Source organism: Dapis hubbardiae BLCC-M172 (assembly GCF_050016015.1).
Lineage (GTDB): Bacteria > Cyanobacteriota > Cyanobacteriia > Cyanobacteriales > Microcoleaceae > Trichodesmium.
This window is the reverse complement of the sequence record NZ_JBNHEQ010000156.1, coordinates 1-42,216: the sequence shown is the minus strand read 5'-3', so window position 1 is coordinate 42,216 and position 42,216 is coordinate 1. Positions and strand designations below refer to the sequence as shown.

28 protein-coding genes, 2 tRNA genes and 1 pseudogene are annotated in these 42,216 nt (G+C 33.3%); 15 read left to right on the top strand and 16 right to left on the bottom strand.

Annotated elements, in window-relative coordinates; translation table 11 throughout:
- Positions 1 to 117: 117 nt before the first annotated feature.
- The 4 genes from ACP6PK_RS13645 to pdxA form a co-directional block, all read right to left on the bottom strand.
- A complete protein-coding gene (locus ACP6PK_RS13645) occupies positions 118 to 1,920 on the bottom strand; it encodes a hypothetical protein (protein WP_426560066.1) in 1,803 nt (600 codons plus the stop codon).
- Positions 1,921 to 1,923: 3 nt separating this feature from the next.
- Entirely contained in the window at positions 1,924 to 2,499 is a 576-nt protein-coding gene (locus tag ACP6PK_RS13640; protein WP_426560065.1) for a hypothetical protein, read from the bottom strand.
- Between the two features lie 880 nt (positions 2,500 to 3,379).
- A complete protein-coding gene (locus tag ACP6PK_RS13635; protein WP_426560064.1) occupies positions 3,380 to 4,135 on the bottom strand; it encodes a hypothetical protein in 756 nt (251 codons plus the stop codon).
- 980 nt (positions 4,136 to 5,115) lie between these two features.
- Entirely contained in the window at positions 5,116 to 6,168 is a 1,053-nt protein-coding gene (pdxA, locus tag ACP6PK_RS13630) for a 4-hydroxythreonine-4-phosphate dehydrogenase PdxA (RefSeq protein WP_426560068.1), read from the bottom strand.
- A gap of 47 nt (positions 6,169 to 6,215) precedes the next feature.
- Between pdxA and petM the strand changes: the two genes are divergently transcribed.
- The 5 genes from petM (at position 6,216) to ACP6PK_RS13605 (ending at position 11,993) form a co-directional block, all read left to right on the top strand.
- On the top strand, positions 6,216 to 6,317 hold the full coding sequence (petM, locus tag ACP6PK_RS13625) for a cytochrome b6-f complex subunit PetM (RefSeq protein WP_094674701.1): 102 nt from the start codon (positions 6,216 to 6,218) through the stop codon (positions 6,315 to 6,317).
- A gap of 606 nt (positions 6,318 to 6,923) precedes the next feature.
- A complete protein-coding gene (locus tag ACP6PK_RS13620) occupies positions 6,924 to 7,901 on the top strand; it encodes an SDR family oxidoreductase (protein ID WP_426560063.1) in 978 nt (325 codons plus the stop codon).
- A 187-nt stretch (positions 7,902 to 8,088) separates the two neighbouring features.
- Complete coding sequence (locus tag ACP6PK_RS13615; RefSeq protein WP_094674699.1) at positions 8,089 to 9,006, top strand: NAD(+) kinase; 918 nt, start codon at positions 8,089 to 8,091, stop codon at positions 9,004 to 9,006.
- 816 nt (positions 9,007 to 9,822) lie between these two features.
- On the top strand, positions 9,823 to 10,518 hold the full coding sequence (gene nblR, locus ACP6PK_RS13610) for a response regulator transcription factor NblR (RefSeq protein ID WP_426560062.1): 696 nt from the start codon (positions 9,823 to 9,825) through the stop codon (positions 10,516 to 10,518).
- A gap of 947 nt (positions 10,519 to 11,465) precedes the next feature.
- The gene (locus ACP6PK_RS13605) at positions 11,466 to 11,993 is read left to right on the top strand and encodes a DUF192 domain-containing protein (protein WP_426560061.1); all 528 of its coding nucleotides are present in this window, start codon (positions 11,466 to 11,468) and stop codon (positions 11,991 to 11,993) included.
- 703 nt (positions 11,994 to 12,696) lie between these two features.
- Here the strand turns inward: ACP6PK_RS13605 and ACP6PK_RS13600 are convergent.
- Positions 12,697 to 12,939, bottom strand: coding sequence for a hypothetical protein (locus ACP6PK_RS13600; protein ID WP_426560060.1), 243 nt, complete (start codon positions 12,937 to 12,939; stop codon positions 12,697 to 12,699).
- A 666-nt stretch (positions 12,940 to 13,605) separates the two neighbouring features.
- On the opposite strand from ACP6PK_RS13600, the gene ACP6PK_RS13595 reads away from it, so the two are divergent.
- On the top strand, positions 13,606 to 13,833 hold the full coding sequence (locus tag ACP6PK_RS13595; RefSeq protein ID WP_094672081.1) for a DUF2949 domain-containing protein: 228 nt from the start codon (positions 13,606 to 13,608) through the stop codon (positions 13,831 to 13,833).
- Between the two features lie 1,344 nt (positions 13,834 to 15,177).
- Here ACP6PK_RS13595 and ACP6PK_RS13590 read toward each other — a convergent pair.
- From ACP6PK_RS13590 to ACP6PK_RS13570, 5 genes are all read right to left on the bottom strand, one after another.
- Entirely contained in the window at positions 15,178 to 16,335 is a 1,158-nt protein-coding gene (locus tag ACP6PK_RS13590) for a pyridoxal-phosphate-dependent aminotransferase family protein (RefSeq protein ID WP_426560059.1), read from the bottom strand.
- A gap of 728 nt (positions 16,336 to 17,063) precedes the next feature.
- Positions 17,064 to 17,234 (bottom strand): DUF5340 family protein, encoded by a 171-nt coding sequence (locus ACP6PK_RS13585; RefSeq protein WP_426560058.1) that lies wholly within the window; start codon positions 17,232 to 17,234, stop codon positions 17,064 to 17,066.
- 1,292 nt (positions 17,235 to 18,526) lie between these two features.
- Positions 18,527 to 19,420: an indole-3-glycerol phosphate synthase TrpC gene (gene trpC / locus ACP6PK_RS13580; protein WP_426560057.1), complete on the bottom strand. Its 894-nt coding sequence runs from the start codon at positions 19,418 to 19,420 to the stop codon at positions 18,527 to 18,529.
- A 1,332-nt stretch (positions 19,421 to 20,752) separates the two neighbouring features.
- Positions 20,753 to 22,183, bottom strand: a complete 1,431-nt coding sequence (lpdA, locus tag ACP6PK_RS13575) for a dihydrolipoyl dehydrogenase (protein ID WP_426560056.1) — start codon at positions 22,181 to 22,183, stop codon at positions 20,753 to 20,755.
- 210 nt (positions 22,184 to 22,393) lie between these two features.
- Positions 22,394 to 23,473: an RNA-guided endonuclease TnpB family protein gene (locus tag ACP6PK_RS13570; protein WP_426560055.1), complete on the bottom strand. Its 1,080-nt coding sequence runs from the start codon at positions 23,471 to 23,473 to the stop codon at positions 22,394 to 22,396.
- 2,258 nt (positions 23,474 to 25,731) lie between these two features.
- Here ACP6PK_RS13570 and ACP6PK_RS13565 point away from each other — a divergent pair.
- On the top strand, positions 25,732 to 26,001 hold the full coding sequence (locus ACP6PK_RS13565; RefSeq protein ID WP_094671538.1) for a hypothetical protein: 270 nt from the start codon (positions 25,732 to 25,734) through the stop codon (positions 25,999 to 26,001).
- A gap of 24 nt (positions 26,002 to 26,025) precedes the next feature.
- On the opposite strand, the gene ACP6PK_RS13560 is transcribed toward ACP6PK_RS13565, so the two are convergent.
- Positions 26,026 to 26,802 carry a TrmH family RNA methyltransferase gene (locus ACP6PK_RS13560; protein WP_426560054.1) on the bottom strand — a complete coding sequence of 259 codons (777 nt, stop codon included), beginning with the start codon at positions 26,800 to 26,802 and terminating at the stop codon, positions 26,026 to 26,028.
- A gap of 1,030 nt (positions 26,803 to 27,832) precedes the next feature.
- Positions 27,833 to 27,916, bottom strand: a tRNA-Leu gene (locus tag ACP6PK_RS13555).
- Between the two features lie 972 nt (positions 27,917 to 28,888).
- Between ACP6PK_RS13555 and ACP6PK_RS13550 the strand changes: the two are divergent.
- Positions 28,889 to 29,968: pseudogene (locus tag ACP6PK_RS13550) on the top strand (IS630 family transposase).
- Positions 29,969 to 30,470: 502 nt separating this feature from the next.
- Here the strand turns inward: ACP6PK_RS13550 and ald are convergent.
- Positions 30,471 to 31,556 (bottom strand): alanine dehydrogenase, encoded by a 1,086-nt coding sequence (gene ald, locus ACP6PK_RS13545; RefSeq protein WP_426560053.1) that lies wholly within the window; start codon positions 31,554 to 31,556, stop codon positions 30,471 to 30,473.
- A 983-nt stretch (positions 31,557 to 32,539) separates the two neighbouring features.
- On the opposite strand from ald, the gene murA reads away from it, so the two are divergent.
- The 5 genes from murA (at position 32,540) to ACP6PK_RS13520 (ending at position 36,624) form a co-directional block, all read left to right on the top strand.
- On the top strand, positions 32,540 to 33,919 hold the full coding sequence (gene murA, locus ACP6PK_RS13540) for a UDP-N-acetylglucosamine 1-carboxyvinyltransferase (RefSeq protein ID WP_426560052.1): 1,380 nt from the start codon (positions 32,540 to 32,542) through the stop codon (positions 33,917 to 33,919).
- Between the two features lie 363 nt (positions 33,920 to 34,282).
- On the top strand, positions 34,283 to 34,744 hold the full coding sequence (locus tag ACP6PK_RS13535; protein WP_426560067.1) for a transposase: 462 nt from the start codon (positions 34,283 to 34,285) through the stop codon (positions 34,742 to 34,744).
- Positions 34,745 to 35,480: 736 nt separating this feature from the next.
- A complete protein-coding gene (locus tag ACP6PK_RS13530; RefSeq protein WP_094677360.1) occupies positions 35,481 to 36,353 on the top strand; it encodes a M48 family metallopeptidase in 873 nt (290 codons plus the stop codon).
- Positions 36,332 to 36,413: transfer RNA gene (locus ACP6PK_RS13525), tRNA-Leu, on the top strand. The genes ACP6PK_RS13530 and ACP6PK_RS13525 overlap by 22 nt, the downstream gene beginning before the upstream one ends.
- 40 nt (positions 36,414 to 36,453) lie before the next feature.
- The gene (locus tag ACP6PK_RS13520; protein WP_426560051.1) at positions 36,454 to 36,624 is read left to right on the top strand and encodes a hypothetical protein; all 171 of its coding nucleotides are present in this window, start codon (positions 36,454 to 36,456) and stop codon (positions 36,622 to 36,624) included.
- Here ACP6PK_RS13520 and ACP6PK_RS13515 read toward each other — a convergent pair.
- The 3 genes from ACP6PK_RS13515 to ACP6PK_RS13505 all read right to left on the bottom strand — a co-directional run bounded on the left by ACP6PK_RS13515 (position 36,610) and on the right by ACP6PK_RS13505 (position 38,709).
- On the bottom strand, positions 36,610 to 37,071 hold the full coding sequence (locus ACP6PK_RS13515) for a heavy metal-responsive transcriptional regulator (RefSeq protein WP_426560050.1): 462 nt from the start codon (positions 37,069 to 37,071) through the stop codon (positions 36,610 to 36,612). The genes ACP6PK_RS13520 and ACP6PK_RS13515 overlap by 15 nt on opposite strands.
- A 21-nt stretch (positions 37,072 to 37,092) precedes the next feature.
- Complete coding sequence (locus tag ACP6PK_RS13510; RefSeq protein ID WP_094677364.1) at positions 37,093 to 37,383, bottom strand: hypothetical protein; 291 nt, start codon at positions 37,381 to 37,383, stop codon at positions 37,093 to 37,095.
- Between the two features lie 1,155 nt (positions 37,384 to 38,538).
- A complete protein-coding gene (locus ACP6PK_RS13505) occupies positions 38,539 to 38,709 on the bottom strand; it encodes a chlorophyll a/b-binding protein (protein ID WP_293097099.1) in 171 nt (56 codons plus the stop codon).
- Positions 38,710 to 38,855: 146 nt separating this feature from the next.
- On the opposite strand from ACP6PK_RS13505, the gene ACP6PK_RS13500 reads away from it, so the two are divergent.
- Both ACP6PK_RS13500 and ACP6PK_RS13495 read left to right on the top strand, forming a co-directional pair.
- Positions 38,856 to 39,416, top strand: a complete 561-nt coding sequence (locus ACP6PK_RS13500) for a DUF3611 family protein (protein WP_426560049.1) — start codon at positions 38,856 to 38,858, stop codon at positions 39,414 to 39,416.
- A 2,021-nt stretch (positions 39,417 to 41,437) separates the two neighbouring features.
- On the top strand, positions 41,438 to 42,216 hold a 779-nt coding region (locus ACP6PK_RS13495), incomplete at its 3' end, for a hypothetical protein (protein ID WP_426560048.1).

Sequence of the window (42,216 nt, the reverse complement as noted above, 5' to 3'; positions counted from 1 at the left end):
CACACTTTTGAATTTTTCCGAGAATTTATACAGTTGCCTAGAAAATTTTCAGCAGCGGAAAGGTGGAAACAGAGAAACGATTTCTCCATGGCAAATATTTCTGGGATTTTTGTTACTTCAATCAGAAAAACTAATTTCTCCATTATCAAATTTTTCTTGGAGTTTTGCTTTTACATTGTCGCTAAATTTCAGATCGGATACAAGATGAGGTAAATCTCTATAGGGATTAGTTTTTCTATTATTTAGTATTTTTTGAATAGTTTTTTTCTTGACACCTGTTCCTTTAAAAGCAGTTATTAAGTCAGCTTCATTTCCTGCATTGATATTAACGGCAGTTAAGCTTTTTGAATCTGATGATGAAGTTGATTTTGTTTCAATAATCTTATCTATAGTTGAACTTGTTGATAGAGTTGATATTTTATCAATAACTTTATCTGCTTGAATAAATTCAATATTTTGCAACTCTAGCTTTCTTTTGAGACGTTCTGGACATGAAGGAGCAATCATAAAAGCTAAGTCTGTAGGAGTATTTTCTGAAGGGTATGAATTAAATCCTAAATCATCTAACCAGAAACTAAAATCATCCAAGTGTTCAATAATCAATTTATAATTTTTAGCTTCACCAAAAGCTCTAGCTATTGGTCTATTATTATCAAGCAATTCTACATAACAATCTAAATGATGTTTTTGTCCTGTTTTTTTGCCTTGAAGCTCTTTTGTAGTTTCAACTGCTGATAATGTGTATGCTTTTTGCTTTAAATACTTTCCCCACCTTTTTTGACATTCTGCTTTGACTAATTCACGAGCATCACCTTCAAATTTTTGCTCTTCTGCTTCTGAAAAATACTTTTCATGTATTTCTAGAACTTTTCCTGAATAATATTGACAAAATTCCCGGAAATTCTTAGCTTGTTTCAAAGGTATATTCTGAATTTCTTGCCAAGCACTATTAAAATTTTTATATCCTTTATATGCTCCTTTAATTCTTTCATCTATCTCTTGTTTAATCATCATAAATTCTTTATTAGAACCAGAACTAAGATTAATCACCGATTCTCTAACCAAGCTTTTTAATACAGGGTCTCCCTCAATTAAAGAACTTACATTATCTGATGTACCTACTAAATAAATTAGTAGAGGAATACTTACTCCAAATTTATGAACAGTCTTTTTTAGTAATGCTCTAAAAAATATTCTAGTTTCTTCTATTTCTTGTGGAAATTTTTCTAATGAATCTAATTCATCTGTTAAATAGACAAAAGTAAACCTGGGGTCTAATTTTGTTACTTGAGATATAACATCAAAAAATAAATCTGCAAAGTTGAGCGCTCTTGTGGCAAAAAAGTCATTAAACTTTTCACAAAAACGATTTGGTTTAAGGTCTGGTCTCATTAGTCGATCTAGTGAGTTATCACTATCTAAATATTCCTTGAGAATATCTTTAGCTACTTCTTTAACTTCTGGTAATATTTTTTGATTATTTATTAATTGCCAAAAAGTATTTCCTAAAATATAACAGTAAAATTTAATGCTGAAATTATGACTACCACCAACTGCCATTAAATCAGAAGGTGAAAACTGAATAACTACAGAGTGTTCTTCATAATTGGATTGAGTTTTTGTTAATTCATGCAAATAATTTAATAGGGAAGTTTTGCCACTACCAAGAAGTGCTGCCACAAATCTGAATGTAAAGCATCTATCATCAAAAGTATATTTAATATCGTCTAAAAGCAGTTCCTTTATGTTTGATATTGAGCAGTTGCCAGATAAACTTTGAGCTGTAGTAAAACCTTTACCTTCTTTGTCTAGTAATCTTACATCACGTTCAATCCAAATATTTCCAACATAAGCTTCTCCTAATTTAAGTTGCTGTAAAAACTTTCTAATATATCTTTTCTTTCCTGCATCTTCCGGCATAATTTACTCCATCCATTGAATTAATTCTTTATTGTTTTCTTGTACTGCAAATACTAAACCGTTAGATTTCAACTGTTCAAAATATTTTTCTAGTAGCAATTCAGAAATATGATTATTTTGCCTAAACTTTTGGCAAATTTCTTTACTACGAATAGCTACAACACCTTCTAATTCTTGACGCCTCCTTTCTTCAAGGTAAAGCTTTTTAAACTTATCTACAAAAGTCTCAAAATCCATATCCTCATTTTGATAATTTATCTGATTATATTTTGCTGCTAATTTTAAACAAGCCATCAGAGCATTTAAAAGTTTAGGTCCTTTGTTAGACCTAAACTTATATTCCGTTGTTTGAAGATTAAGAACTAGAGCTTGCATTCCCATTTCAGTAACTTTAATTCTGCCTCGTTTAGGAGACTCCAATAACTTCAACTCACATAAACTCTCACAAACTTGTTTTGCATTAGGTCGGCGTTTTTTAGATAAATGATTCCTGACTGTACTTCTAGTTACTGTTCCCTCTGTTGAATAGGCAAACGTATAAAGCAAATAAAGCATTTGTTCAGTGGAAAGTTCCGTCATTACTCCCTCTTATTAATTTTATTAATCAATATATTTAACACTGGCAAAAATCCCGTAGTTAAACATCCTAAAATAGTCATATTGCTGACTAAAAAAAAATATATTTATCGCTGTGACATAGACTATCTCCACAGCTTATAAACCAACAATAAACCTAAATTTAAATTTGATTAGAGACGAATCATTCTAATGGATATTATTTTGAATAAGCTCAATTTTTATTGAACCATAACATAATTTAGTTGACTCAAAATCCCTAATTTCAAAGTAATCCTTACAGTTATAGCAATCCGCTAATTAGTTGCGACAAATCAAAAAGTCAATAAAAAAAACTGAAACTCTCATCTGTTCCCAGTTAAGTATTAAGTGTTCCCTAAAAGCTTTTGAATTTTGTACACTAATCAAATAGGATTGCTATATTTTTATTGATATTAACATTAATTGGTTAAAATACAGTTTAGGACTACATTTAACACTTGGATATTCTCTAGATAATACCATTCTGAAAAAAGAATGTTACGAATAATAAACACCATTAAAAGACTTTATCTGAAATATCCCTTTAACAAAAAAGATAATTTCCGACCTAAAAAATTATATTAAACCCATTCATTCTTTACGTTGCCAATCCAATGGATATTCTACCTGACTTCTAATAAATAGCCTAGTTATTTGTAGCAAACATTTATCACGCTTGGTATAATATTTTTTGTCAGAATCAAATTATATAAAAGTAAAAAATTGATCTTTTACCACTATAGCAATACAAAAAATTGCTATAAAATTGATAAAATCGAAATCCTTTACAACCAATAGTTTTGACTTGAGCTGATAGCTATAAATGAATTAGGTAAAGCTGATGATAACTACAGACTAATCTTCATTCCATATCTCCAGAAAATACAGTTGATTCTTGACTAAAAGATTCTCCAATTAGTTTGTAAATCTCTCTTAAATCTTCAGATTTGAACGACTTAATTAACTTTTCTGCTGCCTTTTGAGGATTCTTAGGAACTACTACCCATAATTCTTTATTTACCTTACCTCCAGGTTGTTGTTCCAACCAATTTTTCACCGCAGTTTTTCCTGACTCAGTAATTTGATAAAAACCTCTCCCACTACTTTTTGATTGTTCCAACCATCCCAAATGTTCCCATCGTTTTCTCCATAATTGAGCAGTGCTATGAGCATAATCTAATATTTCCCCTATTTTAGATGCGTTTAAAACTTCATTATCCGAACAAACTTCCACAAGTTTTGCGAATTTATGAAAATAATTTGATGGATTTCCTAAATCTTTAAGTGGGTCTTCTGGTATATCAACTTTTTTTGTTTCAGTTGATTCTAATCCACTAATTAATTCTTCAATTTCTTTCGGTTCACAACCCAATCCATAAGGTGGTTGAGCACGACATAATTCCTCATAACTATTAAATGGTTTTCCTTGCTCATCAAGTAATTGCTGATAAACTGCTGGTTGTTTCATTAATTCACGCCATGCTTTTAATTGTTCTGCATTAGCAACTATACTTTTGTTCAGAACAGATTGTAGTTTTAACTTAATTGCAAGCGCCCATTGTGGTGTTCCAGGAGTTGTGCTAATTCCTCCTGTTTTCCCTAAAGTTTCATAATCCATTTTTCCCTGCATAGAAAATCACATTTTCTTCTAGGTTATCTAAGATGATTTTTGAGTTTTTAAGCATTTAATTTTTTGCTAGCTCATACTTTAATCGGTATATTTTTAGGTATTGATTTTTTCCTATAAGATGAGCTAAAACAAAATTTTATTAGCAAGTATTTTTACCTAACAATAAAATTTGTTGGCTTCTTTGTACTAACTATTTGTATATTTTCTATTTTAGATTATAGATTCACTAAGTCAACTACTCTGGGGATGGGGAGTGAGGGAGTAAGGGAGTAGAGGAGTAGGGGAGATGGCGTATTGGAGGTGTATTGCAGTATTTTTCAATCTTTTTTTTCTATTGCCTAATTCCCACGGACAACTTGATGCTTCAAAAATTTAATCTCACGCCAAGATACCTAATGAGTTCAATACAGGAAAAATTTTCAGCTCAAAAATGTGAGGTGTTATAAGGTATGATAAAGTCTAAAGTATAGGGAAAATAACCTTTATCGAATAAATTAGCTGACTTAATCTGTAACTATAGCGCTATAGTTTTTAGTCAAAGGGAAACAACAGTAGGATTATCTTGCTCCCTTACTAAGAATTTCTGCTGGCTATCTACTTATTATTATCAGAACTTACGCAAAATATAAAATTATAGAGCATTTTGTAGGATTTAGCCTAGAGAAAAAATACCCATTAACTAATAAATTAGCTGACTTAATCTGTAACTATAGCGCTATAGTTTTTAGTCAAAGGGAAACAACAGTAGGAGTATCTTGCTCCCTTACTAAGAATTTCTGCTGGCTATCTACTTATTATTATTATCAGGACTGACGCAAAATATAAAATTATAGAGCATTTTGTAGGATTTAGGCTCAAGAAAAAATACCCATTACCTAATAAAGTAGCTGACTTAATCTGTAACTATAGCGCTATAGTTTTTAGTCGGATAGTTCCTTACTAAGAATTTTTTATCACCATCTACCATTCTATGTAGGACTACCAATTCTCTGTAAAATTAACTCTTTCCCTAACTGTATTGCCCCTTTCATACTCGTAGCATCAGCAATACCTTGACCCGCTATATCAAATGCTGTACCATGATCCGGAGAAGTCCTAACAAATGGTAAACCAATCGTAGTATTAACCGCCAAATCAAAAGCCATTAGTTTTACTGGAATTAATCCTTGGTCATGGTAAAGTGCCAAATAAGCATCATAAGTATTCGCTTTTAAACCTAGCCAAGCTTGACCAGGTTTAACCCACATCGTATCCGGTGGTACTGGTCCATCAAGTTGTATATCCCGTCGGCGATCGCTTTCTTTCTCCAACCAAGGAATTAACCAATCTTGTTCTTCTGTTCCTAATTGACCATTTTCTCCACTGTGAGGATTTAAACCAGCAATCGCAATTTTTGGCCTAGAAATACCAAAATCCTTTTGTAAACTTTCCACCAGTAATTCTAATTTCCAACTCATTAACTCTGGTGTTAAAGCTAGTGGTACTTGACTTAATGGTATATGTGTGGTAGCCAAAAGACAACGAAGTACAAAATTACTGTGGGGCGAACTAGCCACAAATAACATTCCGAACTTTTTGACTCCTGCTTTTTCTGCTAAAAGTTCCGTTTGACCAGGATATTTATGACCCGCCATCTGCCAGCAACTCTTAGAAATAGGAGCAGTGACAATACCTTCAAACTCTCCAGCTAAAGTCTGGGCGATCGCCGTTTCCATATAACAAAAACTGGCTTCCCCACTCACCGCATTACCTTTCCCCAGACAAATATCTTCTAATTTCCCATCAAACTCCACATCTAAAATTTTCAAATTTTCCCAATTGACAAGCTTTTCCAGAGATAATTTTTGATGGGTTTCTTGCAAAATTTGACGACTGCCAATTATTGTCAAATCACAATTTTCTCTCACCCTCGGATCTGCTAAAGCCTTCAGAACTATTTCTGGCCCTATACCTGCAGGGTCTCCTATAGTTACTGCTAAATGAGGAATTGTCTTTTTTATTTCACTTACTGGTGTCTTCATCATGGCTTAAAATACATATACACTTTGTATAGGAGTATTTTAAGAATATGACTGGTGAAATTTTCAATGCAGCAATTTTGTCTTTTACTGTAATCTTGATTGGTTTAGCAGGAGGCTTCCTCTTACTTAAATTGCAAGGAGGTGAATAAATTAACTTCCAGGTTTAAGGTATAGCACTACTAGACTGACACAACTAAAAATTGTGCGTTACATTTCATTAGGGCGGGTTTGTATAAATCTTAGAGTAAGCATGAAAATTCTAGCTAAAACCCGCCCCTACTATTGCACTATTTTAGCTGTGTCGGTCCACTACTAGACTATTTCAGCTAAAATAGGGCATTAGCTTTTGGAGCTAAATTATTGCTCTAGGTAGATCGCAGCATTTTCCTAAAGCAACATTTAAGATGAAACAGTCCACTACTAGACTGACACAGCCAAAACTGTGCATTAGATTTTTTCGCGCCTCACCCCATCACCCTATCTCCCCATCACCCCATCCCCCATTTTCTAATGCACCATTTAAGGTGTGTCGGTCTACTACAAATTTTGCTGAAGTTATATCTATAAATAAGCACTTAGTAGCATTTCCTAATTTTCATCAATTGGGGAATGCTAATCATGGTATGATAATATCTTTTAAGAAATTAAAGTTAAAAATAAAAATATTTATTACTCAAAATGTTAAGTTTTGTAAAAAAATGAGATAAACTTGCTAAAGTGATGAATGACTCTTTAATATAAATAACAAAACTTTTATGAAATTATTAATTTTAGGGGCTACTGGTACTCTTGGTAGACAAATAGTACGTCATGCCTTAGATGAAGGTTATGAAGTACGCTGTTTAATCAGAAGTTATAGTAGAGCATCCTTCTTGAAAGAGTGGGGAGCCGAACTAATCGGAGGAAATCTCTGTAAACCTAAAAGTCTGATACCTGCTCTGGAAGGAATTGATGCAGTAATAGATGCTTCAACCTCCAGACCAACAGACTCTCTGAGTATTAAACAGGTAGACTGGGAAGGAAAAGTATCACTAATTCAAGCTCTAGTAGCTCAAGGTGTAGAACGTTTCATATTTTTCTCCTTTTTAAATGCAGAAAAATATCCCCAAGTTCCTCTTCTAGAAATTAAGCGATGTACAGAACTTTTTATTGCTGAATCTGGCTTAAAATACACAATATTAAAACCCTGTGGCTTCCTGCAAGGATTAATTGGTCAATATGCAGTGCCAATTTTAGATAAGGAAGCAGTTTGGGTACCTGGTCAAGGAACAGCTATTGCATATATGGATACTCAAAATATTGCTAAATTTGCTATCCGCGCTCTTTCAGTTCCCGAAACAGAAAATAAAAGTTTTCCAGTAGTAGGTCCTCGTGCTTGGGATGCCAATGAAATTATTCGGATGTGTGAACGACTTTCCGGTGAAAAGGCCAAAGTAACTCGTACTAATATTAACTTATTGCGTATATTCCGTCAGTTTACCAGGTCATTTCAATGGGGTTGGAATGTGGCAGATAGACTAGCTTTTGCAGAAGTATTAGCCAGTAGTCAACCTTTAACAACTTCCATGGATGATGTTTATCCTGTATTTGGCATTAATCCAGAAGAAATAACTACCCTAGAGTCTTATCTAAAAGAATACTATAGTCGGATTATGAAAAAATTGAAGGAAATAGAATACGAACAAGCCAAATCAGGAAAAACAACCTCTAAAAATAAACCTTTCTTCTTCTAAACCTTCTAATACCAATTTACTTTCAGGATGTCACGAATAGTTTCAAACTTTAGATAGATGTGAAAAAATTTCCTGAAATTACTATAGCGTCAGATTTCTGGGTCTATAAAATATTACTTTTGACCTTGGAATTCTGACTTTTGACTCCAGTTAAACGGCATAACTACCCTGAACTAGATTTTTTCGAGTGTCAAAAATAGGAATTATTTATAACGATGCTAAACCAATAGCTTGTCGCATAACTAATGAGTTAAAAGACAAGCTAATAGCTTATGGCTATGATGTTCATATCACCATTGGGGCGGAGGGATTTTTAGGTTCCCCTAGTCTAGAACGTCCTGTATGCCATACTCCCATAGACCAGCTAGTTCCCTTTGGTTTTACCAATGATATGAAATTTGCCATTGTCTTAGGAGGAGATGGTACTGTTCTAGCTGCATTTCGTCAAGTTGCACCTTCTCATATTCCACTATTAACGGTCAACACAGGTCACATGGGTTTCTTAACTGAAACTTTTCTCAATCAGTTATACCCAGCAATTGAACAGATTTTAGCAGGAAACTATGAAATAGAAGAACGGACTATGCTAGAAGTACGTCTGTTCCGAAATGATGAGTTATTATGGGAAGCTCTTTGTTTAAATGAAATGGTTTTGCATCGGGAACCGATGACTTGTATGTGCCATTTTGAGATTAAAATTGGTAGGCACGCTCCTATAGATATTGCTGCTGACGGTATTATTATTTCTACTCCCACTGGTTCTACTGCTTATTCTTTATCAGCAGGTGGTCCTGTTGTTACTCCTGGAGTGCCAGTCTTGCAGCTTTCACCTATTTGTCCCCATTCTCTTGCATCCCGCGCTCTGGTTTTTGCTGAGACTGAACCTGTAAGTATTTTTCCAGCAAGTCCAAATCGTCTGATGATGGTTGTGGATGGTAATGGAGGATGTTATGTTCTGCCAGAGGATAGGGTAAGGGTGAAACAATCACAATATAAAGCACGTTTTATTAGACTTAAACCACCTGAGTTTTTTCACATTCTCCGGGAGAAACTGGGATGGGGACTACCACATATTGCCAAGCCAACTTCTGTGGAATTGCCATGACATCCTTCTGACCTAAGCTGTATGAGTTAGGGAAAAATTAAGGTATAAAGTCTCTCCATTTATGAAGAAAAAAGAAAAAATTCCTTTGATCCAATCCTCTTCTTTATAAGAAGAGGTAATAATTAATAATTAATAATTAATAATTAATAATTAATTATTGAAAGCGTGGTCTTCCAAAATCGTTTTTAGAGATTGGTGTCCTGCATAACTTATCTAGGCAGAATGCTCCCAAAAACTCAACTTGACAATTTCTTTCCTCCAGAGTACCTGTATATTCATTAATGGATAATTGATAATTGATAATTGATAATTACCTCAATGACAACCTTCAATAATGGATAATTGATAATGGATAATTGATAATTGATAATTACCTCTCCCTAAAAGTAAGAGGATTGAATAAAAGGAAAATTTTTTTGTTTATCGTTGAAATAAGAGGCTTTATACCTTTATTTTTCGGTAACAGAATTGAATATCAGGAAATATCCTAGCAGTTTTGTTCTCTTAAAATAGAAGGCTTTATACCTTTATTTTTCGGTAAGTTCCTTATAGCCTCGTTGACAGACTTTTTGTCCTGAAGCTATATTTCTATTTACTGAATATCTGCATTCTGGAAAACTATGTATCTATCAGAGAGTTCCTTCAAATTATTAGGTCAAGATAGCATTTTAATTTTCTGTTTTCTGGTTTTCCTTCCTGATTGAACAAAACCTTTATCTCATTTTTTGTAACAATTCTCAGTGCTAGACTAACTCCAATATGCTAAAAAATCAGGGTTATATCAATTAATCTAAATCTAGATAAGCGAGTCTTAGTATGAGTACCCTAACTGTTGACCAAAATCGTTCTGTCTTAATAATAGAGAGTGATGAAATTCTAGCCCAATATGTGAGTCTAGACTTAAAAGAGTCAGGCTATCATCCAATTGTTGCTCCTAACTCTAGTTTAGGTATTCATAGAGCTATGGAGCTTAAACCTGCTTTAATTGTGATTGATAGAATGTTGGCTGGGGAATCTGGACTATCTTTGTGTAGTAATCTGAGGAAAATGGGTAATAAGATGCCCATGTTACTCTTGATGGGTCGCGACCAAGTTGAAGATCGTGTTGCTTGTCTAGAGTCTGGAGCTGATGATTATTTTCTCAAACCTTATCGGAGTGATGATTTTTTACAATTAATTAGCTTTTATTTGCAGCCTACTACTTTAGATAAAGACCAGTTGAGATTTGGGAATTTAGTTTTGGATTTAGGTGGTCGGCGGGTCTTTTGTCATGGTCGTAGTATTGAGTTGACTATGAAAGAATTTGAGCTTTTAAAGTTTTTAATGGAGCATCCTCGCGAAGTCTTGAGTCGCGAACAGATTTTGGAAAATGTTTGGGGTTATAATTTTTTAGGTGAGTCTAATGTAATTGAGGTTTATATCAGATATTTACGGCTGAAAATTGAGGGTGAGGGTGAGAAGAGATTAATTCAGACTGTCCGTGGTATTGGGTATGTTTTGAGAGAAACTTAGAATGATATTTCATTAGACATCTCCAGAAAATAAACTTACCCTTTATTTAACATAAGCTAGATTTGTAAAATTCAGTTGCCTAAATCATTTTTCGTACCTTTTTCCTAAAAATATGTTCCCTGTTCCCTGTTCCCTGTTCCCTACTATTGCCAAAGGTCTATATCTTTAATTCGGAGATATCTATTAGTTAATAATGAATAATGGATGATTACCTCTGGTTAAAACGGTACTTGATTGAAGCAAGTGCGAAAATCTTACTTCTTTTCTTGGTTGATTGGATATAGGGTTTGGTTTTTCTCCTTAAAAGGAGAGGTTTTAAACCAAATATATTAATTACTAATTATCTATTATCTATTGGTAATTAGAACAGGAATTACGCATCGGTACTACATATAGTGGAAAAAACTATAACGTTATAGTTTTTGAACTCTACATATATGGTCTATGCTTCATTAATTGATAATTGATAATTGATAATTGATAATTGATAATTGATAATTGATAATTGATAATTACCTCTGGTTAAAACCGTTACGGAATTGAAGATAAGGAAATTCAAGAGCACTTTTTTCCCCTATCCAAGGAGAGGCTTCAAGGCGCGAATTATTTAATAATTCGGTAAGTCCTATAGAAGTGATTAAAGAATTTGAGATTCTGTTATGGGTAGTAAGTTTGGTTTATTTAAGTCGGGAATAATTCTGTTTTTGGTTGGCTGTTTGCTACAAATAACATTTATTATAATTTCACAGACTATTACTATTCAAGCACAAGCTCAACAGCTAATGTATTAATTATCAATTATCCATTATTCATTGGTAATTAGAACAGGAATTACGCATCGGTACTACATATAGTGGAAAAAACTATAACGTTATAGTTTTTGAACTCTACATATATGGTCTATGCTTAAGTCCTATAGAAGTGATTAAAGAATTTGAGATTCTGTTATGGGTAGTAAGTTTGGTTTATTTAAGTCGGGAATAATTCTGTTTTTGGTTGGCTGTTTGCTACAAATAACATTTGTGATAATTTCACAGACTACTACTATTCAAGCAAAAGCTCAACACCTATCAAATTTTCAGGTATCTCAGGAAGCCCAGGTATTGCCAATTACAGCCCAAGCTCAAATATCTGGTCAAATAATTAATTTGGAGGTGGCGAAAACTCCTAAAGAGCAAGCAATGGGTCTGATGTATAGGACTGAATTACCTGACGATCGGGGAATGCTATTCTCTTTTGACCCTCCTCGGAAGGTTAATTTCTGGATGAAAAATTGCAAAATATCTCTTGATATGATATTTGTTCGGTCTGGTGTGGTTAAGGCGATCGCTCTTGATGTTCCTCCTTGTTTAGCTGATCCTTGCCCTTTATATGGATCTGGTGTGCCAGTTGATCGAGTTATTGAAGTGCGGGGAGGACGTATTAGGGAATTAGGTTTGAAGGTTGGAGAACGAATAATAATTACTAAAAATTAGATACTCTGAAAAGTTTATCTGAAAATCAAACAGAATAAATTGGGAGTAAACACAAGAAAAGTAGTAATAAACTAGGATTTTTGTCTCATATAGAGCCGAGCAAAATGAGAAGTTGTATATCCTCATCTATGAACTGCGACTTCTAAAAGAAGGAAATTCTGAATTATGGTTGACAAAATTTAAGAAAACTTTTTATTATTTTACTTGTTAGGTATATACAGTAAGATTATAATTTGCTATACTATAATACCAAATTACATTTATTCACCTAATGTTCTGTTGGTTCAAGATAAAGCTTGTCTTGTTGAGAGTCTACTTTGTACTTGACTTGATTTAATGAATTGGTGTGAGAGAGATCGAATTTTGTGCTAGTCTAAAAACTTAGCGATCTGTTTTTATGCACAAAAATAACTACAAAAAATGTTTGTATTGTAAGTAGGAATATAATATACAAGCATTCCAGTAAAGTTATTGTATAATCAAATGACTGGAGCAAGGTTCCCCTCATAAGTGGTGATGGTTTTAATCAAACACAACTACTTAAATTTTATACCCTAACTGCTTATGTTTTTTTGACTTAAGTAATAATTCAATAGCAAATTTTATGTAATTTTGACTGGCAGCAATAATAAGTTATTTTTAACTAGCTATCAGCTAAAATTGAGTCTTTTCTGATTGCTGAATCTTTATTGCTGACTGGTATTCAAAAATCTTGGATTTCAGCATAGTCAAACTTTTTGAGAAGGTTAAAACATCCCCTTTCAAATAATTGAAAAGCTGACTTATTTTTTAACTTCAATGTATATATAGCACTACCCATTAAGCTGTTTGATAGTTGTACAAACTGAAAATCTAATTGTAGTAAACTTTTACATAACTGTATTAAGTGCATAACTTTCTTGGGCGTAGCAGTATATATTTTGAGAAATTCTAATTTGACTAACATTTATCTGAACTACTACCTGATTTTGCGGAATAGTAAGGGTGACTTATGTAGATCCAAACCGAAGGAAGCTAAAGTTCTCTTGTTGTTTTGATAGGTAACTTCTAGCTTTTGTTTAGTTCATCAAAAAAAGTTTTTGAATTTGGTTCTAATACCATTTTTTTGAACAATGCACTTAATAATTGTTGCTCAGACCTGATTACACAGATTACTCTCATCTTTTGTTAAGTTGAACTTAATGGAGAAATGGTATAAAAATTTAGAGCTATAGAACAGATAAAAAACTGGATGACCCTAGGTTTATACACAAAAATATTGACTTTATGATAGTCAACAATTGCTTAGTCAAGAGTAAGCATTCAGCCATCAGCTAGAAAGAGGAATTAGTTTCCAAGGAGAGTTAAAAGTCCGACATGAAAAAGGTCATCGCCTAAACTTAGTAGGTATTACTTTAAGGCATCTTTTTGCGCAGTATGACCTAGGAAAAGCTGTTTGGGTAGCATTCCAAACGATGAGCTGAATAGCTAATAGCTGAATGGTTAAAGTCAAGGTAAAAAATATTAATTTCATTGACTTGGAAATTCTCTCAAATATGTAACGTATATATTTTATTCAGAATAAGAGTTACACAGAAAATGGTGTTTTAAAAAAAAGGAGGTGAACAGAAATATGACATCAACAAACTATGCTCGCTTTATCAATTTTTTGCAAAATGAATTATCTATCTCTTCAGCTTCTATAGCAGTTGCTGAACGAGCTAGTGTTACTTCAGAATTACCATATCCTCAACCAGACTCTAATGCTTTGTCGATGATTTTGTGGCAATATGGTTTGGTGACTCTAGAACAATTAGACAAAATATTTGATTGGCTACAAAATACTTATGATTTTAACTAAAGTAAGTATTTAGCTATTAGTTATTAGCTAGTCTCTGGGGTCGGGTCGTAACTAAGTTTTTTCTGTTCGGGAATGCTTCCCTTTCCATTTAGCGACGGTGTTTTCCTACAGAACAATAAAAATGGAGTTATATTATGTCCGGATGAACAGTTATAAATAGATTAGGTCAAAATTCAGCAATTCTGAATTATGCAATTCAGAAGGGAGGAAAAAAGTATGTTTGAGAAGAATTTTTTTGACCGCTAATTAACCGGACATGATATTTTGCGATAGCAAAACAGGTATGGTTGAATTCAGGGAGAAATAGCTATTAAGAAATTGAAAGAGAATAAAAATTTACTACTAAATTAGGTTCCCTTAACCACGAGAAGTATTCATTTAAACCTCATCTTTTAGAGACTGTTTGTAAAATAAGTATTAGGAAAAAAGTTTCACAACTCAATCAACTAGCTTGAATAAGGTAAGGGATTAAAATAACTCTAGATATGGAGGAAGTATGACTATTCATAGTCAATCAGATAAGAGTGAATTTCTTGATAACAAATAATTGTTTTTTCGCCTATTCCTTCCATACCTGTTCCTAGTTAAGTGTCCCCTGTTCCCTATCTTGTTTTTTTATATTTCCTGATACATTCAACCTCTTAAGGTAAGAATTATGATTGTGGAAAAGCTTACTACTTCTAAGAGTTGCTAGCTCTACATTCTGCAGGAAATTATTACTAAACTAAACAGAAATTTCACAACTACTATAAATATAAAATACAAGTCTAATTAGGGTTTGCTGAATAAAGTTTTTTGGTAGGGGTAGAAGTCAGGAGAAATAGGGAATTTAGAGGAGGTAGAAGTAAGAATTGTCCCCTAATTTTTCTGTTCTTAGTTTGCTCAAAATGCTAACTTTTTGACATTTTTAAACTGAAAACCTTGTACTTTTTGGTATACCAAAAACGCTCAAGTCTTTACCAGTCAATGCGCGAGAGAATTAATCAGAAGAGCAATAATTAAGGTTTGCTGAAAAAGTCTTTTTTTAGGAGTAGGGGAGTAGGGGAGTAGTAATTTTTTTCCCAACTCTTGCCTAAAATACTAAACTAACTTTTTGATTTTTCGGGAACCGTGCATTAAGAGCTGAAACAGGCGTACTTTAATTACTGACCTAAAAATGCTAAAACCTTTATATGTAAATACTTTTAGGTTTAATCAGCAAGCCCTAATTAAAAACTACATTTCAACTTAATAAAAATAGTGAAATTTGATTTTTCAAGACGTAGCTAGTAGTAAACACTCAATTTGACGATTAATATCTTCAATATTCACAATTTACTACTAACTACTAAACTACCAATTTAATTATGATTCAATTAAAACTTTAGAAGCCGCAGTTACTCCAGCCCCTGGAGTAAAAGATTTATATCCCAATTCTCCCAAACTAGCTTCTAAAGCAGCGATCGCGCTCAGAATGTCTCTGTCACAGACAAAGCCTAAATGTCCAATACGGAAAATTTTTCCTTTCAGATGGTCTTGTCCACCAGCTAAAGCAATATCAAAACGTTTTTTCATAATAGCTCGGACTTTTTCTGCCTCTACTTCTGGTGGCGGAGCAACTGCTGTAACAGCAGGACTAGCTACTGTATCTGGACCTAGTAAGGGCAAACCTAAAGCCTTGACTGCTGAACGAGTTGCATTCTTTAAACGCTCGTGTCGAGCAAAAATATTTTCTAATCCTTCAGCTTGCATCATTCTCAGGGTAGCTTGCAAAGCAAAGAATAGATTTACTGGTGGAGTAAAAGGTGTCGTATTTTTAGCTCCATCTTTACGATACTTACCTAAGTCAAGATAGTAACGTGGTAACTTAGCTGTTTCATAAGCAGTCCATGCTTTAGCTCCCACACTTACAAAAGCTAAACCAGGAGGTATCATGTAACCTTTCTGAGAACCAGATCCAACAACATCAAGACCTAACTCATCTATTGGTAAATTAACTGCCCCAAGACTGGTTACAGCATCTACAATAATCAAAGCTTCACCATGAGCTTTAACATGACTATTAATAGTTTCAATATCATTTAAAACACCTGTAGAAGTTTCACTATGAGTAAGGATTACTGCTTTAATCTGCTTGTCCTTATCCGCTTCTAGGTGTTGACGAAATTGTTCCGTATCTAGAGCTTGGCCCCACTCTGCTGTAATTTTTTCCACTTGGAGGCCATAAGCTTCCGCTACTTCTGCCCAGCGATCGCCAAATTTACCATTACATCCACATAGTACACGATCGCCTGGACTTAGGAAGTTAATTATACCTGCTTCCATTGCTCCAGTTCCACTAGATGCCAAAATTAGCACATCATTTTTGGTTTGATGGAGCCATTTGAGGTTTTCTGTCACCTCTGCCATAATTTTGGAAAAGTCACCACTTCTATGGCCTATTGGATGTTTAGCCATTGCTAGTAATGCTGTTTCTGGCACTGGAGTTGGCCCAGGAATCATTAACATCAGTTTATCATCCATTTTTTTGTTCCTTTGTTGTGTTTTACTTGATCGTTGTCTATGTTCATTTATACAGAAGTGTGTCACAGAAAAAGCTTACTTTTTCTTTAAGATTACTGAACTTGGAAATTTGGGAAATTTGGCAAATTTTAGTATTTTATTTTTTTATTAATTCTCGAATAGTTATTTGATTTTAAATTATTAATTTAGTTCAGTAATTTTTAGCTAATTTTTTTACTCTAGTTAAGTCTTTGAATCAAGTATGAACACTTAAGAAAATCCTGCTGTTTTAGGAATCAAAATTTTTTTCAGCAAATCCTAGTTCGTATAGTCATAAGTCACTTAACTTGGGATTCATATTTTAAAACCCTTCGATTTCAATTTTAGTATTACTAAATTCAGTCAAATTTAATATAGGGTTTTGCATAATAATTGTACGAATAATAAATATTCACCCCTTACCCTACATTATTTCCTAGGCATTTTATTACAACTTCTTCCTACTCCCTATCTCTAATTTCAGGCATCATATATGTTCTTTACCAATGCCTAATATTGCTATAGCAATCAGGAAGGATTTATGAGATATTTAAGAACATTTAATATCAATCACAATCGTTTTATCTTCTGACTCCTAATTAGCACTCAAATCTTACTACTGAAATATGGTTGCTATATATCCGTTAATATTTTTCAGCTTCATTGAGAGACCAGTGATATTCTATTGATAAATTTGCTTGTTTGCAATTTTATTCTAACTGTTTTTGCAGTGCTAAAGCTTTTCTAACTGTCACAATAAGTTCTTGAACTTTTTGATACTCTCTTGTCTGATAATCTACTGCCAAAATAGTCTTTTTTTCTAATAACTGAAGTAGCAGTTCATAATGAATACGAGAGGGGAGTGGTATTGGTTCCATCATAAAATATCTATTAGGGACTTTTATTATAGCAATTCCTATAAAGAATGAGTTACAAAATTCGTTTGTTTGAGAGGGTATCTATAAAATTAAAAATTAAGCCTTAATACAGGGTAGATTTTACTGACAAAAAGATTTCCTACGGAAATAGCACCTACTTGATAAATGCTAAGTAGGTGGGCATAAATAAAGGTTAAAAAGAAAAATCAGAAAATGAAGTCAGAAATGACTTTTTAAGAAATTTTTACTGTTTTGAATCTTCTTCACTATTTTATGGATAATTCAACCCACCTATTTATATAACAATTTAAAGAAAGAATTTTAGAAATAGTCTAGGTAAGCCCTAAGTAATACCATTTCTCAAAAACTTTTCTACATTTGATTGAAGTAGGGGAGTAGGGGAGATAGGGACGTTTTGCTGACGCAAAGCGGAGCATTCCGGGACGGAAAACGCATTTTTGCCGGTGCAACGTCCGTACAAACAAGAATAATTAATGCTAAAATTGGTCTTTTCTAACAAAAAAGTAATTATCTTAGTTTAATTACTTAATAACTGAAGTTTTATCCAAGTATAGCGTTAATGCATGGGAATTGGTATAAGATAATGTCTGTAAAATCTGAAACTAATTACTTATAGCTGAATACTTAATCTTATTTATTATTTGTAGGAAAAATTTATCTAATACTAATTTGAAAAAATAATTTTACGAATAATAAGAATAGTTACAATACTTTGGGTACTGATGTGGCTTTGACTAAGCTAATACGCATTTTAAATGCGTATTAGTAAGTCAAAAGTCATGCATTCAAAAGTAAAAATTAATAAGGGTTTTTTTCTTAACTAGGCATATAACACATAAGTGGTTTAAATGCCTAACAGCTTAAAAGGATATATTTATCCCAAAAAATCATATTTATAACTATTTATTCTGACTCCTGACTCTTATAAATAGTCTAACTATTGGTAGCAAAGATTTATCAAATTGATATAAATGGTATTTATATTGCTTCGTTTTTCCCAATTAGACTTTAATTTAGCTTTAGAGTTCAGCAATTAACTTGCGAACAATTAACAATTAATAATTACCCCTTATTAAAACGGATAGGATTGACTAAAAGGAATTTTTTTTATTTATTATTCCCTATCCAATAGGAGGCTTCAAGGCGTGAATTGTTGAATTAATAATTAATTGACTATCAACTATTAATTATTAATTATTAACTATTAATTATTAATTATTCGGTAAATAGCCAGCATATAAACTATTTTCCTCATTCAAAATGATACATTACTCTTAACCTTGCTTTTCAGTAAATAGCTCTAACAATGCTGTACCTGGATCTGTTTTTTTGATTAGAGATTCACCTATTAAAACAGCATTCACACCAGCATTTCTAACAACATTAATATCTTCAGATGTATGTATTCCTGATTCACTTACAACTAATATACCAAGTTTTTCTAACTCTTTATTTCTAGCTTCCATCAGTTGGCAAGTTGTTTGTAAATCTACGGAAAAATCTGCTAAATTTCGATTATTTATACCAACTAACTTAACTCCTTCTATTACTAATACCCGATCTAATTCTTTCAGAGTATGAACCTCAACTAAAGCTGTCATCCCTAAAGAATTAACTATTTTGATAAAATACTTTAAGTCTTGGTCTGATAAAATTGCTGCTATTAATAGTACAGCATCAGCTCCGTGTAAACGAGCAAAGTAGATTTGATATGGATAAATTAGGAAGTCCTTGCAAAGGAGTGGTAAATCAACATTTGCCCTAATATTTGCCAAATTTTCAAAACCACCTTGAAAGAACTTTTTATCTGTTAAAACTGAAATACAAGTTGCACCATTTTCCCGATATGACTTAGCAATAGTAACTGGTTCAAAATCTTCTCTAATTACTCCTTTACTAGGAGAAGCTTTTTTGACTTCAGCTATTACAGCAGGTTGAGTTTTGCCTATTGATAATTTAGTCAGAAAATCTAAAGGAGGAGGCATTAAGTTAATTTTCTTTCTTAACTCAATTAAAGGTTTTTTGTCTCGCCAATAATCTACCTCTTTTTCTTTATACCAAACTATTTCTTCGAGAATATTTTGAGCCTTTGATTCTGGTACAGAAACTTCATAGCGTAAATTACCCATTTCTACAGCAGGGTTTGGCTGACGGCGACGAATTTGCATTTATTTCAGATAAATTCCTAACTTTTTATAATGTTTACTTGATGCTCTTCAGCTTTTCCAATATTTGGCAATGTTGAAATTATTCAACCTAGCAATTTCCTCAAAATATAATATAGCAATCCTATTTTATTCGTGCCAAAAATCTTACTGCTTTTTAGAAAACACTTAACTGGGAACAGCTCAAAGGTGGGAGTTTCAACTTTTTAATTTGTCAAAACCTATTTAGGATTGCTATACATATTTAGACTTGCCTGAAAAAGTATTTTTTTCAAAGTATAACTCAAAAATTATAATCTCTGATTATTTACTCATTTTTCCTCAGGTCAAACTATCCCTTACATAAGATTTTGAGCATTTAAGTCTGAGTACAGAAACTTCCAAATTAATACATATTTAGACTTGCCTGAAAAAGTATTTTTTTCAAAGTATAACTCAAAAATTATAATCTCTGATTATTTACTCATTTTTCCTCAGGTCAAACTATCCCTTACATAAGATTTTGAGCATTTAAGTCTGAGTACAGAAACTTCAGATAAATTACCTAGGTTTCAATAATTTTTACTTGATAACTTTCAGCTTTTTCAATAACTGGCAATTTGAAATTATTCAACCCACCAATTTTCTCAAAATTAATACATATTTAGACTTGCCTGAAAAAGTATTTTTTTCAAAGTATAACTCAAAAATTATAATCTCTGATTATTTACTCATTTTTCCTCAGGTCAAACTATCCCTTACATAAGATTTTGAGCATTTAAGTCTGAGTACAGAAACTTCAGATAAATTACCTAGGTTTCAATAATTTTTACTTGATAACTTTCAGCTTTTTCAATAACTGGCAATTTGAAATTATTCAACCCACCAATTTTCTCAAAATTAATACATATTTAGAGTTTGCTGATTTTTTTTTGTTAAGACTAGGAGTGATAATTCATAATTCCCAAAAAAATTATTAATCTTGATTATTTACCGAATTATTAATTTACCGAATTATTAATAATTAATAATTAATTATGGTTTAAAGCCTCCCCTTTTAAAGTCAGAAAAAGAAATAATATTTCCTGATATTCAATTCCGTAACGGTTTTAACCAGAGGTAATTATCAATTATCCATTATCAATTATTAATTAATGAATTATCTTTCTTGATATCAGACTATCAATTATCAATTTCTTAAAATCATTGTATTGAAACAACTACGGAAATCTTATTAATTGATAATGAATAATGGATAATGAAAACTATCTCTAATTATCAATTATCGATTGGTAACGAGAGGTTTGAAATTTCTAGGTCTTAATTATCAATTATCCATTATCAATTATCCATTATCTAGTGAACAGTTGCTCGTTTAAATGCTTCATCCAAAACTTCTGACAAAGTAGGATGAGTATGTACATTAAAAGATAACTCATTAACAGACTGCTTTTTAGCTATAGCATTTGCTGCTTCTTGAATTAAGTCAGAAGCATGAAGACCAATAATATGTACTCCTAATAATTCTCCCGTATCTTTACGATAAATTACTTTAGCCACACCATCTGTTTCACCTTCAGCGATCGCTTTGGAATTACCCTTAAAATAAGTTCTGACACTTGCAACTTCAAACCCCTGTTCTTGGCCTAAATCTTTAGCTGCTAGTTCTGTCATACCCACATAGCTAATTTCTGGATGAGTAAAAGCCGCCGCTGGGATACTAAGATAATCTACTTCCCGATAACGACCACATATATTTTCTACCACTGTTATTCCTTGGGCAGATGCTGTATGGGCTAACATCATTTTTCCTGTCGCATCACCAATTGACCATAAATTAGGTACTGGTTCACCACTTGACAAAACTGCCATTTTGCTATTTACTGGAATAAACCCCCTACGGTCAGTTTCTACTCCTACAGAATCCAGTCCCAAATCTTTTGTATAGGGAATGCGACCTGTGGCAACTAGACAAGCATCTACTTCCAGAACCTCTTCTATTTCTTTGGTCTTAGCATCAGCAAGTTCAATAATTACCGGAGACCCTGGAACCACCTTCATAGCCAACTTGCCAACTTTAGTCTCAATATCTCTTGACTGAATTAAAACTCTTTGTGCAATCTTAGCTATATCTGGATCGAAAGTAGGCATTAACCTATCTAAAGCCTCAATCATTGTAATTTCACACCCAAGAGCAGTGTAAATATCAGAAAATTCTAGTCCGATATAACCACTACCAATAATTGCCACCCAAGGTGGTAACCAATCTAGTTTAAGAGCATCATCACTCGTAAAGACCGTCTTACCATCTATTTCTATACCAGGAGGAACAAAAGGTACTGACCCAGGAGCAAGTATAATATCTTTGGCAGTAAAGTTTTCTTCTCCCTTTTCCGTCTTAACCGTAACTTTTTGGTTACCTGCTACTTGACCCCACCCTGTAATTATATCTACACCTAAACGTTTGAGGCTATTGGTCATGTCACCTCTTATTTTGGTAACAATGTTACTTGCATGAGCAGAAATTACTTGTCTATCATAAGCAACATTATCTAATTGAATGCCCAGAGTTTTTAAATGGTGAGTATTCTGTAAATCTCTAACTTTACCAGATGCTGCTAGGAGAGCCTTAGATGGTATACAACCTCGGTTAACACAAGTCCCACCCATTTCTGCTGCTTCTACAATAGCTGTTTTAAGACCACAGCTCGTAGCGTGTAATGCTGCTCCATGTCCACCGACACCAGCACCGATAATTATTAAGTCGTAATCAAATTCTTGAGTCATCTCTGTTTTTTAAAACTTTTGGGTATGTTTGCAAAAACTATATATAGAGCAAGGGTTCTTCCGGATTTGACACTCCACGGGTTAAAACCGCGTGGATTCGCTCATGTTGTTTAAGCAGGGGATGAATCCACCTGCTTAAACTTCTCATCAGTTGAGGGACTGTCATTGACCCCTACCTCTGAATCATCTATACCCATTACAGATACAGCTTTATGAAGATTCATTGGACATGAAAAACCAAGCCATTGACCAATGTGCGCGAGAAGCATTCCAATCAGCATTGCAAGTGTAACCATCAACACCTGTAAAAGTATGTTTAACTCTCTTACCTATTACACCGTTACGGTGGTCTGATTTGCTAGTGTATGGTGCTGGTACAGACTCTACTGGTACACCTGCAAATATAGCTTTGTACCTACTAAATAACTCTAACTGATAAAATGCCCAGTGGTCTCGGTTTTTGCTAGCATCTGACTTATTTTTTCTACGTTGAAGTGAAGTTTGTCTAATACCTGACAAATCCTCAAACCGTAAACTCATGTTGTAGTCTTTGGCAAATTGTACTAATTGCTTTGAAATGACATGATTTATATGAGTCATAATTCTATGCTCATGTCTTTCTATTTCTTTAACTTTCTTGAGCTTTTTCGACTCTTGAAGTAAGGAGCGTAATTTTTGAAATTTACGTCTTAAGCTTTTTACTTGTTTACCGCTCCAAAACTTGCCAAAACTTAATGGTAATGCTGCCACTGCTATATTATTTTGTCCTCTATCAACTCCTATCCAACCATTAACTAATCCAGGCTCCGGAACATCCATAGATACCGAAATTAGTGGGTACCAAATACCTTTTCTAGATTTTGATATTTTGAGAGAACCATTAAAAGCCTCTTTATTAATAATCTTATCTAAAGTTTCTTGATGTGAAGCTGAATGAACTGTTAGAGGTATCCGTTTTCTCTGACCTCGATATAAACTTAGAGAAATAGTAAATAAATCACCTTGATGACTAACACTATATCCTTGGTTATTTATTTCTATGGGTAAGCGTTTAAACTTTTTCACCTTGGTTTGAGCACAAGTATTCCTAATAGTTTGATTAATCCACATTGAACCAATTTCAACAGGATGAAAATCCTTGCTTGTATACTTGCGACGAACTGATTTATCAACACTTAGCAATGTATTAGCTACTTCAGTATTGAGCAAAGTTAGGCGCTCAAACTCTGCTGCTTTACAAGTATTAAGGCGATAAAAAGGTAGTTTTGGTGTCAAAGTTAATTTGCTCATAGTTAGGATTAATGATAACACAACCCTACACAACTGTTTAGGGTACTACGGGATCAATCCCGTGGCTCATGTTTCACCCAGGGGTTAAAACCGCCTGGCTCTCATCTTCAACTCAAACTTTTGTAGGTAAACATGATTATTAGGAATTTTTTTTACTCCTTTGGCATATTTCCCTGGAAATTAACTTGGCCTAATAAGAAATTACAAGAAATTTTCCAGACTAAATACTAGGAGACAGCTCTGTTTACTAGATAAGCAGAAAACAGCCTCAAATTCAAATATAGACAGGCAAATATTTTTACGTCAAAAAGGGATAAATACTTAATAAGCACTGATTTTAGTTATTTTTAGGGCATTGACCTAAATTCCCTTATCTAGATTTACTTTTCCTAGCTTGTGCTACACAAACAGACATTTTTATCCTATAACAATGTATGTCTAAGTACCACTAATAGAGCACAATTATTAAAACTGGTAAATAAGACAAGGTTCATCCTAACAATACTAACAAAGGACACCAGAACAAAACTAAAACAAATCTATCCTTGGACACCAGAACAGAACTAAAACAAATCGATCCTTTTGTTAATGATTAATAATAAGTAGTAGCTTTTGAATAGTCGCTAAAATTGAGTAATTCTGTTAACTGGCTAACCCACACTAACTAAGGTAACTTACTACGCTTTTGAGATTATGACCATTATAGAGTTTGTACTTCTCTAAGCAGTCAGAGAAAGAATATTGGCTGATTTACCAACTAATAGCGTTGCACGGAAGTCAAAAGTCAAAAGTCAAAAGTTAAAAGTTAAAAAGTAAGATTTTATAAACTCAAAACCTTAACTATACATTAATTTGAGGAAATTATTTGACATTTCAAGTCTGAGACTATTTGTGACACCTTTAAAGTGAATTGGTTAGGAATTACCAATAGACCATATATGTAGAGTTTAAAAACTATAACGTTATAGTTTTTTACTCTATATGTAGTATCTATACATAAGTCCTGTTTGTCTAAGAAAAACCTGCCTCAGCTACGTTGACTATTCAGAATTGTTTAAGCCAACTTTATCCTGTAATCAGGGAGACTCAAACGAGGAACCAATAGAACGGCAGTCATTTGACCACCGTTTTATTAGCATTTACTCCTTTTTATCCCTGTCTAGTTGCTAGATGTATAATATTACTTTCATATACTTGTTTTAACTAATCGCAATGATTATGCTTATGATATAATATAGCCGAACATAAGTTAAATCTAAACTAAATAATTCATAAAAATCCTGGCAAATTTGTTGTTACTGTTTGACATTCAGTAGCAAAATAATACTGCTCTGATAATTATCTATATCATTTATCTAAAATTAATTTAACGTTTAGCGGAGATAGGGAATGGGCGAAAATTGAACTTAAAACCGAAAATATAGCTGAGTATAAATATACAAATATTTTTGTCTACTTACTTAAATATTGTACTACACAAAGATGGTAGTGTATTGTAATTTTTCCAGCAAGAATATAAGCAGTTTTTCAATCGTCATTCACTATTACTATACAAGACTAGCTTGAATTAATTGATAATTGATAATTAATTGATAATTACCTCTGGTTAAAACTGAGAGGATTGAATATAGGGAAATATCCTAGCACTTTTTTCCCTTTAAAAGGGGAGGCTTCAAACCAGAATTATTTAATAATTAATAATTAATAATTAATAATTCGGTAAAAATAATTGAGCAAGTTGGATAAATCTTTATAGCTACCTACTAGAAACATAAATAATTATTACTGAATTAGGTAAATCAGAGTAAAGTTACAGCTAAAATTGAGAAGAGCAAATAGGAGTGTCTATATCTTAATCTTAATCTTAAAAACAAAATCAAATATAGGTTAAAAAAAATAATTTATGCCAAGTAAAAATATACCACAATATTCACTCTTTATTCACTCAGGGAATTTAACTAATATGTAAGCATTCAGGGGTCAGTTAGCCTCCTACAGAGGAGCTGCGCTTTTCATGTCGCGAAGCGAAACAGCCATCAGCTATGAGTTATGAAAGGGAGAATCAAAAGTTATACGAATGAGATTAGTCATCAGCTAACTTTATAACTTTAGTAGTTATTACTTTCAAAAGCTGAATGCTTACACTAATATCAAGGGTGAAGATAAAGATATAAAAGAAAAGATATAAAAGATATTCAATTTGTACTAATCTCTCGACAAGAATTTATGTAGTCAGTTTAACTCTTAACTTAAATACAATGAGGGAAGAAATTGATATGGATAAAAGAGATATTCGTAGTAGGGCAGCAAAAACATTTATGGATAACTTTGAGAAACAACTTAATCTGGCTCTCCAAGAAAATCAAACTGAGGAGAATAATTCAGAACCTGCAAATATACACAAAAAATCCAAAGAAAATGAGCCTGATGAACAATTTAATTTATCAGACTTAGAAGAAGCGATCGCTGATATAGATGAATATATTCAGACAAATAAGAAACACCCACCATCATCTACCTCTGAATAAAAAAATAAATAGATACTACTTTGATTAAGATTGACGTTGACGCTGAACCTCATACAAAATTATAGCTGTACTTATGGCAACATTTAAAGATTCTACCCCATTACTCAAAGGAATCTTGACAGAATAATCAGCCAAATCAATTAAATCTCTTGAAATACCAGAACCTTCATTTCCCATAACTATTAGTGTAGGTTTTCGTAAGTCTATTTGCCAATAGTTAATAGTTGAGTTGGGAACTGTCGCTAAAACTTGCAGACCTTGACTTTGTAATTGTAATACTTCAGTCTTTAGGTTTTCAGATATTGCCTTATGTAAATTAAACCATTCCCCGGCTGATGACCGAACTACTTTCGGATGATACAAGTCTACACTATCTCTACTCACAAATAAGCCATCTATATTTGTTGCTGTAGCTGTCCTAATTATAGTTCCCAAATTACCAGGGTCTTGTATTTTATCTAGAGCAATTCCCAAGGTCTTAATCTTCAGAAAATTTGTCTCGCTCTGTGGTGCTATAGCCACTACTCCATCAGGATTAACTGTAGTAGCTAGGGATTGAATAACCCTGGCACTTACCAATTCTATCCTTTGTGCTTTTTGAGATACTAATTCACACAAAGATTTATGTTTTTCTTGCCATTTAGGTGTATAACAGACAGTTATAAGAGGATAATCTCTCCTACAAGCTTCTTCTAAGAGATGAGTTCCTTCAACTAGAAATAATTGCTGTTCCCGCCTCCCTTTTGATTGGTGAAGTTGGCGGATTTCCTTTATCAAAGGATTTTGCAAACTCGTCAGCACTGTTAATATTTAATCTCCTATTTAGGGTCTACTGAAAAACTATTAGGCATCAGGATAGGAAACAGGCAAAGGGCAACAGGAAAATTTTTTATCATTCTGTTAACTCCATTTCGTTACTTCTGTATCTTCTAAAAATTTATTTAGGGCTTGCTGATTAACTCTCAAAGGATTTACAGATAAAGGCTTTAGCTTTTTTAGAGGGAAAAAAATGCCAGCTTTTCGGTTGCTCAAGTTCAAAATATGAGGATTTTGAGTAGACAAAGGCGGAAAAATCAAGGGAGAAAATATCCGACTACCTCCTCTATAATTCCCATTTCTCCTGTACGTCGGCAATCCGACGGCTCCCCTACGACTCCTGACTCCTACCCTCACTCAGAAGAATTTTTCAGTAAACCCTAATTTAGTGCGTGATATTATAAGAAATCTGAACTTGCAGCGAGCAAGGTTTAATCATACTAAGTTATCTTGGTAGCTAATGATTTGAATTTTATTTAGCTAGCTCTATTTAGCATTTCTATTTAACAACTAAAACACGATTTAGATACTTCTTATGTAATTAAAATTATGGAGATATTCTACTAAATTTGGTGATCAAATTCGGCGTTGCTGAAGCAAGGGATGAATCTTGGCAAAAAAGGTAAATCCTATCTTTTACTTCCTCTTTAATCTAAAACTATAATTTATACCATAATCTATGCAACACTCCCCACACTCTCCACAGTCATTCATCTCACAAATATACAATGTCTAAAACCCTACTTAAAATTAAGGTAAGACAGAGGGTAAAAGGAAGAATAATTTCAGGGTAAATTGGAAAAAAGAAAGTTTGAGAATATGATTTGGTATTATCCAATTTTCCCTCATATTTTGTTATATTTTCCTTTTTCCTAGCCATTCAGTTTTTACAACTCATTTGAGTTTGAAGTACCTCAACTCAACTTTATTTAGGTATTTCTTTTTGTCTTTTTAGGTTTATCTGTTTAGGTGCATACTTAAATACCAAATACCAATCTATAGTTTAAAGATAGAATGCGGAACCCGGGACTTGAACCCGGAAGTCCTTGCGAACACTAGAACCTGAATCTAGCGCGTCTACCAATTCCGCCAGTTCCGCTAAGTGACAATTTTTTATTATTGCTTATCTATTCAAATTTGTCAATTACTCCGAATTAACTTCATTTTCCTATGTTTTTTGATAAGTAAAAATGATTGAAATATAGATTATATTTGTAATTTTAAATATTTGCAATTGTTATATAACTTAATAAAAAGCAGCTTATTGAGAATATTATCATTTATTTTTACCTATTTACGTTATTTGACAGATTTGGTACAACAGTGTACATTAGTGTATAATCTTGCAGCTAATTCTAACTTTATCTAAATTAAACATCTATAAATCCCTTGATACCGTAAAATTCAACTACATAATAGCTATTTCAAAAGTCATAAATAGTTTTTTTAGTTAATCAAGCTTAACAATTGTCTAAACAGTATTTGACAAAATAAAGCTTTGATGATACCTAAAACTAAAGGCTTGATTCAGTTTTTCTGTAGTGGTTTGTAAGAGAACAAATTTTACTTAGATAGAGCGCAATTAAACTAGCTAGTGGAACTTTAAGATATTTGAACAAGAAAATGGCTGAAAACTATACAGAATATTGACAGAATATTGGAAGTACATCAACTAGCTAGAAACAGATCAAAATCCAGAGAGTATTTTGGAAATATTGACTGTTAATTTGAGAACCCAAGTATTTCCAAGTATTTAATTTGAGATTTAGTATACCTGAGAATATCAGCTAATGTTCTTTTATGTAAATCATAGAAGATTCCTTTTCCCAAAAAATTCGATACTTTTTCTCGTTCTAATAAATAGAAACCTTTCTGTCATAGGGATTTATTAGGATAGCAAACGTCAAAAATGACTTCCATTTTTTCTTTCCAACTACATTATTTATTTCTATTCCTAACGAATGTTTATTTAAACAAAATTGTTTTTTATAAAAATAAATTAGATTGAAGTTTTCACCATATTTACTCCCTTCCAGAACAATATAGCAATCCTAAATAGGTTGTAACAGATATAATAGTAATAATAACATCTCCAATAAAAAGATAAAATAATGAATATTATAGATGAACTAGATGATTTTATCAGTCAGACATGCATAGGCAAAAGAAATAACAAGAGCCTTGGCGGTAAAAATGATTTTGTTGGGAAAATCATACCATGAAGTCAAAGAATTATTAAAGGTTTCTCATAGTTTTATTAGCCAATGGAAAAACCAAGCACTTTTTCATGGCGTAGAAAGTTTAAAGCTTCAATATCAAGGAAAACAAGGTTACTTAAAGCCACAAGAAAAAGAGAAAACAATTGACTGGTTGAGAGAACAAGATTATCTGAGATGATCAGACAATTCTAACTATTTACAGAAGGAATATAAAGTGGTTTTTGAGTCCAATCAAAGTTATTATAGCTTACTCAAGGAAGCAGAAATAACTTGGAAAAAAACTCAAAAAAATAATCTAGCTAAAAATGATAAATTAGTGAAAGTAAAAAAAAAAGAAATAGAAGAATTGTTGGCTAAATGGCAACCAGAAATAGAAGCTGGAAACATTGCAGTGTTTATGATTGACGAATATCATTTGCTATGGGGCGACATCTTAAGTTATGCTTGGGGAAGAACAGACACAAGAAGAGAAATTCCCATAAAAAATCAAAAGGAAAGACAGACTTATTATGGAGCATTAGATGATCAAATCAAAGAATTTATTGTTCAAGAATATAGATGTGGAAATACGGAAAATACTATTGAAGAATGTTAAATATTTGCAATAAAAAAGACCAGGAAAAAGATTGGCAATATTTTGGGATGGAGTAACTTATCATAGTTCTTAATAATTTCGAGAATATTTGATAGCAATTAATCAAGAAAAACCCGAAGAAAAATGGTTGATAAATTGTACAAAATTTGCCCCGAATGCCCCGGAACAAAATCCAGTAGAAGATATTTGGTTACAAACCAAAAATTTCATCAGACAATTTTATCATCTTTGTAGTTCTTTTAAAATAGTTAAGTGGATATTTAAGTTTTTTGCAGATGGTCAAATATTTGACTTTCCTAAACTTTTTCAGTATGGAATTTTGCCACAACCTATTTAGGACTGCTATATTGTTATACCTCAAGTGTTCTTAGTACAGATATGCCTATGCTAGTTCCTGCAGCTTTAGGAATATGATTAACGAAGTCAAAAGTCAGAAGTTGTTTTTATAACGGGGATTTTCGACAACCCTCCAAAAACATTTCGCCATTTAGGCGGAGTTTTAGACCCAGTTATTTTGACCAATATAAATCAAGCATTCTCAGAAATAATCATTTTGCTAGTCTTCGGAAACTATAAATTTATATAAAATACTAAAATATTTGCTATATATTCTTGACATCAGGAGGCAGGGAAATTACGAATGATATATATTAACTTTATGCCTGTAATCTTTAAAAACATTGCTAAACCTTACTAATTACTTAATAATTCAAGTTTTGAACTAATTGTAATATTAGTTTTATTACATGGTATTATCATGGTGTATGCAGTCAATTACTAAGTACAAATTTATTCTTAATAAAAAATCATCAGTATCTAGTCTTCAAACATAGTTTTGATTACTTTAGATCGGGAAATACTTCTTGGACAGCAGGATGAACCAAAACATGGTCTTTAACATTCAATCCCTTAGCCAATGCTGGGTTCATTTCTAAAGCTTTACTACCATAGTTAGCTAATTGTAATACATAAGGCAAAGTGCTATTATTTAGTGCTTGAGTAGCTGTCCAGGGAACTGCCCCAGGCATATTAGGCACTCCATAATGTACGACACCTAATTCCACATAAGTAGGATTTGTATGAGAAGTAGGATGTAGAGTTTCCACACAACCACCTTGATCCACAGCTACATCAATAATCACAGAGCCAGAACGCATCTGTCCTACTAAACTTTTAGGAACTAATACTGGAGAACGACGACCAGGAACCAAAACTGCTCCTACAAGTAAATCACAATTTCTTACTGCTGCTTCTATAGCAGAAGAACTACTATATAGTAACTCTACCCTTGAACCAAATAGAGTCTCCAAATAAGCCAACCTTTCCAAACTAATATCCAAAATTTGTACTCTTGCGCCCAACCCAACAGCAATCTTAGCTGCCTCCGTACCAACTACCCCTCCTCCTAAAATTACAACCTTGCCAGGAGTAACACCAGGAACTCCACCCAATAGAACACCTCTACCACCTTGTTGCCTTTCTAAAAATCTTGCCCCAAACTGTACAGACAAACGTCCAGCTATTATACTCATAGGAGTTAACAAAGGTAATCTTTTGTCCGATAGTTCTACCGTTTCATAGGCGATCGCCATCACACCACTTTCAATCAACCTTTCGGTTAACTTCCGATCCGCAGCTAAATGTAAATAAGTAAATAATAGTTGTCCTGATTTGAGAAATTCATACTCTGATGATAAAGGTTCCTTAACCTTAACTATCATTTCACAATTCCAAACTTCTCTAGTATCTGATATAATATTTCCCCCTGCTTGAAGATAATCATCATCACTAAAGCCTGCACCTAATCCGGCTTCTGTTTCTATGAAAACCTGGTGACCAGTTTCAATACAGACCCTGACACTTGCAGGAGTTAGTCCTACACGGAACTCTTGATCCTTAATTTCTTTTGGGATACCTATTTTCATCTATCATCTCCATTTATGTACTAGGGAATTATATTTTTCACCACTTTACTCTAACTTAAAATCAATTAGCTATATGGCTTATAGAACCCCTAAAGGGATATATTTAAAAACAGAGGAGGGAGATGGGGAGATGGGGAGATGGGGAGATGGGGAGATGGGATGTATTAGATATCTCCCACTCATCCAATCATCAAATCAATTATTACCCATTTTTTATCAATTACTTTTCCCTCCAACCTATTTTCTGGAGATACGCTTAGGGGTTCTATAGATAGCAGTCTCTAAGGAAATAGCCAAAAATAAATTATCTAATTTAAAGAACTATACCTGGTAAAGTTTCGCTGCCTAATTTCCCTACGACCTACGGACGTTGCAGACAACATCTCTACAACCTATCCCACTATTGTAAAAATGCTTATTTACTTAGGGCTTGCTGAAAAAGTCTTTTTGCGCTTGGCAGGGAGTAGGGAGTAGGAGTAGGTAGGGACGTTGCATAAGGGCGTCCTTACAGAGTCAAGAGGAATCAGGAGTTATAGAAAACTTACTCGGAAAAATTATCTCTTAACTTGGGTGCCCCTACCTTGATACTAACTTTTTTAGCCTGATCAGGCTAAAATCTGGTACTTTTTCACCACTTAAAAAGCCTACAACCTTTATCTGTAAATGCTTTGATATTTAATCAGCAAACCCTACTTAAGTAAAATTTTCCTGAAAAGCTGGATTTTTCGTTTTTATCTTTAACAATATTTAGGCTTTTCAGCAGAAATATTATTAGTGGGATAGGTTCTACCTAGTTTTTATATTTAATTGAGAGTAATTGTATATTTTTTTTTAAGTCTCTAACTGCAACACCTACAATTTTTCCGGAGCTGTCTAAATTTTCTTGGCAACTTAGATTAAGAAAAATAATTTGTCAACCCCTAGACATTTGTTGACTTTCCAGTACAATCAAAAGCAAAAATTAAAATCAATAACTTAGGACATTGAGGGAGGATAGAGCCATCAATCAACAATTACATTCAATAGGAGAAACCGAGAAGCAAAATTTATCCCCTGTAAATCAGTCAATACTGAAAATTTGGGGTCCTTCTCGTTTACAAGGAAATATTAATATTAGTGGTGCTAAAAATTCAGCACTTCCTGCAATGGCAGCAACACTACTTTCTTCAGGGGTTTGTCGTTTACGTCAAATCCCACGTCTAGCAGATATTAACACAATGGGAAAAGTTTTATCTGCGCTGGGAGCAAAAATAAAACAAAATGGTAATACTTTAGATATAGATGCGAGTAATCTAGATAATCCTGAAGCTCCTTATGAATTAGTGAGAAAGTTGCGTGCCAGCTTTTTTGCTATAGGTCCTATTTTGGCTAGACTGGGAGTTGCTCGTGTCCCACTACCAGGTGGATGTGCTATTGGTGCTAGACCTGTTGACCTTCATGTTAGAGGTTTACAAGCTCTAGGAGCAGAAGTTCATATTGAACATGGTATGGTTAACGCTTATATCAGTGGTAGTAAAAAAAAGTTACAAGGGGCTAAAATTTATCTTGACTATCCTAGTGTTGGGGCGACTGAAACTTTAATGATGGCTGCTACCTTGGCTGAAGGAGAAACAATCATTGAAAATGCAGCTCAAGAACCTGAAGTAGAAGACTTGGCTAATCTATGTATAGCTATGGGTGCTAATATTTTTGGTGCAGGTACAAAGACTATAGTAATATCTGGAGTACCAAAGCTACATTCAGTAGATTATACTATTATTCCTGATAGAATAGAAGCTGGTACATTTTTAATAGCTGGGGCAATTACTAATTCAGAGATAACTATTTCACCAGTAGTGCCTAAACATTTGAGTGCGGTTATTTCTAAACTTCAGTCAGTAGGAGTAGAAATTATACAGGAAAAATTTGATAGTTTACGCATTTTACCTGGTGAAATATTGAAATCTACTGATATTGATACTCAACCATACCCTGGTTTTCCTACAGATATGCAAGCCCCATTTATGGCTTTGCTAAGTGTCTGTTCTGGCAGTAGTTCTGTTACAGAGACAGTATTTGAGAATCGTATGCGTCATGTTTCGGAACTAAATAGAATGGGTGCTAATATTAGGGTCAAAGGAAATCATGCGATTGTCCAAGGAGTACCTAAGTTATCTGCTGCTCCAGTAATTGGGACTGACCTGAGAGCGTCTGCCGCCTTGATTTTAGCAGCCTTGGCAGCAGAGGGGGAAACAACATTTCAGGGTCTACAACACCTTAATCGAGGCTACGAGGAAATAGAAATTAAATTGCAAAAATTAGGAGCAAAATTGCAGAGGGTAGACCAAGTTAAAGAAAATGAAATTTCCCCTGCTTCTGTCTAAAAAAATAGGGCTATTTCATTCTAGATATGGGCAATGAATTTACTGCCTTTTAGCCATCAGAAGTTCAAATTTAGTAAGGTTGAAATTACCCATTTTTGTGAACACACAAAAATATACTTTTGAGAATGAAATAACCCTAATTTATACCATTTTTATGTGAAGCTGCACAGAGTTATAAAATTTATCAAATTCTCTGTATTTATCTACGGTCAACTCTGATTAAAGTTTTATTCTATGCAACTTCATATTAATTTTGTATTAGAAGATAAGTAGGTAGAAAAAATTATTTGTGTATTTACTAATCGGCTATATTGCGTTTAACTCTTACCTATTGACTATTGCCTACCACCGCCAAAATATTAAATTAATTCTGTCCAGATACTTACTCCTTGCTTTGAAAAATTTTTAGAAATTTTTTTTCAAACTTATCCTAATGAAATACACATTATTTACCTAGATAAAGGGTGTGTATATCTAGGGAATAACTTATCTATTCCTAATAATCTTATTTTACTATTTCAACCTCCCTATTGCCCAGAAGTTAATCCCATTGAAAAAATTTGGCAAGAGATCAAAAAATTATTGAAAAATCCTGTCTTTGATTCGTTGGATTTATTACAAAAAATCTTGAGAAATATATTAGCTGGATTTAGTCAAAAATACATCGCTTCTATTACAGAATATGATTTTATTCTTGAGGAATTATCTGTAGCCGTACTTGAGGAAGTTTGTATTATTTATATAGAAGCCATTTGGTATCTTGACAAAGGTAAAGCTAATAGCTCGTTAATTATTAATTATTCGGTAAGTTCTGAAGAAAAATGACATTTGTTCACCTCAAACCATAAAGATAGAAGCCATAAATTTAGTTTTGGATACTTGAATGAATTTAACTTCAAAATCAACTGAATTTTAACCACTTTGTTGATTAAAAGCAGACCATGAAAAAGTTAGAATCAATTTTCTCACAAATATAACCCTCAGTGGGAATCTCTGTGAATAGAAAATTGCACCTGGATAATTAATTTATCAAAGTAAAAATGAAAGAAATTTTTGAAATGTAATTGTTGGGTTGTCTATATTTGACCAAAAAATCAGGTCAATACCCTCACCTTTTAAGGGGATGAAAAAAAATTAACTTCAATATCTCCAGGCTCTCTCTTCAGCCAGACTTACTAATAACTGATAACTGAAATGACTGGACTTGTATTAACTAGAGCTTGCTGATTTAAAGATCAAAGCATTGACAGATAAAGGTAAGTGCCTTTTTGGGTCGAAAAAAGTGCAAGAAGTTCGGTCTCTAGAGCTGCAAAAAGTTAGTATTTAGAGCAGACAAGGGCAGAAAAATCAAGGCACAATTCTTCCTCCTACCACCTCTATAATTCCCATTTCTCCTGACTCCTATACGGGCGATTCACGTTTCGCCCCTACTGATTCCTAACTCCTGACTCCTACCCTGACCATACATACTTTTTTAGCAAACCCTAACTATCTAAGATGCAAAATATTTTTATATTTGATTGTGCTAATATATAATTGATATGCTTAGACTGAAGCAAATATGGCTTTGACAACAACACAACTAATTGGTTTAAAAGCCAATCATTTTCGGCATCCCTTAGATTTAGAGGCAACAAATGCTTTAAAGCAACTTCCTGGTATAGACTTGTTAGTTAGACAGTTGCTAGGTCCATTAGGTGAGCAATTTTTCTATATGGAAAATATTGCATCTAGTGTTCTAGTGAGTGAAGCACAATTGCCAAATTTACATAAAACACTATTAGATGCTTGTCAAGCACTCGACCTAGAACCACCCCAATTATACGTTCGTCAACATCCTGTGCCTAATGCTTATACATTTGCTATGCGAGGGAAGCAACCTTTTATTGTTGTTCATACATCTTTGATAGAGTTGCTCAACTTAGAGGAAATCCAAGCAGTATTAGGTCACGAACTAGGACATCTCAAATGTGAGCATGGAGTATATCTCACCTTAGGTAATTTAATTGTACTTGCTGCTGGACAAATTTCGACATGGGGTGGTATAATAGCTCAAAGCTTACAAAGCCAAATACTAGAATGGTTAAGGTGTGCCGAATTTAGTTGTGATCGTGCAGCACTTCTGGCCACACAAGATCCTAAAGTAGTTGCATCAGTTTTGATGAAGCTAGCTGGTGGTTCTCCAACCATATCACCAAAACTTAATGTTGATGCTTTTTTAGCCCAGGCAAGAGCTTACAATGAATTTAGTAATACAGAATTGGGTGAAGTTTTAAGAGAACTTCAAACAGCCCAGTTAAGTCATCCATTGCCTGTATTGAGAGCTAAAGAAATTGACAGATGGGCAAGTAGCAAAAAATATCAGGATCTGTTGCAAAGTTTAGCAAGAGATGTGTACAATAAAAAAAGTAAGGGCGGGTGGCGAAATTGGTAGACGCACCACACTCAAAATGTGGCGACTTCGGTCGTGAGAGTTCGAGTCTCTCTCCGCCCATAGTAATTTATTTGAGAATTGTATATTCAAGGATAATAATATGGCGAAACTAAAAAGATGGGAATCTCCCCGTCAACAAGGGAGAAATATTAAAGGCAAAGGGGGAACTGCAAGGTTAAGACAAATCAAAAAGCAGCAAAAAATACTTAGAAAAAAATTAGACAGTCAAGAAAAAGGGAACCATGGTTCCTTTTTTTTATTTGTTTGCTAGGTTGGCGACTGCCTGAATAGTATTCAAATTTTCGCTATTGTTATATCTTTGAGCTTGTATATTAGGACAAACAGTCTCTCTTACCTGATTAGTTGATGGCTCCTCTTGCCAATGCTGAAGAATTTCTTGTAACTCTCCTTTTAAGTTTTCCAATGCTTCTATCTGAGAAGTAATTTCCTGGACTTTACTGGCTAATTTTTGCTTAACCTCTCTACAGGGTAGTTCACCTCGATCTCTAATGACCAAGATTTCCGAAATTTCCCTTAAGCTCAAACCTAAAGATTTTGCTCGTTTAATAAAACTCAGTCTGCCAAGCACCGACTCTTCAAACAAGCGATAACCAGATTGAGAACGTTCTACAGAAGGTTTTAGTAAACCCATATCCTCATAGTAGCGGATAGTCTTAATTGGCAAACCACTAACAGCAGCAACTTGTCCTATTTTCATGGAGGATAAATTATTTCTGAGTTATGGAAAATGCTTTTTATTTCTATTGAGAATTGGTAGTTGTGGACGAGATGAATTGGGAGGCAGATAATATTCTGGAACAGGAGTAGCTTGGTCAAAATGAGAACGCTTTAGGAAGCAGAAACGCAATATGATTGCCACTCCTACTGTTCCCATCCCTAGACCAAATAAAGACCAACTTGAACCAACACCACCAATTACAGCATCAACAGCTCCTACTGTGACTATAAAGCTTACTACTGGATCTTTTCGATAAGCTATTTTCAGGATTCTTGGCCATAAAGCGTTCATCATAAGTTTAATTTAATGTCATCTAGACTTTCAGTATATTTTGTTCTGCTCAAGGGAATTAAGTTAAGAATCTTAGTCTCTTAATCTTAGTTATGTTAACTTAATTAACTATACTTCCATCTGAAACTTGAAATCCGTACATTAGTTTTGATTTTATCTCAACATTGTTTTAATATCCTCACCCTCTGGCCAATGAACTATTGTATGTATGGCACAACCAATCTATATTGGGGTTTCACAAAAGTATGAATTTTTCAACTAAATGGGATTAGTTCTGATCTTCACATTAACAATATTTTATCCATATAATGCAATTATCAAAGATAATGCTCCTAAATAATATTGGCTATGTTTTCACTAGCAGTGGCTCAGAGAATAGGAATTTAATCTATAATATTCTCAATTTATCAAGGTATTAGACATTTTCTCTTATTCCTAAGATTTAGGAATTTTTCAGGGTTTTAAATTTATATAACTATTTGACCGATAATTAAAATCAGCTACTTAATATCAATATATCAATTATAAGGATTCAAACCACTGAAGTTCTTGGAAGTTATATCTAGAATTTTCTAATATTGTCAAACTCATGGTGGTGCATCAGCAAAGTGTGGGATAAGTAAGTATGGCTGGCCAATCTAATCTAAAAGGACTGATATATAAATGTTAAGCGGATTTTGTGAGCGAAAAAAGTGCCAATTTTTCAACCTTTAAGACTAAAAAGTTAGGACGGATGGCAGACTTGCACAATAAATATACAGCTACAATTATTCCTCCTCCTACTTTTGGACCTACTTCCTAATTTCGGACGTCTTCCCACACTTCCCACACTCCCCACACTTGCTTGAGGCACTACCAAACTCATTAAAGGCATCTCAGTTCTCTTTGATCTCTCGCTTAAAACACAAAGGTTTTCAAACTACCCCAAATTTTCATTACAGTAAAGGTGAATTAATTGCTACAGATAATTAATTCTTGATTTTTCTAAATATTGTGCATTATTATGAAATTTTGGCAAGTGATATAGAAGTTGTTGGTAGAGTTTATCAGAATACTGTAGCTGACCAACAACAATCCTTTAAAATATTTGAGGTATACTCTGGGTTCAATCTCTATTATAATATTTATCTCAAATAACTAGATAGATATTAAATCCTAATTGAGACCTAACCAAGAGAGTAAACCTTCTCCAGTAAAGTATTCAATTGCTAAAGTCAACACAAAGCCAATCATCGCGGCTCTACCATTCAGACGTTCTGCATATTGGTTGAATCCGAACTTTGGCTCGTCTAAATTAGGTGTAGTAGTAGGTTGTGGTTGTGTCATCATAAATTGGCCTCAAATTTAATAGTGTTTCTAGATAGAGTTGTTTCTTTACAATTCTTAAATATATTCTAAAAGCAGTTGACCGAACGTCAACTATATTTGTGCAAAAATTTTAGAGAAGTGACAATATACAAGCAAAAGAAATTATGTCAAATTCATCAGACTCCCCTTCTTCCTTACCACCCGCAGTTGAACAGGTGGCAAAGGTCCTCCGATTAGGCGGATGGATTTGCTTTTGGGTACAACTTGTGCTAGGGACAGTTTCAGGCTTTATTTTTCTTTTTGCTGTAAGTATTTTAGGCCAGAAGACGGGATCAGGTACAGGAAGTGGATTATTCTTTGCAGTTTGTGGTCTTGTGGTACTAGGATTCAGCATATTCTTGTCATTTCGTTACACTCGTTTGGCAAGGCAATTGCGATCGCCTACACCTTCTTTAAGGCCAAGTAGGGCAGATACAACTCAACAAGTAAAAAGGACTTTAATTACTAATTTGGTTGGAATGACCCTAAATTTATTAGGAGCAGAAGCAATTGGAGGTATTTTATTGGGGGAATCATTAGTTAGTGGATCTTTTACGTTCAACCCTACACAACTAGAAAAATTTACACTAGATATTTTTATAGTATTGGGTAATACTCACATAATTGTGGCTCATTTTGTCGGAATTGTAGTGGGACTATTTTTGCTTGACCGGGTTTACAAGTAGTTAAGTTGGTAGTAGAAAAAGTTTTGGTAGTCCTAAATAATAATGGTAGAAGGGGACGATCAATGGCTAGCACTGGAAAAGTAAGTTCCAGTGTGTATCACATTAAGAGTAATTAGAATGCAGCACGCTACCTTGCTAATTAGTAGATTAAACTATTAGTGAAAAAAATATTCTAGAAAAGCTGTCGTAGAAGGAAAAAGCTTTAAGCGAGAATTATAGTTAAAACTATTGCGCAACATATTAAGAAAAATTTATATCCTAAATTCAGCGCTTCAAAACGTAGTATAGAAGGTCGGGAGTCAGGAGTCAGAAGGAAATGCGAGTTATCAATTATTGGAATAAGTTAAGTATTTATAGTTAATGTTTTCCTGATGATTTTACTTTGATGAGGCTAATTTTGATTTAGGCTAATTAAAGATAAGATGATTTACAGATTATAAATACTTGTATATTTGATGTTTTTTTGTACTACTTTTAATTCTACACATTGACTTACGAAATGTGAATTATACCAATTTCATGAAATAGCCACTATAGCAATATTTTATCAGGATTCAGGCAGGGGAAACATCGGATTGGCGAGGTATAGGAAGACCGAGTCAGGAAGTAAGAATTGATAATATTTATTTTTCTGAGATTCAGCAATTAATAATGTTCATGTGACGAGGTGCCGTTTGCGCAGCATGACCTAGGAATACAATTAATAATTAATAATTACCCTCGACTAAATAATTAACAATTTTCATGTCGGCGACAGCCGATACAATTAATAATTAATAATTATCTAGAGTGGAAAATTCATAATTTATAATAGATTATCTCATGGTTCTTTATGGCGTATAAATTATTAATTACAATGGTAGGGGAGGCTTCAAGGCGTGAATTGTTGAATGAATAATTGACTATGAACTCTTAATTATTAACTATTACCGAATAATTATTAATTATTAATTATTCGGTAAAACTTTTCCATGATTGACTCAAAAAAAGTTTTATAGCAATTCTCAAAAAGGGTGAGGTACAAAATTTTAGGTTTGAGGGAACACTTAACTGGGAACAAGGAACAAAAAGACAAAAAGACAAAAATACAACTGTACCTCATAAGCTTGGGAAACGCTATATAGGTATAGTCTCATATTTTTTCTCTCCAAGGGATAATTTGATTTTTACTCTCTATGTCGGCAGCAAATTTACTAAAACTTTTGTAATCATTTTACTGTAAATATCTAGGCATGAATTTGGTATTAGATATCTGCACAAAATAAATAACCTTTTTCTAAAGTCATTAAAGTCTTTTTTGGGAATATAACAGTCCTATTTTATTTGTGTATAAAAACCTTAAGGCTATTTAGGGAAAAGGGAACAGGGAAAACTTAACTTTGAACAGGCGGGAGTTTCAGGTTTTTTATCTACTTTTTGATTACCCGCAACTTATGGGCAGATTGCTATATAATCATGACTTATACCAGTTTTAAAAAAGAATATTACGAATAATAAGAGGGATTGTGCATACTTTATAGGGATGTCCTTTTGACTAAAAAGATGATTTATGAACTTAGAAATAGTATCAAAGCTATTCCCATACGACTCCTGACTCCTGTCTCCTGACTCCTAAAAAATTCCCTAGGTATTTGTAGCAAACATTGATCAAATTGGTATTACGCAGAGGTACTATATATAGAGTTCAACAACTATAACGTTATAGTTTTGAACGCTATATACATGGTATTTGCGTAAGTTATAATAATATATGTTCATAAGAAAAATTTTCTCTACAAAAAGAAACTCAAGCAGTCAGAAAATTCTACAAATAACAAAAATTAAAGCACTTTTGAGGATAGTGAAGTAACGTTTCATTTTAATCTGTGTTCCCTGTTCCCTAAAATCCTAAAACTTTGTATCTCACCAACGTGAAAACTGCTGTAAATATTCATAGTTATTAATCCGGAATTACAACTAACTCACAGAATAAATTACTTAGATTACTCCTATTAAGTATAAATAAAACTAAAACTATAATCATGGAATTAAAACCTGCATCTAGCCATAGTTTTTCCGGACATATTCCCATAGAAATAGATAGAGATAGTTGGCGTTTCGGCTGTCGCCGACATGACAGGCGGAGCCTAGTGGCAGCTATATCACTACCTACTAATATCGAAGCCGAAATCCAAACTAGCGAAGTTTACAGTCTTATGTTGAGAAACTTAAAAACTACCCTAGAAGAAGCAGTCGCTGAAACCGAAGCTCAAATTAAAGTATTAGGATCTGAAGCAATTAAACTCACCCTCAAAAACTTAACTAGAACATTAATACCAGACAAAAAAGATTCTTCGACAAACCTAACTTCCTCTCAACCTAACAACATAGATGAGCAGGAAAAAAATACTCTTTCTCAACAGAAATATCAGGAAAAATTAATCCCTAAAAATCCAAATCAGGTTCAAGAAAAAATAAGTACAAACCTAAGCAGTGCTATAGAAACAGAAACTCCAAATGAATCAATAGTCGTATCTATAAATTCCGATAATACAGATGAGCAAGAAAAAAATACTCTTTCTCAACAGAAATATCAGGAAAAATTAATCCCTAAAAATCCAAATCAGGTTCAAGAAAAAATAAGTACAAACCTAAGCAGTGCTATAGAAACAGAAACTCCAAATGAATCAATAGTCGTATCTATAAATTCCGATAATACAGATGAGCAAGAAAAAAATACTCTTTCTCAACAGAAATATCAGGAAAAATTAATCCCTAAAAATCCAAATCAGGTTCAAGAAAAAATAAGTACAAACCTAAG

Bases quoted from the DNA above. Each gene is read 5' to 3' on its own strand.
- ACP6PK_RS13600 (WP_426560060.1), bottom strand. From the start codon at position 12,939: ATGTTAGTCAAATTAGAATTTCTCAAAATATATACTGCTACGCCCAAG.
- pdxA (WP_426560068.1), bottom strand. From the start codon at position 6,168: ATGAAGACACCAGTAAGTGAAATAAAAAAGACAATTCCTCATTTAGCA.
- trpC (WP_426560057.1), bottom strand. From the start codon at position 19,420: ATGCAAATTCGTCGCCGTCAGCCAAACCCTGCTGTAGAAATGGGTAAT.
- ACP6PK_RS13570 (WP_426560055.1), bottom strand. From the start codon at position 23,473: ATGAGCAAATTAACTTTGACACCAAAACTACCTTTTTATCGCCTTAAT.
- ACP6PK_RS13620 (WP_426560063.1), top strand. From the start codon at position 6,924: ATGAAATTATTAATTTTAGGGGCTACTGGTACTCTTGGTAGACAAATA.
- ACP6PK_RS13520 (WP_426560051.1), top strand. From the start codon at position 36,454: ATGGCGAAACTAAAAAGATGGGAATCTCCCCGTCAACAAGGGAGAAAT.
- ACP6PK_RS13500 (WP_426560049.1), top strand. From the start codon at position 38,856: ATGTCAAATTCATCAGACTCCCCTTCTTCCTTACCACCCGCAGTTGAA.
- lpdA (WP_426560056.1), bottom strand. From the start codon at position 22,183: ATGACTCAAGAATTTGATTACGACTTAATAATTATCGGTGCTGGTGTC.
- ACP6PK_RS13565 (WP_094671538.1), top strand. From the start codon at position 25,732: ATGAGGGAAGAAATTGATATGGATAAAAGAGATATTCGTAGTAGGGCA.
- nblR (WP_426560062.1), top strand. From the start codon at position 9,823: ATGAGTACCCTAACTGTTGACCAAAATCGTTCTGTCTTAATAATAGAG.
- ACP6PK_RS13505 (WP_293097099.1), bottom strand. From the start codon at position 38,709: ATGACACAACCACAACCTACTACTACACCTAATTTAGACGAGCCAAAG.
- ACP6PK_RS13645 (WP_426560066.1), bottom strand. From the start codon at position 1,920: ATGCCGGAAGATGCAGGAAAGAAAAGATATATTAGAAAGTTTTTACAG.
- ald (WP_426560053.1), bottom strand. From the start codon at position 31,556: ATGAAAATAGGTATCCCAAAAGAAATTAAGGATCAAGAGTTCCGTGTA.
- ACP6PK_RS13585 (WP_426560058.1), bottom strand. From the start codon at position 17,234: ATGATGGAACCAATACCACTCCCCTCTCGTATTCATTATGAACTGCTA.
- petM (WP_094674701.1), top strand. From the start codon at position 6,216: ATGACTGGTGAAATTTTCAATGCAGCAATTTTGTCTTTTACTGTAATC.
- ACP6PK_RS13605 (WP_426560061.1), top strand. From the start codon at position 11,466: ATGGGTAGTAAGTTTGGTTTATTTAAGTCGGGAATAATTCTGTTTTTG.
- ACP6PK_RS13635 (WP_426560064.1), bottom strand. From the start codon at position 4,135: ATGGATTATGAAACTTTAGGGAAAACAGGAGGAATTAGCACAACTCCT.
- ACP6PK_RS13590 (WP_426560059.1), bottom strand. From the start codon at position 16,335: ATGGATGATAAACTGATGTTAATGATTCCTGGGCCAACTCCAGTGCCA.
- ACP6PK_RS13510 (WP_094677364.1), bottom strand. From the start codon at position 37,383: ATGAACGCTTTATGGCCAAGAATCCTGAAAATAGCTTATCGAAAAGAT.
- ACP6PK_RS13595 (WP_094672081.1), top strand. From the start codon at position 13,606: ATGACATCAACAAACTATGCTCGCTTTATCAATTTTTTGCAAAATGAA.
- ACP6PK_RS13530 (WP_094677360.1), top strand. From the start codon at position 35,481: ATGGCTTTGACAACAACACAACTAATTGGTTTAAAAGCCAATCATTTT.
- ACP6PK_RS13640 (WP_426560065.1), bottom strand. From the start codon at position 2,499: ATGACGGAACTTTCCACTGAACAAATGCTTTATTTGCTTTATACGTTT.
- ACP6PK_RS13515 (WP_426560050.1), bottom strand. From the start codon at position 37,071: ATGAAAATAGGACAAGTTGCTGCTGTTAGTGGTTTGCCAATTAAGACT.